Source organism: Rhodococcus sp. UYP9 (genome assembly GCF_040547235.1).
Taxonomy (GTDB): Bacteria; Actinomycetota; Actinomycetes; order Mycobacteriales; family Mycobacteriaceae; genus Rhodococcoides.
In genome coordinates this window covers 403,271-460,941 of the sequence record NZ_JBEPPH010000003.1, presented here as the reverse complement: position 1 = coordinate 460,941, position 57,671 = coordinate 403,271, and the positions used below count along the sequence as shown (strand labels likewise).

At 61.9% G+C, this 57,671-nt stretch carries 55 protein-coding genes (2 of these 55 running past the window's edge); 37 read left to right on the top strand and 18 right to left on the bottom strand.

Going from position 1 to position 57,671, the window contains the following annotated elements:
* Positions 1 to 51: the 5' portion of an LCP family protein gene (locus tag ABIB36_RS11855; protein ID WP_354559367.1), read on the bottom strand. The gene continues 1,401 nt to the left of window position 1, outside the view; 51 of the gene's 1,452 nt are visible here — the first part of the coding sequence; the start codon lies at positions 49 to 51; its stop codon lies beyond the left edge, outside the window.
* 297 nt (positions 52 to 348) lie between these two features.
* Here ABIB36_RS11855 and rfbD point away from each other — a divergent pair, with 297 nt between their 5' ends.
* From rfbD to manB, 3 genes are read left to right on the top strand one after another with little or no spacing between them, the layout of a single operon-like run.
* Positions 349 to 1,221 carry a dTDP-4-dehydrorhamnose reductase gene (gene rfbD, locus ABIB36_RS11850; RefSeq protein WP_354559368.1) on the top strand — a complete coding sequence of 291 codons (873 nt, stop codon included), beginning with the start codon at positions 349 to 351 and terminating at the stop codon, positions 1,219 to 1,221.
* Positions 1,222 to 1,255: 34 nt separating this feature from the next.
* Entirely contained in the window at positions 1,256 to 2,152 is an 897-nt protein-coding gene (locus tag ABIB36_RS11845; RefSeq protein ID WP_354559369.1) for a glycosyltransferase family 2 protein, read from the top strand.
* Positions 2,142 to 3,227, top strand: a complete 1,086-nt coding sequence (gene manB, locus ABIB36_RS11840) for a mannose-1-phosphate guanylyltransferase (protein ID WP_354559370.1) — start codon at positions 2,142 to 2,144, stop codon at positions 3,225 to 3,227. Before ABIB36_RS11845 ends, manB begins: the two co-directional genes overlap by 11 nt.
* Before the next feature lie 5 nt (positions 3,228 to 3,232).
* On the opposite strand, the gene ABIB36_RS11835 is transcribed toward manB, so the two are convergent.
* Genes ABIB36_RS11835 through cofD form a run of 3 tightly spaced genes read right to left on the bottom strand, consistent with a single transcriptional unit; the run spans position 3,233 to position 6,103 of the window.
* Positions 3,233 to 3,781 carry an NUDIX hydrolase gene (locus ABIB36_RS11835; protein ID WP_354559371.1) on the bottom strand — a complete coding sequence of 183 codons (549 nt, stop codon included), beginning with the start codon at positions 3,779 to 3,781 and terminating at the stop codon, positions 3,233 to 3,235.
* 1 nt (position 3,782) lies between these two features.
* Complete coding sequence (locus ABIB36_RS11830; RefSeq protein ID WP_354559372.1) at positions 3,783 to 5,138, bottom strand: coenzyme F420-0:L-glutamate ligase; 1,356 nt, start codon at positions 5,136 to 5,138, stop codon at positions 3,783 to 3,785.
* Positions 5,135 to 6,103 (bottom strand): 2-phospho-L-lactate transferase, encoded by a 969-nt coding sequence (gene cofD / locus ABIB36_RS11825; RefSeq protein WP_354559373.1) that lies wholly within the window; start codon positions 6,101 to 6,103, stop codon positions 5,135 to 5,137. Before cofD ends, ABIB36_RS11830 begins: the two co-directional genes overlap by 4 nt.
* Before the next feature lie 821 nt (positions 6,104 to 6,924).
* Here cofD and ABIB36_RS11820 point away from each other — a divergent pair.
* Entirely contained in the window at positions 6,925 to 7,179 is a 255-nt protein-coding gene (locus ABIB36_RS11820) for a WhiB family transcriptional regulator (RefSeq protein ID WP_136172414.1), read from the top strand.
* Positions 7,180 to 7,205: 26 nt separating this feature from the next.
* Here ABIB36_RS11820 and ABIB36_RS11815 read toward each other — a convergent pair whose 3' ends face one another.
* Positions 7,206 to 7,694, bottom strand: coding sequence for a metallopeptidase family protein (locus tag ABIB36_RS11815; RefSeq protein ID WP_084346850.1), 489 nt, complete (start codon positions 7,692 to 7,694; stop codon positions 7,206 to 7,208).
* A gap of 75 nt (positions 7,695 to 7,769) precedes the next feature.
* Between ABIB36_RS11815 and ABIB36_RS11810 the strand changes: the two genes are divergently transcribed.
* The 14 genes from ABIB36_RS11810 to secA all read left to right on the top strand — a co-directional run bounded on the left by ABIB36_RS11810 (position 7,770) and on the right by secA (position 26,634).
* The gene (locus tag ABIB36_RS11810) at positions 7,770 to 8,192 is read left to right on the top strand and encodes a DUF3499 domain-containing protein (RefSeq protein ID WP_179142287.1); all 423 of its coding nucleotides are present in this window, start codon (positions 7,770 to 7,772) and stop codon (positions 8,190 to 8,192) included.
* Positions 8,193 to 8,442: 250 nt separating this feature from the next.
* The gene (locus ABIB36_RS11805) at positions 8,443 to 9,819 is read left to right on the top strand and encodes a phosphomannomutase/phosphoglucomutase (RefSeq protein ID WP_354559374.1); all 1,377 of its coding nucleotides are present in this window, start codon (positions 8,443 to 8,445) and stop codon (positions 9,817 to 9,819) included.
* Between the two features lie 80 nt (positions 9,820 to 9,899).
* Positions 9,900 to 11,075: a tobH protein gene (locus tag ABIB36_RS11800; protein WP_354559375.1), complete on the top strand. Its 1,176-nt coding sequence runs from the start codon at positions 9,900 to 9,902 to the stop codon at positions 11,073 to 11,075.
* The gene (gene manA, locus ABIB36_RS11795; RefSeq protein WP_354559376.1) at positions 11,075 to 12,298 is read left to right on the top strand and encodes a mannose-6-phosphate isomerase, class I; all 1,224 of its coding nucleotides are present in this window, start codon (positions 11,075 to 11,077) and stop codon (positions 12,296 to 12,298) included. The genes ABIB36_RS11800 and manA overlap by 1 nt, the downstream gene beginning before the upstream one ends.
* Before the next feature lie 138 nt (positions 12,299 to 12,436).
* Positions 12,437 to 13,948: an amino acid permease gene (locus ABIB36_RS11790; protein WP_354559377.1), complete on the top strand. Its 1,512-nt coding sequence runs from the start codon at positions 12,437 to 12,439 to the stop codon at positions 13,946 to 13,948.
* Between the two features lie 123 nt (positions 13,949 to 14,071).
* Positions 14,072 to 15,274, top strand: a complete 1,203-nt coding sequence (locus ABIB36_RS11785; RefSeq protein WP_354559378.1) for an alkane 1-monooxygenase — start codon at positions 14,072 to 14,074, stop codon at positions 15,272 to 15,274.
* A gap of 65 nt (positions 15,275 to 15,339) precedes the next feature.
* Positions 15,340 to 16,860 carry an adenosylhomocysteinase gene (gene ahcY, locus ABIB36_RS11780; RefSeq protein ID WP_354559379.1) on the top strand — a complete coding sequence of 507 codons (1,521 nt, stop codon included), beginning with the start codon at positions 15,340 to 15,342 and terminating at the stop codon, positions 16,858 to 16,860.
* Positions 16,861 to 16,876: 16 nt separating this feature from the next.
* Entirely contained in the window at positions 16,877 to 17,542 is a 666-nt protein-coding gene (locus tag ABIB36_RS11775) for a dTMP kinase (protein WP_354559380.1), read from the top strand.
* Positions 17,543 to 17,546: 4 nt separating this feature from the next.
* On the top strand, positions 17,547 to 18,224 hold the full coding sequence (gene mtrA, locus ABIB36_RS11770) for an MtrAB system response regulator MtrA (protein ID WP_084346856.1): 678 nt from the start codon (positions 17,547 to 17,549) through the stop codon (positions 18,222 to 18,224).
* Positions 18,221 to 19,975, top strand: a complete 1,755-nt coding sequence (gene mtrB, locus ABIB36_RS11765; protein ID WP_354559381.1) for an MtrAB system histidine kinase MtrB — start codon at positions 18,221 to 18,223, stop codon at positions 19,973 to 19,975. The genes mtrA and mtrB overlap by 4 nt, the downstream gene beginning before the upstream one ends.
* A complete protein-coding gene (gene lpqB, locus ABIB36_RS11760) occupies positions 19,969 to 21,744 on the top strand; it encodes an MtrAB system accessory lipoprotein LpqB (RefSeq protein ID WP_502950153.1) in 1,776 nt (591 codons plus the stop codon). The genes mtrB and lpqB overlap by 7 nt, the downstream gene beginning before the upstream one ends.
* A 53-nt stretch (positions 21,745 to 21,797) precedes the next feature.
* Positions 21,798 to 22,538 (top strand): ComF family protein, encoded by a 741-nt coding sequence (locus tag ABIB36_RS11755; protein ID WP_354559382.1) that lies wholly within the window; start codon positions 21,798 to 21,800, stop codon positions 22,536 to 22,538.
* Between the two features lie 222 nt (positions 22,539 to 22,760).
* Entirely contained in the window at positions 22,761 to 23,429 is a 669-nt protein-coding gene (gene hpf, locus ABIB36_RS11750) for a ribosome hibernation-promoting factor, HPF/YfiA family (RefSeq protein WP_084346858.1), read from the top strand.
* A gap of 322 nt (positions 23,430 to 23,751) precedes the next feature.
* Positions 23,752 to 26,634, top strand: coding sequence for a preprotein translocase subunit SecA (secA, locus tag ABIB36_RS11745; RefSeq protein ID WP_502944876.1), 2,883 nt, complete (start codon positions 23,752 to 23,754; stop codon positions 26,632 to 26,634).
* Positions 26,635 to 26,659: 25 nt separating this feature from the next.
* On the opposite strand, the gene ABIB36_RS11740 is transcribed toward secA, so the two are convergent.
* Complete coding sequence (locus ABIB36_RS11740; protein WP_084346860.1) at positions 26,660 to 27,232, bottom strand: Rv3235 family protein; 573 nt, start codon at positions 27,230 to 27,232, stop codon at positions 26,660 to 26,662.
* A 207-nt stretch (positions 27,233 to 27,439) separates the two neighbouring features.
* Here ABIB36_RS11740 and ABIB36_RS11735 point away from each other — a divergent pair, with 207 nt between their 5' ends.
* The 5 genes from ABIB36_RS11735 (at position 27,440) to ABIB36_RS11715 (ending at position 33,421) form a co-directional block, all read left to right on the top strand.
* Entirely contained in the window at positions 27,440 to 28,891 is a 1,452-nt protein-coding gene (locus ABIB36_RS11735; protein WP_354559384.1) for a WS/DGAT/MGAT family O-acyltransferase, read from the top strand.
* Positions 28,892 to 28,902: 11 nt separating this feature from the next.
* Positions 28,903 to 29,427: a DUF6912 family protein gene (locus tag ABIB36_RS11730; protein WP_354559385.1), complete on the top strand. Its 525-nt coding sequence runs from the start codon at positions 28,903 to 28,905 to the stop codon at positions 29,425 to 29,427.
* Between the two features lie 98 nt (positions 29,428 to 29,525).
* The gene (locus ABIB36_RS11725) at positions 29,526 to 30,641 is read left to right on the top strand and encodes a ferredoxin reductase (protein WP_354559386.1); all 1,116 of its coding nucleotides are present in this window, start codon (positions 29,526 to 29,528) and stop codon (positions 30,639 to 30,641) included.
* A 132-nt stretch (positions 30,642 to 30,773) separates the two neighbouring features.
* Positions 30,774 to 32,063, top strand: coding sequence for a fatty acid desaturase family protein (locus tag ABIB36_RS11720; protein WP_354559387.1), 1,290 nt, complete (start codon positions 30,774 to 30,776; stop codon positions 32,061 to 32,063).
* Between the two features lie 113 nt (positions 32,064 to 32,176).
* Positions 32,177 to 33,421, top strand: a complete 1,245-nt coding sequence (locus tag ABIB36_RS11715; protein ID WP_354559388.1) for a fatty acid desaturase family protein — start codon at positions 32,177 to 32,179, stop codon at positions 33,419 to 33,421.
* 42 nt (positions 33,422 to 33,463) lie between these two features.
* Here ABIB36_RS11715 and rsgA read toward each other — a convergent pair whose 3' ends face one another.
* The 3 genes from rsgA to ybaK are packed head-to-tail and all read right to left on the bottom strand — an operon-like array spanning position 33,464 to position 36,282.
* Positions 33,464 to 34,456, bottom strand: coding sequence for a ribosome small subunit-dependent GTPase A (gene rsgA, locus ABIB36_RS11710; RefSeq protein ID WP_176224898.1), 993 nt, complete (start codon positions 34,454 to 34,456; stop codon positions 33,464 to 33,466).
* Entirely contained in the window at positions 34,453 to 35,781 is a 1,329-nt protein-coding gene (gene aroA / locus ABIB36_RS11705) for a 3-phosphoshikimate 1-carboxyvinyltransferase (protein WP_354559389.1), read from the bottom strand. The genes rsgA and aroA overlap by 4 nt, the downstream gene beginning before the upstream one ends.
* Before the next feature lie 6 nt (positions 35,782 to 35,787).
* The gene (gene ybaK / locus ABIB36_RS11700) at positions 35,788 to 36,282 is read right to left on the bottom strand and encodes a Cys-tRNA(Pro) deacylase (protein WP_354559390.1); all 495 of its coding nucleotides are present in this window, start codon (positions 36,280 to 36,282) and stop codon (positions 35,788 to 35,790) included.
* A gap of 207 nt (positions 36,283 to 36,489) precedes the next feature.
* On the opposite strand from ybaK, the gene ABIB36_RS11695 reads away from it, so the two are divergent.
* Positions 36,490 to 37,149 carry a sigma-70 family RNA polymerase sigma factor gene (locus ABIB36_RS11695; protein WP_354559391.1) on the top strand — a complete coding sequence of 220 codons (660 nt, stop codon included), beginning with the start codon at positions 36,490 to 36,492 and terminating at the stop codon, positions 37,147 to 37,149.
* On the top strand, positions 37,146 to 37,448 hold the full coding sequence (rsrA, locus tag ABIB36_RS11690; protein WP_084346869.1) for a mycothiol system anti-sigma-R factor: 303 nt from the start codon (positions 37,146 to 37,148) through the stop codon (positions 37,446 to 37,448). The genes ABIB36_RS11695 and rsrA overlap by 4 nt, the downstream gene beginning before the upstream one ends.
* Before the next feature lie 92 nt (positions 37,449 to 37,540).
* On the opposite strand, the gene ABIB36_RS21930 is transcribed toward rsrA, so the two are convergent.
* Positions 37,541 to 37,615 carry a 50S ribosomal protein bL37 gene (locus ABIB36_RS21930; RefSeq protein WP_099052202.1) on the bottom strand — a complete coding sequence of 25 codons (75 nt, stop codon included), beginning with the start codon at positions 37,613 to 37,615 and terminating at the stop codon, positions 37,541 to 37,543.
* A 117-nt stretch (positions 37,616 to 37,732) separates the two neighbouring features.
* Between ABIB36_RS21930 and ABIB36_RS11685 the strand changes: the two genes are divergently transcribed.
* Positions 37,733 to 37,948, top strand: coding sequence for a biotin/lipoyl-binding carrier protein (locus tag ABIB36_RS11685; RefSeq protein WP_084346870.1), 216 nt, complete (start codon positions 37,733 to 37,735; stop codon positions 37,946 to 37,948).
* A gap of 18 nt (positions 37,949 to 37,966) precedes the next feature.
* A complete protein-coding gene (locus tag ABIB36_RS11680; protein WP_084346871.1) occupies positions 37,967 to 39,445 on the top strand; it encodes a sensor histidine kinase in 1,479 nt (492 codons plus the stop codon).
* Between the two features lie 72 nt (positions 39,446 to 39,517).
* On the opposite strand, the gene ABIB36_RS11675 is transcribed toward ABIB36_RS11680, so the two are convergent.
* Both ABIB36_RS11675 and ABIB36_RS11670 read right to left on the bottom strand, forming a co-directional pair.
* The gene (locus tag ABIB36_RS11675) at positions 39,518 to 39,772 is read right to left on the bottom strand and encodes a WhiB family transcriptional regulator (RefSeq protein WP_084346872.1); all 255 of its coding nucleotides are present in this window, start codon (positions 39,770 to 39,772) and stop codon (positions 39,518 to 39,520) included.
* 310 nt (positions 39,773 to 40,082) lie between these two features.
* Positions 40,083 to 41,039 (bottom strand): diacylglycerol/lipid kinase family protein, encoded by a 957-nt coding sequence (locus ABIB36_RS11670; RefSeq protein ID WP_084346873.1) that lies wholly within the window; start codon positions 41,037 to 41,039, stop codon positions 40,083 to 40,085.
* Between the two features lie 46 nt (positions 41,040 to 41,085).
* On the opposite strand from ABIB36_RS11670, the gene ABIB36_RS11665 reads away from it, so the two are divergent.
* Positions 41,086 to 41,508, top strand: coding sequence for a hypothetical protein (locus tag ABIB36_RS11665; protein ID WP_354559392.1), 423 nt, complete (start codon positions 41,086 to 41,088; stop codon positions 41,506 to 41,508).
* A gap of 24 nt (positions 41,509 to 41,532) precedes the next feature.
* On the opposite strand, the gene ABIB36_RS11660 is transcribed toward ABIB36_RS11665, so the two are convergent.
* Together ABIB36_RS11660 and ABIB36_RS11655 are read right to left on the bottom strand one after the other, a co-directional pair.
* Positions 41,533 to 42,018 carry a GNAT family N-acetyltransferase gene (locus ABIB36_RS11660; RefSeq protein WP_084346948.1) on the bottom strand — a complete coding sequence of 162 codons (486 nt, stop codon included), beginning with the start codon at positions 42,016 to 42,018 and terminating at the stop codon, positions 41,533 to 41,535.
* Positions 42,019 to 42,023: 5 nt separating this feature from the next.
* A complete protein-coding gene (locus ABIB36_RS11655; protein ID WP_354559393.1) occupies positions 42,024 to 42,650 on the bottom strand; it encodes an acid phosphatase in 627 nt (208 codons plus the stop codon).
* Positions 42,651 to 42,906: 256 nt separating this feature from the next.
* Between ABIB36_RS11655 and ABIB36_RS11650 the strand changes: the two genes are divergently transcribed.
* Both ABIB36_RS11650 and ABIB36_RS11645 read left to right on the top strand, forming a co-directional pair.
* Complete coding sequence (locus ABIB36_RS11650) at positions 42,907 to 44,388, top strand: DHA2 family efflux MFS transporter permease subunit (RefSeq protein WP_354559394.1); 1,482 nt, start codon at positions 42,907 to 42,909, stop codon at positions 44,386 to 44,388.
* Between the two features lie 114 nt (positions 44,389 to 44,502).
* The gene (locus tag ABIB36_RS11645) at positions 44,503 to 45,303 is read left to right on the top strand and encodes a ParA family protein (RefSeq protein WP_354559395.1); all 801 of its coding nucleotides are present in this window, start codon (positions 44,503 to 44,505) and stop codon (positions 45,301 to 45,303) included.
* Between the two features lie 20 nt (positions 45,304 to 45,323).
* Here the strand turns inward: ABIB36_RS11645 and ABIB36_RS11640 are convergent, their stop codons facing one another.
* Both ABIB36_RS11640 and ABIB36_RS11635 read right to left on the bottom strand, forming a co-directional pair.
* On the bottom strand, positions 45,324 to 46,571 hold the full coding sequence (locus ABIB36_RS11640) for an Rv3212 family protein (protein ID WP_354559396.1): 1,248 nt from the start codon (positions 46,569 to 46,571) through the stop codon (positions 45,324 to 45,326).
* Positions 46,572 to 46,582: 11 nt separating this feature from the next.
* Positions 46,583 to 48,193: a DEAD/DEAH box helicase gene (locus tag ABIB36_RS11635; protein ID WP_354559694.1), complete on the bottom strand. Its 1,611-nt coding sequence runs from the start codon at positions 48,191 to 48,193 to the stop codon at positions 46,583 to 46,585.
* A gap of 464 nt (positions 48,194 to 48,657) precedes the next feature.
* Between ABIB36_RS11635 and ABIB36_RS11630 the strand changes: the two genes are divergently transcribed.
* Both ABIB36_RS11630 and ABIB36_RS11625 read left to right on the top strand, forming a co-directional pair.
* Positions 48,658 to 49,311: a ferritin-like fold-containing protein gene (locus ABIB36_RS11630; protein WP_256895611.1), complete on the top strand. Its 654-nt coding sequence runs from the start codon at positions 48,658 to 48,660 to the stop codon at positions 49,309 to 49,311.
* Between the two features lie 111 nt (positions 49,312 to 49,422).
* On the top strand, positions 49,423 to 49,647 hold the full coding sequence (locus tag ABIB36_RS11625; protein WP_179142288.1) for a DUF3107 domain-containing protein: 225 nt from the start codon (positions 49,423 to 49,425) through the stop codon (positions 49,645 to 49,647).
* 72 nt (positions 49,648 to 49,719) lie between these two features.
* On the opposite strand, the gene fasR is transcribed toward ABIB36_RS11625, so the two are convergent.
* Entirely contained in the window at positions 49,720 to 50,373 is a 654-nt protein-coding gene (fasR, locus tag ABIB36_RS11620) for an HTH-type transcriptional activator FasR (RefSeq protein ID WP_084346881.1), read from the bottom strand.
* A gap of 279 nt (positions 50,374 to 50,652) precedes the next feature.
* On the opposite strand from fasR, the gene ABIB36_RS11615 reads away from it, so the two are divergent.
* From ABIB36_RS11615 to ABIB36_RS11605, 3 genes are all read left to right on the top strand, one after another.
* On the top strand, positions 50,653 to 51,828 hold the full coding sequence (locus tag ABIB36_RS11615; protein WP_084346882.1) for a DUF3152 domain-containing protein: 1,176 nt from the start codon (positions 50,653 to 50,655) through the stop codon (positions 51,826 to 51,828).
* 135 nt (positions 51,829 to 51,963) lie between these two features.
* Positions 51,964 to 53,139, top strand: a complete 1,176-nt coding sequence (gene moeZ / locus ABIB36_RS11610; RefSeq protein WP_354559397.1) for an adenylyltransferase/sulfurtransferase MoeZ — start codon at positions 51,964 to 51,966, stop codon at positions 53,137 to 53,139.
* Positions 53,140 to 53,221: 82 nt separating this feature from the next.
* Positions 53,222 to 54,076 carry a TIGR02569 family protein gene (locus ABIB36_RS11605; protein ID WP_186626877.1) on the top strand — a complete coding sequence of 285 codons (855 nt, stop codon included), beginning with the start codon at positions 53,222 to 53,224 and terminating at the stop codon, positions 54,074 to 54,076.
* Between the two features lies 1 nt (position 54,077).
* On the opposite strand, the gene ABIB36_RS11600 is transcribed toward ABIB36_RS11605, so the two are convergent.
* On the bottom strand, positions 54,078 to 54,740 hold the full coding sequence (locus tag ABIB36_RS11600) for a FadR/GntR family transcriptional regulator (RefSeq protein WP_084346884.1): 663 nt from the start codon (positions 54,738 to 54,740) through the stop codon (positions 54,078 to 54,080).
* 82 nt (positions 54,741 to 54,822) lie between these two features.
* On the opposite strand from ABIB36_RS11600, the gene ABIB36_RS11595 reads away from it, so the two are divergent.
* The gene (locus ABIB36_RS11595; protein ID WP_354559398.1) at positions 54,823 to 56,061 is read left to right on the top strand and encodes an MFS transporter; all 1,239 of its coding nucleotides are present in this window, start codon (positions 54,823 to 54,825) and stop codon (positions 56,059 to 56,061) included.
* Between the two features lie 218 nt (positions 56,062 to 56,279).
* Positions 56,280 to 57,671, top strand: the 5' portion of a protein-coding gene (locus ABIB36_RS11590; protein WP_354559696.1) for a nitrate/nitrite transporter. Its footprint extends 21 nt past the window's final position; the window shows 1,392 of its 1,413 coding nt (coding positions 1-1,392); it begins with the start codon at positions 56,280 to 56,282; its stop codon lies off the right edge, out of view.

Here is a 57,671-nt window from a genome sequence, read left to right as displayed (position 1 = left end):
AGCGAAACCTGTCACGACCAGCACGAGAACGGACATTGCCGCGATGACCATCCGAGGAACGCCTGGCCTCTCGGTCGGCATTCCGTTTTCAGGTCTGCCGACCGCATTCTCGTCCTCGCTGGGGCGGTCGCTGGGGTACGGCGGCCGAGTGCGCCCCCGAGCAGGGCGCCGCCCAGGGTCGCGACGCCGCGCTGAGGACCGCCGCTCGCCTCGCGATCCGTCAGACTCTCGTTGCACCTGTTGACCTCTCCACTCTTGTTCTACGCATTTCTCGCCCCGACCAGTCAGGTTACTTGTGAAGTGTCACCGTCTCGCTCAAGCACGGGCGGCGTGCCACACTTTGCAACTGTGGCGAAAACTCTTGTGACCGGAGCGGGCGGACAGCTCGGCCGGCAGATACTGCACCTTTCGAACAACAGCAGCAGTGCGAGCAGCGACACGACGATCGGTGTGACCAGCGCAGAGCTGGACATCACCGACGCGAGGGCAGTTGCCGACGCCGTCGAACCGGGCATGGTGGTGATCAACTGCGCCGCCTACACCGCGGTCGATGCTGCCGAATCGGACGAAGCAACAGCGTCGAAGGTCAACGCAGACGGTCCGGAGAACCTGGCGATTGCATGTGCACGCGTCGGCGCGCGCCTGGTGCACGTCTCGACCGACTATGTGTTCGACGGCACCGCGACTTCTCCGTACCTCCCTCAATCCCCGACGGCCCCGCGCAGCGCCTACGGACGCACAAAGCTAGCCGGTGAGGAGGCTGTCCTACGCGTGTTGCCCTCGGCGACGGTGGTACGTACGGCCTGGGTCTACACCGGAACCGGGTCGGACTTCGTCTCGACGATGCTGCGCCTCGAACGTGAGCGAGACACCGTGTCGGTGGTGAACGATCAGATCGGATCACCGACCTATTCCCGTGATCTCGCGTCCGGATTGCTCGAACTCGCTGCTTCGCCGTCGAGCGGGCGACCGATTCTTCATCTGACGAATACCGGTACAGCAAGCTGGTACGAACTGGCACGTGCTGTTTTCGCCGGCGCGGGGGCAGACCCGGAACGCGTGTTGGCTTGCTCGAGTGCCGAGTTCGTGCGCCCCGCCCCCCGGCCGTCGTACTCGGTGTTGTCTGCTGATGCTTGGACAGCTGCCGGCCTGACCCCCCTGCGGCCGTGGCGCGCAGCACTCTCCGATGCGTTGGGTGAGGTACGTGCCGGCGCGAGGTGAGGCAATACCGGCTTCGCCGGTTAGTCTGGCCCGCGTGAGTTCCAAGCTGGCCGTCGTCACGGTGACCTATTCCCCCGGGAAGTATCTGGATCAATTCCTCTCCTCCCTCGCTTCGGCAACAGAGGAGGTGCCGCTCGTCATCATGGCCGACAATGGGTCGACCGATGGAAGCGTCGAGGCCGCGGACGCGCGCTACCCGCATGTGAGGTTGTTTCGAACCGGAGCCAATCTCGGCTACGGCGGGGCCGTCAACCGCGCGGTAGCCGAACTCGACGACGACATCGAGTTCGTTGTCGTCGCCAATCCCGATGTGCGGTGGCATCCTGGATCTCTCGACGGTTTGCTTGCCGCGGCGGAGCGATGGCCTCGCGCGGGTGCGCTCGGGCCTCTCATCCGCGAACCCGACGGCACCAGGTACCCGTCTGCTCGCGCAGTTCCGGACCTCACCTCAGGTGTCGGACATGCTGTCCTCGGCAAAATCTGGCCGGGCAATCCGTGGACGCAACGTTATCGGCAGGACAACGAGGCGGTGACCGAACGTGCTGTCGGCTGGTTGTCCGGATCTTGCCTTTTGCTTCGTCGTGCCGCTTTCGATTCCGTCAACGGGTTCGACTCCCGTTACTTCATGTATATGGAGGACGTCGACTTGGGAGATCGACTCGGAACCGCCGGATGGCTGAATGTCTACGTGCCCGACGTGGAAATCACCCACACCAAAGGCCATGCGGCAGGACGACATCCAGAGTTGATGCTGCCGGCGCATCACACGAGTGCATACAGGTTTCAGGCAGACCGGCACCCCCATCCGTGGCAGGCTCCCATACGATGGGTTCTGCGAGCGGGCCTGGCGGTGCGCTCGAAGGTGGTTGTGGCTGCGGCACTTCGACAGCGACAGATCGACGAGATTAGAGAGGCCGACCATGTCAGCTGAAACCCGCTCCAATACAGATGCCGTAATCCTTGTGGGCGGCAAAGGAACTCGCCTGCGGCCACTCACACTGTCGGCCCCGAAGCCCATGTTGCCGACTGCCGGGTTGCCTTTCCTGACGCATCTGCTCGCCCGTATCAAGGCCGCAGGAATCGATCACGTGGTTTTGGGTACATCGTTCAAAGCCGAGGTATTCGAGGACTACTTCGGTGATGGCTCGTCGCTCGGTATCGAACTCGAGTACGTCACCGAGACCGAGCCCATGGGCACCGGAGGCGGTATTCGCAACGTTCTACCGAGGTTGCGGGCAGACAACGTCGTCGTGTTCAACGGAGACGTCCTCGGCGGAACAGACTTGACCGCCGTCCTGGACACCCATGAGCGGACCGAGGCCGATGTGACGCTGCATCTCGTGCGCGTCGGTGATCCTCGTGCCTTCGGTTGTGTACCCACCGATGCCGACGGGCGAGTGACAGCGTTCCTCGAGAAGGCTCAGGATCCGCCGACGGACCAGATCAACGCTGGTTGCTACGTATTCAAGCGTGAGATCATCGAGACCATTCCGCATGATCGTCCGGTATCGGTCGAGCGGGAGGTGTTCCCAGCCCTTCTCGCCGACGGCCGACGCGTCTTCGGCCACGTGGACAGTGCCTACTGGCGTGACATGGGAACCCCGGAAGACTTCGTTCAGGGCTCGGCGGATCTCGTGCGAGGCATCGCTCCATCGCCGGCGTTGAAGGGCACGCGAGGCGAATCCCTCGTCCATCCCAGCGCGGGCGTTGCTCCGGGTGCGCTACTGATCGGTGGCACTGTCATCGGCCGTGGCGCCGAGATCGGTGCAGGCGCACGTCTCGACGGTGCGGTCGTGTTCGACGGTGCTGTCGTCGAAGCCGGTGCAGTCGTGGAGCGTTCGATCCTGGGATTCGGTGTACGTATCGGACCGCGCGCACTGATCCGTGACGCCATCATCGGGGACGGAGCCGACATCGGTGCCCGCTGTGAACTGCTTCGTGGCGCCAGAGTGTGGCCAGGGGTCAAGTTGCCCGACGGTGGAGTCAGGTTCTCCACTGACGTCTGATGCCGCTAGCGCAGTAGCGCGAGTTCGACGAGATGGGTGATCGTGTCCTTCTCGGCGGTGTCGGGAAGTGCGTCGACGGGCCACCAGCGCAGGTCCGTGGATTCCGCACTTCGGACGGCCTCGGCCCCGACGGGGGCGCGCACCAGGAACCGTAAATCGAGGTGCCGGGTGGGCTTGCCGAGCGAGCATGTGATCGGGTGCGTGTGCGCGGACAACAGTGCGGTGTCGATGTCGAGATCTTCGATCCCGGACTCTTCCCGAGCTTCACGCAACGCGGCATCGACCACCGTGTCGTCGGATTCCTCGCAATGGCCGCCCAGCTGGATCCAACGGCCTACCCGCGGGTGCAGGGTGAGAAGGACATTGCGGCCCTCCGCGTCGAGAACCAGCGAGGATGCGGTGAGGTGCCCTGCTTCGTTGGCTCGCAGGCACGCGTCGGCATTGCTGTCGATGAAGGCGAGCATCGTGTGGCGGAGCGAATCTTCGTGCCACTGGCTCGTCCGCCACTGCTCCAGCACCGTGGTGGCGGAATGTCGAAGCGTCCCCGAACTCATCTCACATCTCCAGCAGTTCGTTACCCAATGGGTGTGGCTTCCGTACCTCGGCAGGGCTGTCGGGGTGACCGATTGCGATGGCGCCCAGGGCTTTCCAGTCGGAAGGCATGTCCAACTCGGTGCGCACCAAGTCTGCAGCGAAAATTGTCGAGCCGATCCAACAGCTACCGAGTCCTCGCACTGCCAGCGCCACGAGTAGACCTTGCACCGCGGCGCCGACGGCAACGGTGAACATCGTCTCTTCGGCTCGGTTTCGGCGCTCGTCGGAGTACGTGTGTGCCCCATCGGGTACGCAGAAGGGGATCACGATTTCGGGCGCATCGAACAAGATGTCGCCGCGCGAAGTTCTGCGCTCTATCTGCTCGTCGGTGTACCCGTCCGAGCGGAGGTCCTCACGCCACTGGTCCTTCATCTTGTTCAACAGCTGGGTGCGTACAGCCGGGGTGCGAACCCACACGAATCGAACCGGATGGGTGTGATGCGGCGCGGGAGCAGTCAGTGCTTCGGCGACGGCGCCGCGTATCTCCTCGGGATCCACCGATTCGCCGGTGAAGGACCGAACCGAGCGGCGAACGAGAAGAGCCTCCCGGCGCCCCCTGTCGATCGACTCGGTGGTACCGAGCCAGAAAAGGTCTTCTTCACCGCTGCGCACTAAATCTCTTGCGCCGGTGCCGTTGTCGACCGGCTTCAGGCCACGCACGACGGCAACCGGAACGGCACCGAGCTTTCCCTTCACCAAATCGCCTGCAGCAGCGATCTCGTCGGCGACAGCGACTTCGGTCACGATCAACTCGTTACCTTGGGCGTCCTCGGCGCCGGCATAGCCATGGATCACGGCGAGACCGGCCGAGCCGATCGCGGCATCGATTTGGCCGATACGCCACGCACGACCCATGGTGTCGGTGATGACGACTCCTACGTCGACACCGAGCGAAGACGCCAGTGCTGCTCGTATGGCGGTAGCGCTTGCATCAGGATCTCGCGGGAGAAGAGCCAATTCGGCCCGATCGACGTTGGATCCATCGATTCCAGAGGCGGCCTGCACGATGCCGAGACGATTCTCGGTGATCAGTGTTCGGCCTTTGCGAGCAACGATCCGAACTGCTTCCTGCTCGACCAGCAGTCTTCGCGCGGCATCTCGTTCTTCTGGATCCAGTGGTGCGTCGACCAGTCGACCTTCGGCCTTGGACACGATCTTGCTGGTGACCACCAATATGTCGTCGTTGCGAATCCACGGTGCGCACGCGGCTATCGAGGACGCAACATCGTCGCCCGGCCGAAACTCCGGTAACCCGGTCACCGGGATGATCTCGATGCTGCCGCCAGGAGCATGGTCGGTCGGAATCGGCCCGGTCACAGCTCGAGTCCAGCCGAACGAAGTGCCGCTGCGGCCATCAGGGCGGTCGTTTCGGGGTCGGTCATCAGTAACGGCACGCTGTGTACGTCAACGCCGGGGATGGTGGCCTGATCGGTCGAGTGGATCAACCATGCGTCGAGGATTCCGGTGTCCGATCGTGCGCCGTAGTGACGTCCGACGGCCTCGGCGGACGTCTCGACACCGATGACGCTCAGACATTCGTCTGCCATCCCGCGCAACGGCTTTCCGTCCACCACCGGCGACAGGCCGACAACCTTGGCCGACGTCGTACGTAGCGCACTGCGGATTCCGGGGACAGCGAGAATCGCTCCGACGCTTACCACCGGATTGGATGGAGCCAGAATCACGGCGTCGGCGCCGGCGAGGGCATCGAGGACCCCGGGCGCCGGACTTGCTTGCTCGGCACCGATATTGGCGAAGCTGTGTGTCGGAATCTGCGCTCGGTAGCGAACCCACCACTCTTGAAAGTGGATTGCTCGCTGAGTGTCCCCGTCCTTTTCGTCCGGGTCGGTGACGACGACGTGGGTCTCGCTCCGGTCGTCGGTCACCGGTAGGAGTCGCACGCCTGGCTTCCATCGATTGCACAGTGCCTCGGTCACCGCCGAGAGCGGATATCCGGTCCTGAGCATCCGACTCCGGATGAGATGTGTGGCAATGTCTCTGTCTCCGAGTCCGAACCAATCCGGGTCGGCCCCGTACGCGGCGAGTTCGTCACGCGCGTGCCAAGTCTCCGCGATGCGTCCCCAGCCACGCTCGGTATCGATTCCGTCGCCGAGGGTGTACATGCAGGTGTCGAGGTCGGGGCAGATGCGCAAACCATGCATCCACACGTCGTCTCCGACATTGACGATCGCCGTAATCTCGTCGTCGTCCCCGAGCAGTGTTTTGAGGCCCTGGAGGAACCGGGCTCCGCCGACTCCACCGACCAAGACAGTCACTTTCACAGATTCAGAGCCTAGGCTCTCGGTCGAATCGATCGGTCGGCGCCCGCCTCCTCAGCGGCGCCGACGCGGTGAAATCCGGACACAGTCCCGGTTTCGGTGCGTTTTTCGGGGCGCGACACGCCGACGACAGGCCATTATTCGGGGAGAGGGCTGATTCCGGGCTGGAGATGGTATTGCAATATCCCGTATCGGCTTGACCGCAACCTACTCCGGCATGTCTAATCACATTTATGTCATTCCCCGAGCATCAGGTGAGTTCGCTTGGAGTGACCCTTGATTCGAACACTCGTTCCCATCTTACATCAAGTATGCAGAAGCGTGTGTTAGAAGTCGATGGTTGGGGTATGGGTACGAATATCGGCGCGGGGCAAGGTATTCGGAATCGACCGGAAATTTCTGTGCTATCGAATGGTGAGGAGGCTGAAGCGATGTACGACCAGTACGAGGCACGTGAACATCGGGGCGAACCCCAGGCTCACCTCAGCGTAGTCAGCTACGCGTCGCAGACCGATTCCCGAGCACGCGCGGCACGAGGCGACTGCGGGAATCGTATGAATGACAAGACTTTTGCGGCAAAGGTGGTGGGTGGCCGCTCGGATACGTTTGGTGCCGATGTGGCTACAGCGGACGTGGCAGTCGGCCGCGATTCGGTGGTTCCCGGGGCTGAAGATGCAGACGATCTAGACGATACCCATTCAGGTTCAATGGATTCCAGCGCCGTCGGTGTCGATCGCGATACCGAGGACTTCACAGACGAAGACGACGCGCTGGGGGAGGGAACCGCTCTGCCAGTTCGTGTTCCGGAGACGCCGTTCTCGAGTATGGTGGCAGGATTCGATCGGATGTTCGAGGAGATCGAAGATCAGTGGCAAGAGCGTGCGCTCTGTGCGCAGACCGATCCTGAAGCATTTTTTCCCGAGAAGGGTGGATCGACTCGTGAAGCAAAACGCATCTGCCTCGGTTGCGATGTGAAGGGCGAATGCCTGGAGTACGCGCTTGCCAAGGACGAGCGTTTCGGAATCTGGGGAGGACTGTCGGAGCGGGAGCGGCGTCGGCTCAAGCGGGGTATCGGCTAGATCTAGCTACTGGCCGAGTCCTTCGACTAACGTCCTTCTTCCATGCCCGGGTCGACGGTGTCGGGGTCGACCCCCAAGTAGGTCGCAACCTGTTCGACGAGCACTTCGTAGAGAAGATCTTCCAGATCCTCCGGGTGCTTGGCGCGTCGCTCCAATGGGCGCCTGAACAACACGATCCGTGCGCGTGTCGATTCGCCGCGCTTGTCGATGCCCGCCGGCACCAGTCTGGACAACGGAACGGGCCCCTCTGCTACCACCTCGGGTGGCCACGTGACCGATTCGGGATCTATTGCCCTGATTTTTGGTACTTCGTCGACTGCGATGTCCAGCCTCTCCAACCGCTCGTGCCACTTGTGGTCGATGCGAGCGAATGCCTCCAGCACCACGCGGTCGAATTTGTCGGCTCGCGATCGGTGCCCCGGAACATTCGAGGGGAGCACCGGGCCGCGAACTCCGCGGCCGCGACGGTCCGCAGATCGGGAGGTCGGTTGTCGTCCGGAGCCAGTTCGAGCCATGCCCAAGGTTATCGCCCGCCCCTTCGCGGTGTGTCGGGCGGCGTGCAGTCGGAGTCGAGGGATAGTCTCTTGCTCGTGAGATCACTGCGTGGATGCTGCAGGCCCGGGTGTAGCCGTTCGGCCGTCGCGACGCTCACGTATGTCTATTCGGACTCGACTGCCGTCGTGGGACCACTTGCTACTGTCGCCGAACCCCACTCATGGGACCTGTGTGAGGTACACGCTGTGACCACCACTGCGCCCAAGGGCTGGGAAATGGTTCGCTACGAGGGTGGCTTCACCACGACGACGCCCGACGAGGACGACCTGACGGCCCTGGCCGAAGCCGTTCGCGAAGCAGGCCGCGGCGATCGTGTCCGACGCGAGGACACCGAGTCGACGGACCGAGCTCGAGAACGGGACATTCGCGCTGACGTAGTTGGAGATCGTCGGACTTCGGCGCCGGCACGGACCGGCCGACGGGGTCACCTACGGGTGCTTCCCGATCCCACGTCCTGAATTCTGGTCAAACCCCGCGTCCGACCCGGAAGTTCAGCCTTTTGTTCCGTTGGATGTTCCGCCGTTGTACTCGGCGATTGTTTCGTTCGATCGGTCGCATGGGTTCGGTCACAACTGGTCGGTTTTCTCGCGCTCGACGCATCGAGTTGTGACAGATTCGACTCGAGAAGTCGATGTCCGAAGTGCAAGGGCTGGGCCGCAGTGGCTCGCCTCTACCGCTCACCCCACCGAAATTCACGAGGAGTCGTTCGTGGCACGAACTGCCGAGTCCGTCAATGCAGTCATCAAGGCCTATGACGTACGAGGGGTGGTGGGCGAGCAGATCGACGCAGGCTTCGTGCGAGACGTCGGCGCATCGTTCGCGCGACTGGTCCGAGAGAAATCCGTCACCCAGGTCGTGGTCGGCCACGATATGCGCGCATCGTCGCCGGAGTTGTCGAGGGCATTCGCAGACGGAGTCACCTCACAGGGCCTCGATGTCGTCCACATTGGACTTGCCTCGACCGATCAGCTCTACTTCGCATCGGGCGTTCTGGATTGCCCTGGTGCCATGTTCACCGCGAGCCACAATCCTGCCGAGTACAACGGCATCAAGCTGTGCCGCGCGGGAGCGAAGCCGGTAGGACAGGACACCGGTCTCGGCACTATCAAAGCAGAGCTGGTCGACGGTGTTCCGGAATACGATGGGACACCGGGAACCACCTCGGACCGTGATGTTCTGGTCGAGTACGCCACTTTTGTGCGTGACCTCGTCGATCTGTCACAGGTATCCGGTGTCAAGATCGCGGTCGACGCCGGAAACGGAATGGGTGGGCACACTGTGCCTGCTGTATTCGATTCACTGCCGGTCACCATCTACCCGCTCTACTTCGAGCTCGACGGAACCTTCCCCAACCACGAGGCGAACCCGCTCGACCCGAAGAATCTCGTCGACCTACAGAAGTTCGTACGCGAGACCGGTGCCGATATCGGATTGGCCTTCGACGGCGACGCGGATCGATGCTTCGTCGTCGACGAACTCGGAAATCCGGTCTCTCCTTCGGCAGTGACCGGGCTCGTAGCCGAGCGCGAGCTCGCCAAAGAACCCGGCGCGTCGGTGATCTACAACCTGATCACCTCCCATGCAGTTCCAGAGTTGGTGACCAGACTCGGTGGCAAACCCGTGCGAACAAGGGTCGGCCATTCGTTCATCAAGCAGCAGATGGCAGAGACCGGTGCTGTGTTCGGTGGTGAGCACTCCGCCCACTACTACTTCCGCGATTTCTGGGGTGCGGACTCCGGAATGCTCGCGGCGCTGCATGTCCTGGCAGCTCTCGGCGCTACAGATCGACCGCTCTCGGAGTTGATGAAGTCCTACGAGTCGTACTCTGCGTCAGGGGAGATCAACTCGACGGTCGAGGATGCCGTCGAGCGCACGAAGGCGGTGCTCGACGCCTTCGCGGACCGTACGGTATCGGTCGACCGGTTGGACGGTGTCACCATCGATCTCGCGGACGGTGCCTGGTTCAATCTCCGGGCGTCGAATACCGAACCGCTGTTGCGCCTCAACGTCGAAGCCCGCACCAGTGAAGATGTCGATGCTTTGACCTCCGAGATATTGGGCATAGTGCGAGGACAACTGGAATAGTGGGCTAGGAGACGCTCGCACTCACGAATTCACTCGGTCGGTGAGTGGACGTCGGTAAGGAAAGGACGGTGCAGATAGCCATGACAGCTCCGTCGTCTCTGCTGAATTTGGATGACACAGCCGCACTCGCCGCCGCCGATACCGACGGCGCCCTGCGCAGCGCCGCATTGGCAGGCGCGCAGGTCCGTGCGACGTATGCAGCCGTCGAGGAGTCCGTATCCGAACGGCTGAGCGATCTTCGCCCTCGCAGCGTTGTTTTCGTCGCGGGTGAAGGCCGCGCGGGTCGGGCCGCGTCCATGCTCATCGCCGCCTTCGGTGCACGCATCGGCTTTCCGCTTGTGCACGCCGCGACGACGCCACTGTGGGTCGGTCCGCTCGACGTAGTTGTGGTCTCCGGCGACGATGCCGGTGATCCACGGCTCGCAGAATCGATATCCGCAGCCGTTCGCCGTGGCGCCGAGACTGTTCTCGTCACCCCGGACGAGGGACCGCTGCGCTCTGCGGCGGCAGGCCGCGCAGTGTTCCTTCCACCGAGGGTCGCTGTGCGCGAGCACAACACGTTGATGCGTTACCTGGCTGCTGGGACGGCAATTCTCGCCGCTGTGTCCGACGGCGCCTATCGGTCCTTGCTGCCCGACTTGTCCGAAGTTGCAGATCTTCTCGATGCCGAGGCGGCTCGAAATCATCCCTCGCACGAGGTTTTTCACAACCCGGCGAAGTCGCTTGCTGCTCAGATCTCGGGCAGCAGGGTTGTGCTGTCCGGTGCGGGAGCCGTCGACGTCGAATTGGCCCGACACGGTAGTGAGGTTTTGCTGCGGGCTGCGGGCGTCGTGGCCGGGGCGAGTGAACTTTCCGATGTCATCGCCGCCGTCGTGTCCTCCGGTCGACCGAGCGGCGCAGCACCCGCCGAATACGATGCTTTCTTCCACGACGAAGAGTTCGACGGCCCCCGGCCCGAACAAGCGATTCGAGTAGTCGTCTTGGCATCGGATTCTTTCGCCGCGTCGGCCGAGCGTCGGACGGCTGCGCTACCGGACTCGGTCGTGATCACGGCGGGATTACCCGAGTTCGATCGGGGGAGCATCGATTTCGGATCGGCATCGGAATCTGTGGACGGCGCCGGAGGTTACCGGCGCGAAGGTCGGGACGGTGCAGGAAGCACCTCGCACGCGGCCGGTGAGCTAGGGGCAACGGCAGTATTGGCGACGCGGCTGGAAATGGCCGCCGCGTATCTACATTTGATGGGCGGGAAATAGTGCAACCACTGCTCGGTGCAGTCAGGTCGTATGCGTGGGGATCGAGGACTGCTCTTGCAGCTTTGCAAGGCAGGCCGGTTCCGTCCGAACATCCGGAAGCCGAAATCTGGTTGGGGGCGCACCCCGCAGATCCAGCAATGATCGACGACGGTACCTCGACGCGGTCGCTGCTCAGCGTCATCGATGAGAACCCGGCTCTCGAGCTTGGGGCCGATACGTCCGCGACCTACCTGGGGAGGCTCCCGTTTCTGCTCAAATTGCTTGCCGCCGACGAACCTTTGTCGCTGCAGGCCCATCCGAGCGCGACTCAAGCTGCCGAGGGATTTGCGCGCGAAGAGTCAGCACGGATACCGATCGATTCGTCCTTGCGGAACTACCGCGATGCGAGCCACAAACCTGAGCTGATCGTTGCGTTGACCGAGTTTCACGCACTTGCCGGATTCAGGTGTCCGCGCCGAACAGTCGAGTTCATCGACGCGCTGAACGTGGACGCTCTGTCCGGGTATCGATCACTTCTGGCCGACCAGCCGGACGATGCCGGCTTGCGGACAGTGTTCACTTCCTGGATCACCTTGCCCGGACCTGCCCTCGATGCATTGTTGCCGCTGGTCGCCGACGGGTGCATCGAGTATCTCTCGACTCGGGCGCAGTCCGACGGCGGCGAATTCGTCGCGGAGGCAAGAACACTTCTCGAACTCGGAGAGTCCTATCCGGGTGATGCGGGAGTGCTGGCGGCGTTGCTGCTCAACAGAATTACGTTGACCCCCGGCCAAGGCATTTTTCTCGATGCGGGAAACCTCCATGCCTACCTGGCCGGTGCGGGTGTGGAGATCATGGCGAACTCCGACAACGTATTGCGCGGTGGCCTGACAACCAAGCACGTGGATGTACCGGAACTTCTCCGGATTCTGGATTTCCAGCCATCGGAGGTGAAGATCCTCGAAGCGGAGCCTGACATGAGAGACACCGTCGCCTGTTACGAGACACCAGCGCCGGAATTCGCGTTGAGCCGCGCCGCGTTGTCGAACGGTTCTTCGGTGAAGTCGGACAGCGACGGGCCGTCGATACTGCTGTGTACCAAGGGGCGGGTCGTGGTGGACGACGGTGACCGCGAGTTGGTGCTCGAGCAAGGTTCGGCTGTGTGGATATCTGCGGCGGATCCAGCGTTCACCGCCGCGGCGCGATGGGGAGACGCCGAGATATTCTTCGCGACCGTCGGGTAGCGTTTCGCCCGATGCTGGAACCCTCCGTGCAAGAGCTCCATTCCCTAGGGTGTCAGAGCAGAGGCTCCAAGTGGCGTGTGAACAACTCGCAAGCCGAATACCGTCAGTGACCCGATCTCGACAGGTGGAACACACGCGATGACCGAAGATCGGCCGAAGAAGGCTCTGCGAACGACAGGCCTGTTCAGGACCAAGTCCGTAGAGCAGTCCATGAAGGACACCGACGAGCCGGACACCAAACTTCGGAAGGATCTCACTTCGTGGGACCTCACCGTGTTCGGCGTGGCTGTCGTCATCGGGGCCGGAATCTTCACGCTCACCGCGCGCACAGCAGGAAACGTTGCCGGTCCCTCGGTGTCGTTGGCATTTCTTCTAGCTGCAGTCGCGTGTGGGCTGGCCGCGCTCTGCTATGCAGAGTTCGCCTCGACCGTCCCGGTGGCGGGAAGTGCATACACCTTTTCGTACGCGACCTTCGGCGAGTTCGTCGCATGGATCATCGGGTGGGACCTGATCCTCGAGTTCGCGCTGGCGTCATCGGTGGTAGCGAAGGGGTGGTCGCTGTATCTCGGTGAGGTCATCGGGTCGGCATCGCCGATCGTGAAGATCGGTTCGCTCGATTTCGACTGGGGTGCGTTGGTGATCGTCCTCATCATCACGGTCCTACTTGTCAGCGGTACCAAGTTGTCGTCTCGGGTGTCGTTGGTGGTCACCGCGATCAAGGTCGCTGTCGTGTTGCTCGTGGTCGTTGTCGGCGCGTTCTACATCAAATCGGAGAACTACTCTCCCTACATTCCTCCATCCCAGGGTGGCTCCGCCGAAGAGGGCATTCACCAGTCGCTGTTGTCCTTCGTCACGGGCGCGGGGAGTAGCACCTTCGGGTGGTACGGGTTGCTGGCCGCTGCCAGCCTCGTCTTCTTCGCCTTCATCGGGTTCGACGTGGTCGCCACGACTGCGGAGGAAACCAAGAATCCACAGAAGGCTTTGCCTCGTGGAATTCTCGGGTCTCTTGCCATCGTGACGGTCCTCTACGTCGCCGTGACGCTCGTGCTGACCGGGATGGTGAACTACACCGAACTCGCTGGTGACGACTCCACGCTCGCGACGGCATTCGCACTCAACGGCCTCGATTGGGCAAAGAACGTCATTTCGTTCGGCGCACTGGCCGGACTGACGACGGTAGTCATGGTCTTGATGCTCGGGCAGACTCGAGTGCTGTTCGCCATGTCGCGTGACGGTCTCGTCCCACATTCATTGGCACATACGGGCTCGAGGGGCACCCCGGTACGAATCACGCTTCTCGTCGGCGGCGTGGTGTCGGTTCTCGCCGCATTCTTTCCGATCGGCACCCTCGAAGAGATGGTGAACATCGGCACACTGTTCGCTTTCGTCCTCGTGTCGATCGGCGTGGTTGTGCTCCGGCGGACGCGTCCGGACCTTCCTCGCGGATTCAAGGTTCCACTGATGCCGCTGATTCCGATTCTGGCGGTGGCCTCGTGCGTGTGGCTGATGGTCAATCTCTCGGTCGAGACGTGGATCAGGTTCGTCGTCTGGATGGCAATCGGCGTCGTAATCTACTTCGCCTACAGCCGGAAGAACGCAGACAAGACGATCCGTGCGCGCGCAGCGGCCAACGAACGCGACTCGAAATAGCGCGCCAGCGCGCTCGAATAGCCACTTTACGGGGCAGTAGGTATGTTATAGGCTCCTCGAACCAACTTCGGGTCGAGCTTCAGGGGGTGTGGGTTGAGCCAGGTCGGTCGTAACTGTGCGGTTGTGGACGAGGTCTCCGGTGCGCATCCTGCCATCGCAAAAAGCCGGCGAGGCTACAAGCGGTACCTCTGGTTGCTCGGTCTCCTCGCACCCGCTTCGGCTTTGCTGCCTTCGCAACTGGTCCTGTGGACCGGTATGCCGATATTTTGGTGGAGCGGTTTGATGGTCTTCTTCGTGATCATCCCGGTCCTCGACAAGGTGGCAGGTGAGGACGGCGACAATCCGTCCGATACAGACGTCTCGTCGATGCAGGAAGACAAGTTCTATCGATGGTGCACCTATGCGTTCCTGCCCATTCAGTTCTTCACCTTGCTGGTCGCGTGCTGGATGTGGGCTTTCGGAGATTTGACGATCATCGACAGGATCGGTCTGGCCGTCACGGTCGGCCTCGTCGCCGGAACTGGGATCAATGCGGCACACGAGTTGGGCCACCGGGTCGAACAACACGAACGTTGGCTTGCCAAAGTTGCCTTGACGCAGACCTTCTACGGGCATTTTTTCGTCGAGCACAACCGGGGACATCACGTCAGAGTGGCAACGCCCGATGATCCAGCCAGTTCACGGCTCGGGGAGAATCTGTGGACCTTCCTGCCTCGCAGTGTGGTCCTTGGGTTGATATCGGCGTGGCATCTGGAAACGCAGAGGTTGGCTCGCGAGAGCATCCGACCCTGGAGTATCCGAAACAATCTTCTGCATTCATGGTTGATGAGTGCGGTGCTGTTTTCGCTGCTGGCACTGATATTCGGGCCTGCAATTCTGCCGTACCTCGTGCTGCAGGCGGTCGTCGGTTTCTTGTTGTTGGAAACAGTCAATTATGTCGAGCACTACGGATTGCTTCGGGAAAAGAACGCTCGGGGGCGTTACGTCAGGTGCTCACCACGGCACAGCTGGAACAGTGACCGATTGTGCACGAATATCTTTCTCTATCACCTGCAGCGGCACAGTGATCATCACGCCAATCCGTCCAAGCGCTATCAGGTTCTTCGTACCTGCGACGAGGCACCACAGTTGCCGGCCGGATACGCAACGATGGTGATGATGGCGGCGTTCCCACCGCTGTGGCGTCGGGTCATGGACCCGCGAGTGATTGCGCACTACGACGGTGACGTGAGCAGAGCAAACATCCTTCCCCGTAAGCGCGAAACGATTCTTCGGACATACACAGTGCCCGGATGCGCAACGGCCCGGATGACCAAAAGCAGGTAGCGCGAACCCCCGGCGCGCAGACCCGATAGCCTGAATGAGAACTTCACGCAATCAGGAGAGGCAAGATGACCACCTCAGTAACGCCGGATGATCGTTCGGCCACAGGATCGGCACTCACCGCGGACAACCTCGGTGGAATCGACTTCAAGGTCGCAGACCTGTCGCTGGCGGAGTTCGGCCGTAAGGAGATCCGCCTCGCCGAGCACGAAATGCCCGGTCTGATCGCACTCCGTCGCGAATATTCCGACGTGTTGCCTCTCAAGGGCGCTCGAGTATCGGGATCGCTCCACATGACCGTGCAGACTGCCGTGCTGATCGAAACCCTGGTCGCCCTCGGCGCCGAGGTTCGCTGGGCGTCGTGCAACATCTTCTCCACCCAGGATCATGCGGCCGCGGCCGTCGTGGTCGGACCGTACGGGAGTGTCGAAGAGCCCAAGGGTGTTCCGGTCTTCGCATGGAAGGGCGAGACCCTCGAGGACTACTGGTGGGCCGCTGAGCAGATGCTGACGTGGCCGGCAGCCGCTGACGGGACCCCGCAGCCCCCCAACATGATTCTCGACGACGGCGGCGACGCGACGATGCTCGTGCTTCGTGGCGCTCAGTTCGAGAAGGCCGGCGTCGTTCCCCCCACCGACGAAGACCATGATTCGGACGAGTACCAGGTGTTCCTCGGCCTGTTGCGCCGTTCGCTCGAAGAGTCGAAGACCAAGTGGAGCGAGATCGCAGCGTCGGTCAAGGGCGTCACGGAAGAGACGACCACCGGAGTACTGCGGCTCTACCAGTTCGCTGCGGCCGGTGAATTGACCTTCCCGGCGATCAACGTCAACGACTCGGTCACCAAGAGCAAGTTCGACAACAAGTATGGCACTCGTCACTCGTTGATCGACGGAATCAACCGTGGTACCGACGTTCTCATCGGTGGTAAAGCGGTTCTGGTCTGTGGCTACGGCGACGTCGGTAAGGGCTGCGCCGAAGCATTGAAGGGCCAGGGTGCTCGCGTCACGGTCACCGAAGCCGATCCGATCAATGCGCTCCAGGCACTCATGGACGGGTTCGACGTGCGAACCGTCGAGGAGTTCATCGAGAAGGCGGACATCGTGATCACCTCGACGGGCAACCTCGGCATCATCACGTTCGCGCACATGCAGCGGATGAAGCACCAGACGATTCTGGGTAACATCGGCCACTTCGACAACGAGATCGACATGGCCGGTCTCGAGCGCGCGAAGGACGTCACGCGGATCAACATCAAGCCGCAGGTCGACGAGTTCCAGTTCGCCGATGGCCATTCGATCATCGTTCTGTCGGAAGGCAGACTGCTGAACCTGGGCAATGCCACGGGTCATCCGTCGTTCGTGATGAGCAACAGTTTCTCCAACCAGGTCATCGCGCAGATCGAACTGTGGACCAAGCCGAGCGAGTACGACAACGAGGTGTACCGCCTGCCGAAGCACCTCGACGAGAAGGTTGCTCGCATCCACGTAGAGGCACTCGGTGGCACGATCACCAAGCTCACCAAGGAGCAGGCCGAATACATCAATGTCGATGTCGAGGGCCCGTACAAGCCCGAGCATTACCGCTACTGATCCGGACGCGGTAGCAGTGGGAAAATTGCTGGTGATCGAGGGAGTCGACGGGGCGGGCAAGAACACCCTGGCCCGTCGGCTCGTCTCGGCGTGGGAGCGCGAGGGCCGCGAGGTCGCTCGCGTCGGGTTCCCACGGTACGGATTGTCGATTCATGCCGATCTCGCTGCCGAGGCGTTGCGCGGTGAGCACGGTGATACCGCTGAGAGTGTGCACGCGATGGCTTTGCTGTTCGCCCTGGATCGACGGGATGCGGCAGAGGTGATCCGAAAGCTGCTCTCGCACAACGATATCGTTCTGTTGGATCGATATGTTGCCTCGAATGCCGCATACACTGCCGCACGGCTCGAAGAGCAGGCCGACGGCGCTGGGGTCGAATGGATTCGAGCTCTCGAATTCGAGCGATTCGGGGTGCCGATTCCTGATGTGCAGATCCTGTTGGACGTCCCCGTCGAGCTCGCTGCCGAACGTGCTGCGGCACGTGAGGAAGAGGATTCGACTCGCGTCCGAGATTCCTACGAGCGTGACTCCTCGCTTCAAAGCAGGACTTCGGCGGCCTATGGCGGGTTGGCCGCCGCGAACTGGGTGTCACCGTGGGAGGTGATCGACGGCGACGTCGATCCGACCCAACTCGCCGCGCACCTGGTCAATGAGACATCTGACGGCATGAAAGTGACACCATAGGAACATGAAGCCCCGGATTCTTGTAGTCGACGACGATTCGGCTCTGGCCGAAATGCTCACCATCGTCCTTCGTGGCGAGGGTTTCGAGCCTTTCGTCGTCGGTGACGGCACTCAAGCTCTGGCCGCGGTTCGCGAGAACCGACCCGATCTGGTGTTGCTGGATTTGATGCTTCCAGGAATGAACGGCATCGACGTGTGCCGAGTTCTACGTGCGGATTCGGGAGTGCCGATCGTGATGTTGACGGCAAAAACCGACACTGTCGACGTCGTTCTCGGCCTCGAGTCCGGCGCGGACGACTACATCATGAAGCCGTTCAAGCCGAAGGAACTGGTCGCTCGTGTTCGGGCGCGATTGCGTCGCACCGAGGACGAGCCGGCCGAATTGTTGTCCATTGCCGACATCGTGATCGACGTCCCCGCCCACAAGGTGAGCAGGGGGGACGAGCTCGTGTCCTTGACCCCGCTCGAGTTCGATCTTCTGGTGGCGCTTGCTCGTAAACCGCGGCAGGTATTCACTCGTGAGGTGCTTCTGGAACAGGTGTGGGGCTACCGCCATGCCGCTGACACACGTCTGGTCAATGTTCACGTTCAGCGCCTGCGTGCGAAGGTCGAGAAGGACGCCGAGAACCCAGAAGTCGTTCTGACCGTGAGAGGGGTCGGCTACAAAGCCGGACCGCCGTGATCCGATTGTCCCACTCTCGGCGGCGAATCAACGGAACGTTCTCGCCGCTGTTGCGCTGGTTGCGTTCGCTCAGTACTGCGCTCGGTCATGCCTGGCGCCGTTCGCTTCAGCTGCGCGTGGTGGTCTCGACTCTGACGTTGTCGCTGGTCGTCATCACCATCCTCGGGGTCGTTCTGACCAGTCAGATCACCGATCGTCTGCTGGAGGCGAAGATCACCGCCGCCACCGAGGAACTCGATCGTTCACGTACCACTGTCGAAGGGTCGCTGGCCGGAGCCGACGACTCGAGCGGGCTGAGCACCCGTCTCGAGCGCGCGCGTGCACAATTGACCAGCCGCGACGTCGATGCCGGACAGGCTTCCGGGTCCGCGGGCACCTTCGACCCGGTGCTGATCGTCGAAGGCGACGGTGTCCGCAGCGACGCCTCCGTCGGTCCCGTCGATCACATTCCCGCGAGTTTGCGTGAGTTCGTGAAGCAGGGGTTGATCAGCTATCAGTACGCAACGGTCTCCGATAACGAGGGTGGATACTCCGGGCCTGCATTGATCATGGGTTCACCCACCGGATCCGATATCGCCGGGCTCGAGCTGTATCTGGTGTTTCCACTCGGGAGTGAGGACCGAACACTCTCACTCGTCCGCGGAACGCTCCTCATCGGTGCGGTCGTGCTCTTGGTCCTACTTGCAGCGATATCGATGCTCGTCGCCAGGCAAGTGGTGCTACCGATTCGCTCGGCCTCACGTATCGCTGTTCGATTCGCCGATGGACGACTCAAGGAGCGCATGCCGGTGCGCGGCGAGGACGACATGGCGCGGCTTGCCATGTCGTTCAACGAGATGGCGGAAAGCCTGTCCAAACAGATCACTCAGCTCGAAGAGTTCGGAAATCTGCAGCGGCGTTTCACTTCCGATGTGAGCCACGAGCTTCGAACCCCGCTGACGACGGTGCGCATGGCCGCTGATCTGATCCACGATGGCAGTGCAGATCTCGATCCGGCCTTGAGGAGATCCTCTGAGTTGTTGGTAAACGAGCTGGACAGGTTCGAGACGCTACTCGGTGATTTGCTCGAGATCAGCCGCCACGACGCGGGTGTCGCCGAACTGGCCGCGGAACAACTCGATCTACGGATGTGCGCGCGAGCGGCAGTGTCCACGGTGCGGCACTTGGCACGAGAGACTGGCACCGAGGTGATAGTGGATATGCCCGATACTGCCGTCATCGCAGAAGTCGACCCGCGTCGTGTCGAGCGAATACTGCGAAACCTGCTGGCCAATGCTCTCGATCACGGCGAAGGGAAGCCTGTTCTCCTGCGGCTCCGAGCCAATGCGGACGCTGCGGCATTTGTCGTCCGAGATCAGGGAGTGGGGCTACGTCCCGGTGAGGAGAAGCTCGTTTTCAATCGCTTCTGGCGTTCGGATCCCTCTCGCGTGCGCAGATCGGGCGGGACCGGTCTCGGACTTGCCATCAGCGTCGAGGATGCACGGTTGCACGACGGGAAGCTCGAGGCTTGGGGGGCTGTGGGTGAAGGCGCATGCTTCCGGTTGACGTTGCCACTCGTGCGAGGACACAAAGTGATCGGAAGTCCATTGCCCCTGAAGCCGAGTACTCGGCGTTACTCACAGGGCCAGCCGCTACCCTCGTCGACCTCGCGGACCGATACGCCGCCGACGCCGGATGCGGAGCACTCGGAGTTGACGCCTGCAGTGGCCAGCGAGTCGACGGCCCCTTCGAACCCTTCGGAGTCATCGTGATCCGGCGTTGTTCGGCGACCGTTGCTGCTGTGCTGGTCGTCCTCCTGTCGCTCGCAGGATGCGCGAGCCTGCCCGAATCGTCGACCCCACAGGCAATCGGTTCGATCACGGGAGGAGCGGCGTCGACTACACCGCCACCGCCGGCGGAAGGACGTGAGCCCGATCTGCTCGTCCGCGACTTCCTCGTGGCGAGCGCGAATTCGGCGAACCGCCATCAAGCTGCACGGCAATATCTGACACGCGATGCCTCCAGTACCTGGGACGACGGGGCCAAAACCGTCGTAGCGGACAGAATCGACCTGTTGTCCGGCCCTCGCACTTCGGACGAATCGGAGTACACGATTCGATCGAATACCGTGGGTGTCCTCGCGTCGGGTGGTGACTATCAGGCCGGTGCAGGCTCGGTGGACTCGACGATTCGGATGGTCAAGGTCGACGGGGAGTGGCGCATCGACGAGCTTCCTCCTGGCGTCTTGATCGATCGCTCGCAGTTCTTCAATGCCTACCAACGCCAGTCGTTGTTCTTCGTCGATCCGCTCGGTGCGGCGTTGGTTCCCGATGTGCGGTGGCTCACCGGTTCTCCTGATCAACTGGCCAACCAGCTCGTGCAATTGCTGATCGACGGGCCGAAACAGACGTTGGCGCCTGCGGTGTCGAACGAATTGTCGAACGATGTCGGCGTTCGTGGGCCGATTACCAAGGCCGATGGTCGAACAACACAGGTCGGCGTCGGTCCGGGCGGAGTGAAAATCGATTTCGGCGGACTGCAGTCGATGGATACGAAGAATCGTGAGCTACTTGCTGCCCAGGTGATCTGGACGTTGGCATCGGCGGATATATCCGGTCCGTACGTCCTGCTCGCCGACGGACAACCTCTCGACGACGACAAGCAGGACGGGTGGACGACCGCAGATGTCGGTTCTCTCGATCCGTTGGGGACATCCGAGACTGCAGTGGGCCTACACGCGTTGGTCGCCGGGCAACTGATGTCGGTCGAGGATTACGGTGCCGTTCCCGTTCCAGGATATTTCGGCACCGTCAACAACCTGCGTAGCGTCGCGCTGTCGAACGACGGAACGCTGGTGGCCGGTGTCGCAGACACCGGCCGCCCGGTGCCCGAGCCGTCCTCGACATTGATGATCGGCGGGTACGACAGTGGTGCCTTCCCGGTGGCGGAGGGACAGTCGATCACCAGACCTTCCTGGGGTGCCGACAACAACGCGGCCTGGGCTGTCATCGACGGTACGAATGTGATTCGCGCAGCACGGGATCCAGCGACGGGGCAGGTGTCGGTGGTTCCGGTGGATGCCACCGCCGTCACTGCGCTCGGTGTGAGGATCACCGACCTACGGCTATCACGCGACGGTGTCCGGGCGGCCATGATCGTCGACGGGTTGGTGTATGTCGCGTCGGTGGTGCGCAAGGCGAACGGCTCGTACTCCCTGATGTCTCCCAAGGCGGTGGCGAACGGTCTCGGCAGCGACGCTCTGGCGTTGGACTGGAGCACCGGTGATGCCATCGTCATCGTGCGTATCGCGACCGATGTGCCGGTAGTGCAGGTTACAACCGACGGTTCGCGCCTCGACGCGCTTCCGAGCCGGAACCTGACAACTCCGGTGCTCTCTGTCGACGCGTCGCCGACGAACGAGTACGTCGCGGATTCGCGAGCAGTATTTCAGCTGAACAATGGTGATCCTGCCGGTGACCGCTACTGGCGTGAAGTAGCCGGACTGGCAGGAGTGAAAGCGACACCGATCCTGCCAGGCTGAGCGCTGTATCCGGCAGGAAAAAAGTGTCGTACCCGGATGCTGTGATTCGCCGTATGAACGCAACTGTTCGGACGTTGCTCGACCTGGCACTTCCTCGAGAGTGTGGGGGCTGCGGTGCTGTGGGAACCCTGTGGTGTCCTCGGTGCGAGGACACGGTGTGTTCCGCCGTCGAGCGGGTATCGCCTCGTTCCGACCCAGGAGTGCCGTGCTGGGCGCTCGGGCCGTACTCCGGGGCCCGCCGAAGCGCGGTTCTCGAGCTGAAGGAACGGAACCGGCACGATGTGGCGGTCCCGCTCGGACGGGCCCTTGCCCACGCGGTCGGGCAACTTCGAATACTCGGTGAGATCGATCCGCCCGAGCTTTCTCGTCTGGTGCTCGTGCCTGCGCCCACTCGAGCGCGTGCGGCGCGAGTGCGAGGTGGCGATCATGTAGAGCGTTGTGTCAGAGCGACCGCGGCCGAGCTAGGGCAAGAAGTCGTGCGGATACCGTCGGTATTACGGATGCGCAGGGGCGTGCGAGATTCGGTCGGGCTCAGTGCGTCCGAGCGGCAGGCGAATGTGGCGGGTCGCATCGAGTTGGCACTCTCGCGCAGCGCAACATCTGCAGGTCGTCGACATCGCGGACGCACCGAAGTCGGCGATGTCGCTGCGCGCGTGGGAATTCCGCGTGAGAGAACTGTCCTTCTCGTCGACGACGTACTCACCACCGGTGCGACGGCGACCGAATCAGTAAGTGTCCTAAAGAATTCGGGAGTGCGTGTCGATGGGGTGTTGGTAGTTGCAGCAGTTCGGTAGGGGGCCTCGGCAGTGCGCTCCGGACACGCAGACGTACCAATTTCGAGTGAAGAGTGGCACACGAGCGGATGACAGACTAACGTCGCGGACATGACCTCGATATGTTTTTCGGGGTCTCGTAGTGGAGGTGATGCAGCCGCACGTGATGCCGGTTGGTTCCCCATTCGGCATGAACATTTGCCGCACTGCGAAAAGCGGTGCAGCCTATATCGGGAGGTACGAGTGACGACCCCTTCACAAGCTTCTGTTTTCTTCGACGAGAAGCCTTCGGACGAGTCCACCAAGACCAGTGCCGACGTTGTGGTCAAGGGCCGCAACGTCGAGATCCCAGACCACTTCCGGGTGTACGTCTCCGAAAAACTGGCCCGACTCGAGCGCTTCGACCCTTCCATCTACCTTTTCGACGTCGAACTGCAGCACGAGCGCAACCGTCGACAAGCCAAAGCATGTCAGCGCGTGGAAATCACCGCAAAGGGCAAAGGCCCGGTTGTTCGAGCAGAAGCTACTGCCGACAGCTTCTATGCGGCGCTCGAGTCCGTCACATCGAAACTGGAAGCGCGTCTTCGTCGGACCAAGGATCGCCGCAAGGTCCATTACGGTGACAAGACTCCGGTATCGGTCGCCGAGGCTACGGCGGAGTTGGCTGAGGACGACAGTCTGGCACTGAACCCGGATATCAAGCTGGATTCGTTCGAGGACGAGGCTACGGGGCCCGGACAGATCGTCCGAACCAAAGTTCACTCCGCTGCACCGATGAGCGTGGACGACGCTCTCTACGAGATGGAATTGGTCGGTCACGACTTCTACCTCTTCCATGACAGCGTCTCCGACCGCCCGTCCGTCGTGTATCGACGGCACGCATTCGACTACGGCCTGATCAGACTCACCTGATCTGGCCTACGCACTAGGTCCGACGTGCATTTCGAGTTACGTCAGTGGGCCCGACCTGGGGTTCGACCCCAGGTCGGGTCCACCGACGTGTGGTGGGCCTACAAAGCACTCAGCATCAGCGCCTACCATGGACGCGTCGGTCCGCTGCTGGCATGAGACTTTCTTGTGAGTGCAGCGCAACCGGCGCTGCCGTAACGCCCCGCTACGACGTATATGACCAGTCGATATCTTGTTAGCCGATATCCGTAACCGAGGATCGAGGACGAGAAAGCCCGTGCCTTCGCTGTCGTTTTCCAAGCTGCTCCGTGTTGGTGAAGGTCGCATGGTCAAGCGGCTCAAGAACATCGCAGACCATGTGTCCACCCTGTCTCCGGACGTCGAGCGGCTGTCCGACGCCGAACTGCATGGCAAGACCGCAGAGTTCAAGAATCGATTCGCGTCCGGTGAATCGCTGGACGAGCTGCTGCCCGAGGCTTTCGCCGTCGCCAGAGAAGCGTCGTCCAGAGTGCTGTCGCAGCGCCATTTCGACGTCCAGGTGATGGGCGGAGCAGCTCTGCATTTCGGGAACATCGCCGAGATGAAGACAGGCGAGGGCAAAACCCTCACCTGTGTTCTGCCTGCATATCTCAATGCGATCTCCGGTAACGGAGTGCACGTGGTGACGGTCAACGACTACCTGGCCAGGCGAGATTCGGAGTGGATGGGCCGAGTCCACCGCTTCCTCGGCCTCGAGGTCGACGTCATTCTCTCGGGAATGACTCCTACCGAGCGACGTGCGGCCTATTCGGCCGACATCACCTACGGAACGAACAACGAATTCGGCTTCGACTACCTCCGCGACAACATGACGCACTCCCTCGACGATCTGGTGCAGCGGGGTCATAACTTCGCGGTCGTCGACGAGGTCGATTCGATCCTCATCGACGAGGCGCGCACGCCGCTGATCATCTCGGGTCCGGCTGACGCTTCGTCCAAGTGGTACGGGGAGTTCGCCCGAATCGTGCCGATGATGAAGATCGACGTGCACTACGAGGTCGACATCCGTAAGCGGACCATCGGTGTCCACGAGGCGGGCGTCGAATTCGTCGAGGACCAGCTCGGCATCGACAATCTGTACGAAGCCGCGAATTCGCCGCTGGTGAACTACCTCAACAACGCGATCAAGGCGAAAGAGCTCTACACCAAGGACAAGGACTACATCGTCCGCGACGGCGAGGTCATCATCGTCGATGAGTTCACCGGTCGCATCCTGGTGGGGCGTCGATACAACGAGGGCATGCACCAGGCCATCGAGGCGAAGGAAAAGGTCGAGATCAAGGCCGAGAATCAGACTCTCGCCACGATCACGCTGCAGAACTATTTCCGGCTGTACGACACTCTGTCCGGCATGACCGGTACTGCCCAGACCGAAGCGGCTGAGCTTCATCAGATCTACGGGTTGGGAGTAATTCCGATCCCGACCAACCGGCCGATGGTTCGCGTCGACAACGGCGACCTCATCTACAAGACCGAAGAGGCGAAGTTCGATGCGGTGGTGGCCGACGTCGTCGCACGACATTCCAAAGGACAGCCGGTTCTGATCGGAACGACGAGTGTCGAACGCTCGGAATACTTGTCCAAGCAGTTCACCAAGCAAGGCGTAGTGCACAGCGTCCTCAACGCTAAGTTCCACGAGCAGGAAGCCACCATCGTGGCCGAGGCCGGCATGCTCGGTGCGGTCACCGTGGCGACCAACATGGCAGGACGTGGCACCGACGTCGTTCTGGGTGGTAACCCGGACATCATCACCGATCTGCAGCTGCGTAAGCAGGGTCTGGACCCAGTGGAGACGCCCGACGCATATCAAGATGCGTGGGAGCTTGCCCTGGAGACCGTGAAGGCCCAGGTGAAAGCCGACGCGGCGACGGTACGCGATGCCGGCGGACTGTACGTCCTCGGTACCGAGCGGCACGACTCGCGCCGGATCGACAACCAGCTTCGTGGTCGTTCCGGTCGTCAGGGTGACCCAGGGGAGTCCCGCTTCTATCTGTCACTCGGTGACGAGTTGATGCGTCGATTCAACGGTGGCGCACTCGAATCGATCATGACTCGTCTGAACCTGCCCGATGACGTGCCGATCGAGGCCAAAATGGTCTCCAAGGCCATCAAGAGTGCGCAGACGCAGGTCGAGCAGCAGAACTTCGAGATCCGCAAGAACGTTCTCAAGTACGACGAGGTCATGAACCAGCAGCGCACCGTCATCTACGAGGAGCGGCGCCGCATCCTCGAGGGCGCTGACATGGAAGGCCAGGTCGAGGGGATGATCACCGATGTGATCACCGCCTACGTCACCGGGGCTACTGCTGACGGGTACGTCGAGGATTGGGATCTCGAGCAGTTGTGGACGGCATTGAAGACCTTGTATCCGGTTGGTCTGGACTACAAGGAGCTCTCGCAGGAGAACGAGTTCGGCGAAAAGGGCGATCTGAGCCGCGAGGAACTTCTCGAGGCATTGCTCGCCGACGCTCGGGCCGCGTACGCGACGCGTGAGAAGAACATCGAGGAGATCGCGGGCGAGAACGGAATGCGTGAGCTGGAGCGTCGGGTGCTGCTCTCGGTGCTCGATCGAAAGTGGCGTGAGCACCTCTACGAGATGGACTACCTCAAGGAAGGCATCGGCCTGCGCGCGATGGCGCAGCGCGATCCTCTGGTGGAGTACCAGCGCGAGGGGTACGACATGTTCCAGGGAATGCTGGAGGGGTTGAAAGAGGAATCCGTCGGGTTCTTGTTCAACCTGCAGGTCGAGGCGACCCCCGCCCCCGCAGGTCCTGCGGTAGGGGCAGGCTTGGCCGTCGCGCCGGGTCTGGCGTCTCCGATCGGTACTGCCGGTGCGTCGATGCAGAAGTCGACGGCTGCCCAGAAGACACCGATTCAGAATCCGCTGCCGACACAGGACCACCTCGCACAGCCGGCGCAAGGTGCGGCACCGAGCGCCCTACGCGCGAAGGGCCTCGACGAGCGCCCCAGCGGGAGGTTGACGTTCTCCGGTCCGGACGAAGACGGCGGTACCGAGGTACGGCGTTCGGGTGGCGGATCCGGTCAACGCGGGTCAGCGACCGAAGGAACCCCGATCACCCCTGAGGGGACGCGCCGAGAGCGACGCGAGGCAGCCCGCGAGCAGTCGAAGACCTCCAGCAAGTCCGGTAGGTCCAAGAAGAAGCGTTGAGGGCCTGCCATCGTTCCGGTAGACCTCAACGGATCCTGACCGAGGTGACCGTCCAGCCCGAGTGTCGCGCAGTCTTTCGATACTCGAGGCGGGCGGCCACCGCAAAGATGCGCGGTCCGCGGGCATAGGTGCCGAACACCTCCGCGGAGTTCTTCGCGCATCGACTCACGTGCACCCGTCGTAGTGACGCGGCGCCGAGACTCTGGCCGGGTGGCTGCGAATTCACAAGGGTTTTCAGCGACTCGACAACAGTGGGGGTGAACAAGGCGCCCAGCCTGGCCGTTGTTCGGCGTCTGTCGAGAATCTCCAGGATCAGTCGCAACGCGTGTTCTGCACCGCGCTGTGCGTCTTCGGAAGCCTGACGCTCGGCTGGGGTTACGACATTCGATCCAGGTGTGCCCCCGTGAGCGTGGTTGCCGAGACTTCGCTGGAAGGGGCGACGTCGCCGGCCCGACTGGCTGCCGGCGTGTACTTGCGCGAGATGGTGGTCGAGACGATTTCTGGCGTGTACGGCGGCACTTCCCGAGGCCGTCGGCGGCTCGAAAGGGCGGGCGTGCGAAAGGAATGTATGACGGTTCGGCACAGGTAGGTTGTCCATTTTCTTGCATCCCTTACGTCGCGGTATATGCATCCTCTAGTGAAAGAGACGGAACCGGAGGCCGTACGGTTCCACTGGTGTCTTTCGCGCAGCAGGTAGAAAAGGCTGTAGCGTTTTGCTTCATCCAAGTTCGATCGACATGGCCGATTCGAGTGTCGGGCAGAACCAGCAGGTACCGGCGAACGGAAACGGGGAGCAGGATTCGCGATGGCGACAAGGCTGACTACGCAGGATGCGTCTTTCTACTTTCTCGAGGCCAGCAGCACGCCCATGCATTTGGGATCGTTGGCTACCTTCCGCACACCGCGCAGCGGTTTCAGTTATGAGAATTTGCTGGAGCTTGTCGAGGAGCGTCTGGTTCTCGTGCCCCGCTATCGGCAGAAGGTTCGCGAGGTCGCATTCGGGCTGGCGCGCCCGGTATGGGTCGACGATCCGGACTTCGACATCACCTACCACATTCGTCGGTCTGCGTTACCGAAACCGGGTTCCGATGATCAGCTTCACGATTTGATTGCCCGGCTCACCTCCCGACCCCTGGACCGAACACGTCCACTATGGGAGATGTACCTCGTGGAGGGGTTGTCCAAAAACAGATTCGCCATCTTCACCAAATCGCATTCTGCTCTCGTGGACGGAGAGATGGCACTCGAGCTCGGTCAAGTCATCCTCGACGCGAGCAAGAGCCCCCCTGCCATGGCCGAGGAACTGTGGATGCCGGCACGCGAGCCCAAGGACACGACACTCGTCCTCGATGCCATCACCGAGATGATCGTTCGCCCAAGTGAAGGCATCGAAGCCGTCCGAGATGCGTTCCGCGGGATCACCGACGTGGCGAGTGAGGTCGTTGCCGCGACGGGCAAAGTGTTTTCCGCCGTGCGCACGGCGGCGCAGGTTGCTCCCGCCAGCCCGCTCAATACTCCGATATCTCGGAATCGTCGGTTTGCGGTGGCGAAGACAGAACTGTCCGACTATCGAAAGATCCACACCCGATTCGGTTGCTCGATCAACGATGTCGTACTCGCTGTGGTGACGGGTGCATTGCGCAACTGGCTTCTCTCGCGCGGCGAACCGGTGACCGAGTCGTCGACGGTTCGGGCGTTGGTGCCGATGTCGGTGTACGTCTCGAACGAAGGGGCAGGACCCGTCGAGCACGCTGCCAGGCTGACCGGTGAGCCCGAAGCCGAGGTGCCGCGCAGCGAAGTGGCGTCGTTTCTCGTGGACCTGCCGGTCGGGGAGCCCAATGCGGTCGTCCGGCTGTCCCATATTTCTCATGCGACCGAAGCTCATGCGCGACAGTCACCCGGAGTGACGGCTCAAACTCTGATGCGGATTTCGGGATTTGCTCCGGCCAGCTTGCATGCCATGGGCGCGCGAGCGGGTAGTCGACTTTCGAAGCGACTGTTCAACCTGATCATCACCAACGCTCCGGGACCGCAGTTTCCACTCTATGTGGGTGGAGCGCGCATGCTGGAGATGTACCCGGTGTCCCCGCTCTTCGAGAATCAGGCCCTCAGTATCGGTCTGACGTCGTACGACGGCTCCGTGTACTTCGGGCTGAACGCCGACCGGGGTGCGATGCCCGACGTCGACGTGGTGACAGCACTGCTACTCGAGTCTCTCGAAGAGCTGATCGATGCCAGCAACGAGTCGAGAGTGTGAGGAGTTCTACTGTGAGGGTGTACATACCGGCGACGGTTGCGATGTTGAGGACGCTGGTGGCAGACGGTGAATTCCATCCGGTGAGCAGGACCGCATTCGCGGTGACGCCGTCCCTACGAGAGGCGTATTCCTCGGGTGACGACGAGGAGTTGGCCGAGGTCGCAATGAACGAGGCCGCCAGGGCGTCGTTGCGGCTCATCGCCGCAGGCATCGAGGACGAGACCGATGCCGGGGTAGTGGACGGGGGAGTGGTGCATCGACGAGCGGTCATTGCCGCGGACGTCGAGGACCCGACGCTTCGTCCCGATCTCGACGACGCGGTCGTTCGGTTGAAGAACCCGCTGCGCATGGACGAGGTGGCGTCGGTTCACCTCGATCTGGAGAGCGCGGAGGAAGCGGTCGGAAAAGCTGTCGCGGTAGTCGACGCGGCCGACGTCGGTGATCCCGACGCAGAGTTCGTCCTCGGCGATGCCGAAGACCACATTCTGGCGTGGTACGCGACGCAGGAATTGCCGTTCTTGCTCGCGTTGCTGTGACGGCGGTGTAACCCACGTCGCTTTTGCGTTTCGTCAACCTACGGTAGCGTAACTTACAGCAACGTACCGTTGCCTCGAGCGAGGGGATGACCAACCGGATGGACCTCAAGAAGTGGCTGGAAGCCCCTGCTGCGGACGTATCTGCGCCCAAGCGGCCCAAGCTGAACATGCTGCGCGGAGCGTTCACCAGGATCACGACCCCTTTGCTTCCCGACGATTACCTGCACCTCGCCAATCCGTTGTGGTCGGCCAGAGAGCTGCGCGGACGCGTCGTGGAAGTGAAGCAGGAAACCGCCACCGCCGTGACGCTCGTCATTCAACCGGGGTGGGGCTTCAATTTCGATTACAAGCCTGGCCAGTACATCGGCATCGGTCTCCACCTCGGCGGTAGGTGGCATTGGCGGTCGTATTCGCTGACGTCACCGCCGAACTGGGACGAAAAGCGTATTTCGATCACCGTGAAGGCGATGCCCGAGGGTTTCCTCTCCAGTCACCTGGTCGGTGGAGTCCCACAGGGCACCATTGTTCGACTGGCCGCGCCGAAAGGAAATTTTGCGCTTCCGACGCCACCTCCGGACAAGATTCTGTTTCTTACGGCCGGTAGTGGCATCACGCCGGTGATCTCGATGCTGCGTGCGCTGGATCGCCATGGAGAATTGTCGGACACCGTGCACATTCACTCGGCACCTACCGAGGACGAGGTCATGTTCGCGGACGAACTCTCTGCCCTTGCCGAGGCGCATCCACAATTTCATTCGCATATTCAGCTGACACGGTCCGATGGCAAGTTCGCACTCGCCTCGCTCGACGAGCTGTACCCGGACTGGCGTGCCCGGGAGACATGGGCGTGTGGTCCCGCTTCTCTCCTCGAAGAGATCGAGCGAGTGTGGAAACACGAAGGGTTGGAAGACAAGCTTCACCTCGAGAGATTCGAGATTTCGCGCGCTGACACTTCTGGTAAGGGCGGAACGGTGACGTTCGCCAAGTCGGATCGTTCCACTGAGGTCGACGGCGCGACGAGTCTGCTCGAGGCAGGCGAAAATGTCGGTGTGCAGATGCCTTTTGGATGCCGGATGGGGATTTGTCAGACCTGCGTGGTTCCGCTGACTGCAGGCCATGTCATCGATCTCCGCTCAGGCAAACAGCACGGTGAAGGTGATCGAATTCAGACGTGCATCTCGGCCGCAGCCGGCGACTGCACTCTCGACCTGTAAACACCTGTGCGCTGCGGGGCAGCACATCTACCTCTCAGTATCTTCGGTTATTATTCGACTGGGCGCTCCGTCGCCTGACAGACATTCGGGCTAAGCCATCAGTGCTAGGCCCAGGACCCCTGGAGGACCACGATGGCCATTTCGGACATCAAGGAGTTTGCTCACCTGACCGAAGCCGATATGGAAGCCTTCGGACACGAACTCGACGCGGTACGACGTGATATCGAGGACAGTCGTGGCGCCAAGGATGCCGCCTATATCCGCCGGACCATCAGGGTGCAACGCAGTTTGGAGCTCGGAGCTCGAATTGTTCTGTTGGGCAGCAAGTATCGACCCGCTTGGTTAGCCGGAACAGCGATGCTCAGCGTTGCAAAGATCATCGAGAACATGGAGCTCGGGCACAATGTGATGCACGGGCAATGGGATTGGATGAACGATCCGGAGATTCATTCTGTCTCGTGGGAATGGGATCAGACGGGGCCGTCGGAGCAGTGGAAGCGAGCGCACAACTACTCGCATCACACGTACACGAATATCGTCGGAATGGACGACGACATCGGTTTCGGCATTCTCCGTATGACTCGTGACGAGCCATGGAAGCCGATCAACCTGATTCAGCCCTTGGCCAACGTTCTCCTTGCCATGACTTTCGAGTGGGGCATCGCCCTGCACGATCTCGATGCGAAGAAGGACCTCGACGGCGAGACGAGTCTGCCGTTCTGGAAGTCGGCGTCCAACCGACAGTTCGGCCGCAAGATCGCGCGTCAGGTAGGCAAGGATTTCGTTCTCTTTCCCGCGCTGACCGGCCCCGCGTGGAAGTCGACTTTGACTGCCAATGCGACGGCGAATCTCGTGCGCAACCTGTGGACGTACGTAGTGATCTTCTGCGGACATTTCCCCGATGGTGCGGAGAAGTTCACCATCGGCCAGTTCGAGAACGAGACTCGCGCCGAGTGGTACATGCGGCAGATGCTGGGAAGTGCAAACTTCGAGGCGGGCAAAGTCATGGCATTCATGTCGGGCAACCTGTGCTATCAGATCGAGCACCACATGTTTCCCGATCTTCCGAGCAACCGGTACGCGGAAATCTCCGAACGCGTTCATGCGCTCTGTGAGAAGTACGACCTTCCGTACACTACGGGCTCGCTGGGTAAGCAATACCTGTTGGCGCTTCGTACCATTCACAAGCTTTCGCTTCCGGACTCCTGGTTGCGGGCTACCTCCGACAATGCGCCCGAGACGAGCTCTGAGCGACGTTTCCGCACGGGCGAGCATCCTGCCGTCCATGCGCTCCGAATCGATCCGATGACCGGTGAGCGGCGAGGACTTCGTTCGGCTATCGCCGAAGCACGGGTCACCCTTCGGAACGCAAAAAAGGAAGCCAAGCGCCAGGCGAAGGCACTGCGTCGCGCAAAGGGGTAGTGAGTTCACTCACACCTACGCGCGCGTAACCTACGCAACCGTAAGTTGCGGTACGGTCGTTGCAAGAACGTGTACGAAGTGCACCTCGACGACTGCCAGGAGGGCCGTATCCTATGGCGATTTCGGAAATCAAAGAATACGCACATCTGACCGACGCCGACGTGGAAGCGCTCGGAGTCGAACTCGACGCGATACGTCGAGATATCGAGTCTTCGCGGGGCGAGCGTGACGCGAAATATATTCGCAATACGATTCGCTTTCAGCGCGCCCTCGAGATCGGTGGTCGTGCAACCCTTTTCGCGAGCCGCAAGCGTCCCGCCTGGTTGCTCGGCGCGGGACTGCTCGGCGCGGCAAAGATCATCGAGAACATGGAGCTCGGGCACAATGTGATGCACGGGCAATGGGATTGGATGAACGACCCGGAGATTCACTCCACCTCGTGGGAGTGGGACAACACCGGACCGTCCGCGCATTGGAAGCAGACCCACAACTACATTCATCACAAGTACACCAACATCCTCGGTATGGACGACGACGTCGGTTACGGGCTGCTGCGGGTGACTCGCGATCAGCGCTGGAAGCCGTTCAATCTCGGTAACCCGGTGTTCAACCTGCTGCTGCAGCTGTTCTTCGAGTACGGCGTCGCAGCCCAGCACCTCGAACTGGGCAAGGTTGCCAAGGGGCGTATTCCGCGCGAGGAGTTCGTTCAGAAGCGCCGCGAGGTTCTCGAGAAGGTCGGCAGGCAGGTCGTCAAGGACTACGTGGTGTACCCGGCTCTGACCGGTCCCGCGTGGAAGTCGACGATGACGGCGAATCTCCTTGCGAACATGATTCGCAACGTGTGGACGAACACCGTCATCTTCTGTGGTCACTTTCCCGACGGCGCCGAGAAGTTCACCAAGTCCGACATGGAGGGTGAGACTCAGGGGCAGTGGTACCTGCGTCAGATGCTCGGCAGTGCGAATTTCGACGCGGGCCCCGTCATGGAGTTCATGAGCGGAAACCTCTGCTATCAGATCGAACACCATCTGTTCCCGGATCTTCCCAGTAATCGTTTGCGGGAGATCAAGGTTCGCGTTGTGCAGCTCGCCGAGAAATACGACTTGCCGTACACCACCGGATCGATCGGCAAGCAGTATCTGTTGTCGTGGCGAACAATCGCCAAGCTCTCGCTGCCGAACAAGTATCTTCGGGCTACCGCGGACGATGCACCGGAGACAGCATCCGAACGCAAGTTCGCCAATGAGCCTGCGGGTCTGCTGACCATCGATCCCGAGACCGGGAAGCGTCGTGGCCTTGCAACGGCGATTCGTGAAGCCAGGAAGTCCCGCGGTCCGTTCGGGCGAAAAGGTAAGTGAAGTAATACTTTCGGTTCGATACCACGAACGACGTCTGGTGATCTACTGCCAGGCGTCGTTCGTGCGTACGGCCTCGAGAAGACCGCGAACGGCGCGGACGCGACGGGCGGCGTCACCGGTCAAATCATCGAGCGCACACTCGGGATCGGCGGGAGGTCCGAGATGAGTGCACCCTCGCGAGCACTCCTCGATGGCGTCGGCCAGGTCGGAGAAGGCAGCCACGACGTCGTGCGGTGAGATGTGCGCGAGGCCGAAAGATCTGATTCCCGGGGTGTCGACGACCCATCCGCCGCTGGGCAAGGGCAAGGCAACCGACTGCGTCGACGTGTGCCGTCCCTTGCCTACGCCCGATACGACGCCGACGGCGCGATGCGCGTCGGGGACGAGTCGATTGACGAGGGTGGACTTTCCGACCCCCGAGTGTCCGATCAGTGCGGTCAGTTTGCCCCGCAACGTTGCCGTCAGCTCGGTGAGATCCTCGCTTTGGCCGGCGAGAACCACAGGCACGTCCAAATCGGCGAAAGATGCGGTGAAGTCGGTCGGATCCGCCAGGTCGCTCTTGGTCAGGCACAGAATCGGTGACAGACCGCCGACGTAGGCCGCGACCAGTGCGCGCTCGACGAAGCCGGTGCGCGGCGGCGGATCGGCCAGCGCAGCGACGATGAGTAGTTGCTCGGCGTTGGCGACGACGACACGTTCGAAGGGATCGGTGTCATCGGCTGTACGGCGGAGCACCGTGCGACGCTCGGCGACGCGGACGATACGAGCGAGGGTATCGACCTTGCCGGTCAGATCTCCAACGATGTCGACGTCGTCTCCGACGACGATCGGAGTTCGCCCCAGTTCACGTGCACGCATGGTGACGACGGGCCGGTTCGGGTCACCTCCCAGAACGCATCCCCACCTGCCTCTATCGACCGCCACGACCATGGCCGATTCGGCATCGGCATGTTCGGGCCGGGTCTTGGTCCGAGGTCGTGAGCTTTTTCCCGGACGTATGCGTACGTCCGATTCGTCGTACCGGCGCGGCGTCAGGACATGGTCCCGTCGGTCTCGAGGTGCGACTGCGAACCGGCGAGCATGTCGGACCACAGGGTCTCGAACCCGGGCAACGTCTTCGCCGTGGTGCCGATGTCGTCTACCTGCACTCCGGGTACACGCAGTCCGAGTATTGCGCCCGCCGTTGCCATTCGGTGATCGGCGTATGCCTGCCAGAGTCCGGCGGTGAGGGGGACCGGCGTGATCTCGAGACCGTCGGCGGTTTCGACGGCTCTTCCGCCGAGCCTGCCGATTTCGGTTGCGAGTGCTTTCAGCCGATCGGTTTCATGGCCGCGTAGATGGGCGATCCCGCGAAGCCAGGACGGTCCATCGGCGAGCGCTGCCAGTGCTGCCACTGTCGGGGTGAGCTCGCCTACCTCGTGTAGGTCGATATCGATGCCGTGCAGCACGTCCGGTCCCGACACGACGAGGGTGCCGTCGTCGAGTTCGACCTCGGCGCCCATGGACCGAAGTATCTCGCGGATCGCATCGCCCGGTTGCGTCGTTGCGACCGGCCACTGGGGCACGCGCACTTCACCGCCGGTGACCGCAGCTGCGGCAAGAAACGGTGTGGCGTTCGACAGATCCGGTTCGATGACCCAGTGCACCGGGGCAACAGGCCCCGGGTGGACACGCCAGGTATCGGCGTCGCCGCTGTCCTGGGGGGTGTCCACTCGCACGCCGGCCTGCCTGAGCATGTGCACCGTCATATCGATGTGTGGCATCGACGGCACCGGCTTGCCTATGTGATGGATGGTGATGCCGTCGTCGAATGCTGCAGCGGACAGCATGAGACCGGACACGAACTGCGAGGACCCGGATGCGTCGATGCTGACGACGCCGCCACTCAGGCGCCCAGTGCCCGTCACGCTGAACGGGAGTGAGTCACCGTCCACCTGCGCGCCGACCGACCGTAAGGCTCCCAGGATGGTATCCAGAGGCCGCGAACGGGCCTGCTCGTCACCGTCGAAGAAGACTGCACCGTAGGCGAGCGTTGCGAGCGGTGGAACGAACCGCATGACGGTTCCGGCGAGACCACACTCGATCGAACAACCGTGCAGTGTACCGGGAACGATGTGTAGCTCGGTCGGATCGTCTTCGTCGATGTCGATCCGTACCCCGAGATCACGCAGAGCGGCGATCATCAGATCGGTGTCTCGGCTCCGCAACGTTCCCGACACCGTGGACGGCCCGGTGGCAAGAGCGGAAATGATCAGTGCCCGGTTCGTCATGGACTTGGATCCGGGCAGGATCACCGTTGCATGTACGGGCTCTGTGGTCGACGGCGCTGTCCAGGTGCTCACGCCTTCATCTTTGCGCATCGACGTTCACTCCGTCGCGATGGGAGCAGTGACCGCCTTGCAGAGCCGAACCAGTTCGCTGGGATCGAGCTCGATTTCCAGTCCGCGCCTACCTCCACTGCACAGCACCCGGTCCCACGATAGTGCCGAGTCGTCGACGACGGTGGCCAACGCCCGCCGTTGCCCCAGCGGTGAAATCCCACCGAGCACGTACCCGGTCGATCGCTCTGCCTGAGCCCGATCGGCCATGGTCACCTTGCGAGTGCCGAGGGCAGCCGCTGCACTTTTGAGGGACAGCGTCGTGGTGACGGGTAGTACTGCAATCGCAAGGGTGCGGTCGGTGCACTCGACCACCAGGGTTTTGAAAATCTGCCCACGCGCCAGTCCGAGTCGCGCGGTCAGAATGTCTGCGGCTTCGGTCCCGTACGAGGAGGAGTTCGGGTCGTGCTCGTAACTGTGCAATCGGTGATGCACTTTCGCCTGGGTCAGCAGCGTGACGGCAGGAGTGGGGGCGGCGCGCATGCGCGCAACCCTATCGACGTCGTCGTCGAACTGGGCTCGAGGGAACACGTGGCGCCGCGTCGGTGTTGAACACGCAAGAATCTCTAGCTGGGAAGGAAGGGATCTGCTGTGACGGTTTCGACAACAGAGCGCCCCTCGCGTACACCTGTCGGTAACGAAGCGATCTACGTTTTGGGGCTGCCCTCGCCCGCGGTAACCTGGTCGAACATGGCTACCGAAGGGATCAGCGTGGAGGAAGTCGAGCCGAAAGCTCAGGCGACAGCTGAATCGGCGACCGAGCTGACCGAGCGTTTCGAACGTGACGCGCTCCCGATGCTGGATCAGCTGTACGGTGCAGCACTGCGAATGACCCGCAACCCTGCCGATGCAGAGGATCTGGTTCAAGAAACGTACGTCAAGGCGTACACGGCGTTCAGGTCGTTCCGTGAGGGCACGAACCTCAAGGCGTGGCTGTATCGCATCTTGACCAATACCTACATCAACTCTTATCGCAAGAAGCAACGCCAGCCGGCTCAATATCCGACCGACGAGATCACGGATTGGCAGTTGGCCGCCACCGCCGAGCACTCGTCCATCGGTTTGCGTTCTGCCGAGGTGGAAGCGTTGGACGCCCTTCCCGACGACGACATCAAGGCCGCGTTGCAATCTCTGCCCGAGGACTTCCGAATGGCTGTGTACTACGCAGACGTGGAAGGTTTTCCCTACAAGGAGATCGCCGAGATCATGGGAACGCCGATCGGAACGGTGATGTCGCGTTTGCATCGTGGACGTAAGCAACTGAGGGGCTTGCTCGCTGGTGTGGCCCGAGAGCGTGGATTCAACCGCAACGGCGCGGTCGATGCGTACGAGCAGGAGGTGTCGAAGTGACGTCCGAGGCAACTCCCGACGATGCGGGGCAAAGCGAGTTCGACAATCTCGACTGCTCGGCGGTGATCGCCGATGTATGGCTGATGCTCGACGACGAGTGCGACGACGCCAGTCGGCAGCGTCTACAGAAGCACATAGACGAGTGCGGGTCGTGCTTCGCGGCCTACGGTATCGAGGAGAAGGTCAAGAACCTGATCAGCCGTAAATGTGGTGGAGATCAAGCTCCGAGTGGTCTGCGCGAGCGCCTCAGCATCGAGATCCGCAGAACGGTCCTTATTCGGCAATCCGAATCCGACTGAGGCTTCAAGGACTACGTCGATTCGATAGAAAACGGAAAAAGGCCAGGGAGCGTTTCAAGCTCCCTGGCCTTTCTCGGTTCTCGGTCCGAGCGTCAGCTGTTCGGACGCTTGCCGTGATTTGCCTTGTTGTTCTTGCGACTGCGCTTCTTACGCCCACGCTTACCCATGTGTAGCTCCTCTCGTATGTTCACTACAGTCTTTCACGTGTGATTGGCTGTCCTTCTACGGGTGCCTGATGAGTTGACGGTGCTTGTGGTGTGGATCACTGAGCGAGAGGAAAATTCATGGCCGAAGACGTGCGGGCAGAGATGGTGTCGACTGTCTTCGAGATCGTTGTAGCTGAGGGGGACACAGTCGCTCACGGAGACACTCTCGTGGTTCTCGAATCGATGAAGATGGAGATTCCGGTGCTGGCCGAAATTGCGGGCACCGTAACCAAAATCGACGTGAAAGTCGGTGATGTCATCAAACAAGGTGATCTCATCGCAGTGGTGTCCTGAGCCCAGTCGCCGTTCACCGTGTCGACTCTCAGTGACCTTCTTGCCGAGCACACCGATCTTCCCGGGGATGCCGTCGATCATTTGCAGCGAGTGGTCGGGGAGTGGCAGCTTCTGGCCGACCTGTCCTTTGCCGATCTGTTGCTGTGGGTCGGCACCGGCAACGCGGCCGATCGCCCCGATGCCGAAGTGCTCTGCGTTGCCCAGTGCAGGCCGACAACGGCTTCCACTGCCTTCACCGAGGACATGGTGGGGTCGATCGTGTCGGAGTCGCAACACCCGACCGTGATCGACTCGTTGATCACCCGCGACATCGTCCGCGGCGGTGCTTCCGGTACCGAAAGCGTGCCGGTGAGGTGTGGTGACCACGTCATCGCCGTCCTCACTCGCGATATCAACCCTGCCCAGCAGCGGCCACCCAGCGCGCTGGAGAGCGCATACCGAGAATGTGCCGACGACCTCTGCCGGATGATCAGTGAAGGAACGTTTCCGACGCCGGCCGAACGCACCGACGTGAACTCGTCTCCGCGTGCAGGTGACGGCTTCATTCGGCTCGACACCGATGGGCGGGTTGTCTATGCCAGCCCCAACGCACTGTCGGCGTATCACCGGATGGGTTTGGCGACCGAGCTTTCGGGCCGAGATCTTGCCTCGGTGACGCGTTCCTTGATCACCGACCCGTTCGATTCCCAGGAGGTGGCCGACCACATTGCGGCCTCCACTTCGGGGGATGCGGGTCATCGCATGGAAGTCGATGCGCGCGGCGCGACCGTACTGATTCGAACCCTTCCGCTCCGACCTCGCGGTGAGTTCGTCGGTGCAATAGTGCTGGTGCGCGACGTCACCGAAGTCAAACGCCGCGATCGTGCTCTGCTGAGTAAAGATGCGACCATCCGCGAGATTCATCATCGGGTGAAGAACAACTTGCAGACTGTCGCTGCACTGTTACGGCTGCAGTCCAGACGGTTGGAGAACGAAGAGGCGCGCACCGCGCTGTCGGAATCGGTGCGCAGGGTGACCTCGATCGCACTGGTTCACGAAATGCTCTCGATGTCGGTGGACGAGGAAGTCGACCTCGACGAAATAGTCGACCGGTTGGTGCCCATCATGTTGGACATTGCGACAGTCAATCCGCGCGTTCGCGTCGTGCGGGAGGGTGCGCTGGGGGTCTTTTCCGCCGAACGCGCAACGCCATTGGTCATGGTGCTGGCAGAGCTCGTCCAGAACGCCATGGAGCACGGTTTCGTGGAAAGTGCCGATGGAGTGGTCCGCATCACGGCCGACCGATCGGCGCGGTGGCTCGACGTCGTGGTCCACGACGACGGTCCAGGCCTGCCTCCTGGCTTCTCCTTGGAGACCTCCGAGGGACTTGGGCTGCAAATCGTGCGGACGCTCGTCTCGGCAGAGTTGGGTGGGTCGTTGGGGCTGCACCGCGCCACAGGCGGCGGAACCGATGCCTCGCTTCGCGTGCCTTTGGGCAGACGCGGTCCGCGGATCTGATTGGAGCGAGTGCGCAGAAAAAACTCGGTCCGATACGGACCGAGTTTTTGCCTGCTCTTGTTCCTGGGAACGTTAGACGGAGCTACGTGCTCGCGTGCGAGCATTACGACGCTTGAGTGCGCGACGCTCGTCTTCGCTCATACCGCCCCACACGCCCGCATCCTGGCCGGACTCGAGTGCCCATGACAGGCACTCAGCCGTGACAGGGCATCGCGTGCAGACGACTTTGGCATCGGCGATTTGTGCGAGTGCCGGGCCACTGTTTCCCACGGGGAAAAATAGTTCCGGGTCTTCGTCGCGACAAATAGCGTTGTGGCGCCAGTCCATCCTCTGCTCCTTACCGGGCGCCGAAGCACCGTTTTCCGTTTCATTGATGTTCGCGAGTGCGTAACCAATGTTTCCGCTCTGTTGCTTGTGAATGCTTTCACGAACTCAGGGGAAGTCAATAGATTGCCGCGTGACCGTGGTCAAGCTCACTCTGTTAGGCTGCTTCAAGCCTCCTGTGCTCCTTTGTACCCTTCACAGTGAGATCTGGCTATCCTCCGTTGTCGCTGCTGTGGTAAACGTGTCAGAAAACAGGCGGACGAGTCTTGCCTGACGAGGGTGAAGCTGCCTTCTCCGCCCGTCGGCGCAGAGGTCATTCGGACGGCGGGGCTATGACTTCCAGTGCGGACGGAGTTGCGAAGAATTCGGCTTCGGTGCGCTCCCCGAGGTAATCGCCGTCCATCTGCAGGCCGATCGGTTCGGTCGAAGTAATCTTGATTCGAGGCACGTCGTCAATGCGAAAGAGATTGCGAGACTTGGGTTCTGCGCCTGCAGATAGAAGTTGTCGCGACACCAGCAGGCTGGGTACCACCTTGGTCGTCCGCATGGCGAACAAGCCGAGTCCGGTATCGAACGTCGTTCCGGGATTGGTGTGAACCGGCCTGGCATTGAGATAGGTCCACGGACTCGAATTGGAAACGAAGGCGTAATGCACGCCGGTGATCGGGTCGCGGCCCGGCACCTCGACGGTCAACATCGGCTCGTGACGCTTGTGCCGAAAGAACTCACGGACGGCCGCCCGAACGTAGTGAGTGGCAGAAACGGGGCGTCCGTCCTTGCGGCTCGCGTCGATCGCGCGACATACGTCGGCATCGAGTCCGAGGCCTGCGTTGAATGTGAACCACCGGTTGTCGCAGTGGGCGAGGCCGATCGTCCGTCTCGACCGCGACGCAAGAAGCTCGATGAGCTGATTCGTGGCAGCCACCGGGTCGGGTTCGATTCCCAGGGAGCGGGCGAAGACATTGGCACTGCCTCCAGGCACCACGGCCAAAGCCGGGATGGCCCCGATCGTTACCGACCGCATCGACGTCGGTAACGGAACACCGAGAAGCCCGTTGATGACCTCGTTCACCGTGCCGTCACCACCGTGGACGATAACCAGGCCCATACCGTCCTCCCGAGCTTCGCGTGCCAGTTCGGCCGCGTGATCTCGGTGCGTGGTGTGGGCGACCGTGACTCGGACCCGGCTCGACAGCGCATGCGCCAACAGGTCACGGGCAGCAGGAGTGGTCGATGTCGCATTGGGGTTGACGATCAGAAGCGCGCGCACGGGGCATCAGCCTAGCGGTCCGACGGCGGTGTTCTAGGCTGGCCGGGTGTCAACGCCTTCGCAGCCACTGGTGCCGCCTTCGACCTTCCGGTCCGCCGGGGTGCTCGTCGCCCTCCAAGGGCTTGTCGCGTTGGTCGTTGCCGTAGTTCTACTTGTGCGCGCTGTCGGTGGCGTCGAGGATTCCGCCGCGAACGGCTACGGAACCGCTGGATGGTTCGCAGTGGTCGGGGTGGCCGTCGGAGCTGCGGGTGGGGCGCTGGTGGCGGGTAAGCGTTGGGCGCGGGCCATCGCTCTTGTCGTGCAGTTTCTCCTCTTGCCTGTTGTCTGGTCACTGCTCACCGACTCCCACCAGCCGCTGTACGGCGCGTTACTCGGTCTTGTCGTGGTGGCAATCTTGGTGCTGCTCTTCAGTCCACCGTCGTCGAGATGGATGGCCGCCGAGTACGGGGACGTCGACGAAGAAATGTAGACGGCACTCGGTAAGCCGGCCCGACTACGCGCTGGAGCTGGACGTGTTCGCGAGTGCAGCCAGTGCATCGCCGGTCATCCGGAACGTCGTCCACTCGTCCTGAGCAACTGCGCCGAGTGAGCGGTAGAAGCCGATCGACGGGGTGTTCCAATCGAGCACCCACCAGCTCAACCGGGTGTACCCCTTCTCGATGCACTCCGTAGCCAGTGCGGCGAGTAGTGCTCTGCCATGACCCGCTCCGCGAAATGCGGGTTTGACGTAGAGGTCTTCGAGATAGATTCCATTGACGCCATCCCAGGTGGAGAAGTTCAGGAACCACAGAGCTACTCCCACGATCTCGCCGTCACTCTCGGCGACGTGGGCGAACACCGAAGGTGCTGGGCCGAACAGAGCGGCAGCGATCTGCTCGGGTTTCACCGTGCAGTGTTCGAGCGATTCCTCGTAGTCGGCCAGTTCGTACACGAGCCCGGTGATGGCTTCGACATCGTCCTCTTTCGCCCGTCGGATCATGCTGCTCACGGCTTCTTTCTCCCGGTTCGCACCGACGGATTGATGTTGTGGACGACGAGCTGTCGATACGAATGATCGAAGCCCAGCACCGAGTACGCCGCAGGAGCCATTGCGAACCGTTTCCCCTCGGCGACAGGCAGTTCCAACCATCGAGTGAGCAACGCCCGCGAGAAATGACCATGTCCGACGAGGACGACGTCTCGCTCGTCCAAGACCGGCAGCACGACCGAGAGGACGAGATCGGCTCGCGAGCCGAAGTCGTCGATCGACTCGCCGTGTGGGCACGGGTGCGTCCATACGGTCCAGTGCGGCACGGTTGACCGAATTTCGGGCGAGGTCAATCCCTCGTAGTCTCCGTAGTCGACTTCGGAGAGCGCGTCCCACTCGCGGTCGACCGTTAGTCCGGCGAGCTGTGAGGTTCGCTGCGCCCGCCCGCGAGGGCTCGACAGGACCAGCGGGTCGCGCAGTTCGAGTTCCTCGACGAGTTCGCCTGCAGCAACGGCCTGCTGCTCGCCGACTGCTGTCAAGGGAACGTCCGTGGTTCCCGTATGCCGGCCACTGGTGGCCCATTCGGTTTCGCCGTGCCGGAGGAGCACGACCCGGCCGGTGGTGCCGGAATTGGAGATGGTCATACCCGCAATGATGCCGTGTCGGGTTTCACAGTCCACACGGTGGATCCGCCGGTAAAACCGATTGAGCGTAGTGCGGCGACAGGGAATACTGATCAGGCTTTGTTCGTCAGCACACACTCCACTCCAGTCTCGAGCCGTGCCTGACGTATATGCCAGAACTCGCACCAAGATTCGACGATGCTTTCGCGTGACGCTGCGCGATTCGGCCCGGTGCGAATACACCACAGCGCTCGCCTACGCGAAGGACTCTCGATCTATGACGAAGCCAGGAATATCGCCGCCGACTCCCGCTTCCTCGGGAAAACTCGATTCGGCTGTGCTGAAAGTCGCTGGAGTCGTGGTTTTGGGCGCGATCATGTCGATACTCGACGTCACCGTGGTCAGTGTTGCGCTACCGACGTTCATGGAAGTCTTCGACGCTACGTATGCCACCGTGGCATGGACGATGACGGGCTATACACTCGCGCTCGCCACCGTGATTCCTCTGACGGGCTGGGCAGCAGACCGATTCGGAACCAAGCGCCTCTACATCACCGCATTGATTCTGTTCGTTCTCGGCTCGGTGCTGTGCAGCTTTGCGTGGGACATCACCACGCTGATCGCGTTCCGAGTGCTCCAAGGACTCGGCGGTGGCATGCTGATGCCGCTCGGCATGACGATCATGACTCGGGCAGCTGGGCCGGAGCGTATCGGCCGTGTCATGGCAGTCCTCGGAGTCCCGATGTTGCTCGGTCCTATCAGTGGTCCGATTCTCGGTGGTTGGTTGATCGAAACAGCAAGCTGGCACTGGATCTTTCTGATCAACGTTCCGATCGGTGCGATCGCACTCGTCGCTGCGATCACGATCTTTCCGAAGGACAAGCCGACGCCGTCTGAGTCCTTCGATTTCCTCGGCATGTTGATGCTGTCGCCGGGTCTTGCCCTCTTCTTGTTCGGGGTGTCGTCCATCCCCGAGACCGGCACGATTCTGTCGGCACGGGTGTTGGTGTCGGCGATCGCGGGGCTGGCTCTGATCGGCCTGTTCGTGCTCCACGCGCTGCGCACCGAGCATCCCTTGATCGACCTGCGCCTGTTTGCCAACAAATCGCTGACCGTCGCGGTCGTCACGATGACGCTGTTCACCGTTGCCTTCATGGGCGCGGGATTGCTCTTCCCCAGCTACTTCCTACAGATTCGGGGTGAGACCACACTCGCTGCCGGCCTTCTTCTTGCACCCCAAGGCATCGGTGCAATGCTCACCATGCCGCTCGCGGGGACGCTTGCAGACCGGATAGGACCCGGGAAGGTCGTGCTCGTCGGAATGGTGTTCATCTCTGCCGGGATGGCCGTCTTCACGCAGGTCGGCCCGGACACCTCGTATGTCCTTCTGTTGGGCGCACTGTTCGTGATGGGCATGGGACTCGGATCCACGATGATGCCGATCATGACTGCCGCGCTGCAGACGCTCACCCATCACGAGGTTGCGCGTGGATCGACATTGATGAACATCGTGCAGCAGACAGCAGGGTCCATCGGCACGGCCGTCATGTCCGTGGTGCTGACCAATCAGATCAAGAACGTTGCACAAGCGACGTCTCCGGCCGATGCACTCGACATCTCCGCGAGCGCCTTCGGCACGACGTTCACGGTGGCGCTCGTCCTCATCTTGCTGACTTTCGTACCGGCATACTTCCTTCCGCGCAAGAAGATCGAGGCGCGCGTGGACGTGGATACCGAGACCCCGGTGATGCTGCACTGAGTTCGTTCCAAGGACGGTTCATTCCCGCGATGTGGGCGCATCGAATTCGGTTTCGACGCGCCCACATTCGCGTTTGCCTGGCTCTGGCGTGTTTTGTGCGCAAGGATCGCAGGTGTGACGACAGTACTGGCAGTGGCCAACCAGAAGGGTGGCGTCGCAAAGACGACGACGGTTGCGTCGCTGGCGGCTGCACTTCACGCGCTCGACCAGCGTGTTCTCGTGGTCGATCTCGATCCGCAGGGGTGCCTGACGTTTTCGTTGGGTCACAACCCCGACAAACTCGATTCGTCCGTGCACGAAGTCCTCACCGGAGACAAAGATGTTTCCGACGTGCTTATCGAGACTGACGAGGGCATCATGCTGCTGCCCGCGACGATCGATCTTGCCGGTGCCGAAGCGTTGCTTCTCATGCGTCCGGGACGAGAATATGCCCTCAAGCGGGCGCTGGCGCCGGTGATCGACAATTTCGACGTCGTCATCATCGACTGCCCTCCGTCGCTGGGGGTGTTGACCCTCAACGGCCTTACCGCAGCCCAATCGGTGCTCGTTCCACTGCAATGTGAAACTCTCGCGCATCGTGGTGTCGGACAGTTACTTCGGACCGTCTCGGAGATCCAACAGATCACCAATCCTGATCTGACTCTGCTGGGTGCTTTGCCGACTCTGTTCGATGCGCGGACCACCCACAGCAGGGATGTGCTCGGCGACGTGTCCGATCGATACGATCTGCCGGTTCTGTCACCACCGATCCCGCGGACTGTCCGGTTCGCGGAGGCTACGGCTTCAGGGTCGACGGTGCTGTCGGGACGAAAGAGCAAGGGCGCGCAGGCATATCGCGAACTTGCAGCGAATCTCCTGGCACATTGGCAGCACGGGGCGGCATTGGCCACTTATTCTCCGAACACACCGGACTGATCGGTTTCGGTAGCACCGCTTCAGCGTGCCGATAGTGCAACGAGGTCGTCCCCGCGCTGCTCGATGACGACATCGCCGATCACCGACATGCCCACAGGGCCGGTGTAGCCGGCCCTGTCGACGTCCAAGGTCCGTTCCACGGTCCCCTTGGCGGGGTCGATCACTGCTGTTCCGCCGGGTACCGGAACCAGTAGCCGGCCGCCCATGACCGTGCCGGGTCCGAGTGCGCCGGCGATCGACCACATCGGGGCCAGATCAGTCAATCCGAGCGCCACAGTTCCACTCCCAGTCCACCAACTGAAGACCGATGCGGCCTTGACTACTGCTTCGGCTGTGGGGGAGCGGTAGTTGTCGACGACTGCGGCAGGAAGGTCGAACTCGGCCAAGGGCTGTGCGTTTCCGTCGAAGACTGCAACTCTCGGTGTTTGTGCGGAATGTGCTGGAATTGCCACTGCCACACGGTCACCCGAGGCGACGAGAATCGATGCGCCGGCGATGGGGCCGTCGGATCCTATCAACGCCGCCACGACGGAAGAACCGTATTCCTCCGGCTGCTGGGCATCCTTCGGGGCTGGATTCATCGTTGTCAGTCGCGCCCCGGACTCGCCTGGGCACTGCTCGAGAACTGCGACGCGAGAACTGTTGGAAGCGGAGGACAGAAGGGTGCAACCAGATCTGGGTTGACCATTTGGGTTGACCGGTGCGTCGACGCGACCGTATTCGAGTGTTCGGACCAGGTCCGAGCGCCATAGCTCCATTCGAGTGTCACCGCGGGAGGTGACGTAAGTTCCGTCCTCGCTCAGCACGATATTCGCATCAGCGTCACTGCTACGTTGAGCTTTCCGCATACCACTGGAGCTGTCGAGTTCGGTGACCTGCGAGCAACCCCTGGCGTCCCGATAGACCGCGACGATCGTATTCCACGCATCCGTAACGGCACACAGCTCTCGATCTCGGATATAGCTCCATGCAATCGAGCCATCGAGCGGGTCCCGACCGGAGACAGTGCCACCGTCGCCCGTGACGACGGCACCGCCTGTGGTGACCGGTGCCGACGTGACCGGACTCGACGCACGCCAAGTCTCGGTCAGCGCGTCTGGAATCGACGTTGCCACATTCGCTTGGGGCAAAGGAGATTCCGCAGGGGCGGATGTCGTGCCGTGCGCGTCGCTTCGGAGCCACACAACTCCGAGAACGAGCACGGTCACGACTGCGATCGCTAAGGCGACGGCGATATCCGACCGGCGCCGACGTTCGGGTGCAAGCACAGCTTGAGAGACTACTCCGACGCGGCCGCACCGGACGATGCCGACGCGGAGGAGCGGCGACGCCGTCGTCTACGTGGGGCAACCGTCGTTTCTGTCCCTGTGTCACCGGTCGATTCGGTGGCTACCGAGCCGGAGGTGTCAGCGACGGAATCCGCCTCTCCGGCCGCGGGCTTACCCGCTCTGGTTCGCGAACGAGAGCGGGAGCGGCGAGGCTTGGAAGCATGCGGCTCCGCATCGGCGTCGGTACTTTCCGGTCCCTTGTCCTTCGAGGTCTCATCGGTCGACGCGCTACCGTTCGAGTCCTTGGGGGCCTTGGCCTCGGAGGTCTTGTGGACTGTGCTGCCGACACCGGTAGGGATGTCGAGTTCTTCGAACAGGTGCGGGCTGCTCGAGTAGGTCTCGACGGGGTCGGGTGTCCCCAGATCGAGGGCTTTGTCGATGAGCTGCCACCGGGGGATGTCGTCCCAATCGACCAACGTCACAGCGATGCCGGTACGGCCTGCGCGGCCCGTACGGCCGATGCGGTGAACGTACGTCTTCTCGTCCTCTGGGCACTGGTAGTTGATGACGTGCGTGACGTCGTCGATATCGATGCCTCGGGCGGCCACATCGGTGGCTACGAGAACGTCGATTCCACCGGTGCGGAACTTCTTCAACGCTTTTTCGCGCTGGACCTGCCCGAGGTCACCGTGCACCGAACCGACGGCGAACCCGCGTTCTGCGAGCTCGTCTGCGACTTTCTGGGCGGTGCGCTTGGTGCGGGTGAAGATCATGGTTGCGCCGCGGCCGTTTGCTTGGAGCACCTTGGTCACCATCTCGACCTTGTCGAGTGCGTGAGCTCGGTAGACGTGCTGAGCGGTGCGATCGTGCACTGCCGACGACTCGGCTTCTTCGGCGCGGATATGAGTTGGCTGGGTGAGGAACGTACGGGCGAGGGTGATGATCGGTCCCGGCATCGTCGCCGAGAACAGCATCGTCTGCCTTTTGTCCGGGACCATTCCGAGAATGCGTTCGATGTCCGGCAGGAACCCGAGATCGAGCATCTCGTCGGCCTCGTCGAGTACCAGGACGCCGATCTTGCCCAGAATCAGGTGACCCTGCTTGGCGAGGTCCAACAGACGTCCCGGGGTGCCGACGACGACGTCGACGCCGTTCTGCAGGGCACTGATCTGTGCCTCGTAGGGGCGACCGCCGTAGATCGAGAGCACCTTGACAGGTCCAGTCGTCGAGCGGAGATGTTTGGCAGCATTCTGGAGGTCGGAGGTGACCTGCACGCACAGTTCGCGGGTAGGCACGATGATGAGCGCCCGCGGGGTGCCGTCGAGAGCCGTTGTGCCGGAGTCCGATGTGGAGATGCGCTGCAGCAGAGGAACGCCGAACCCGAAGGTCTTGCCCATTCCGGTGCGGGCCTGACCGATGAGGTCGTCGCCGGCGAGAGCCAGTGGGAGGGTCAGCTCCTGGATTGCGAAGGTCCGCTCGATCCCGATGTCCTTCAGGGATCGGACGATCTCCTCGCGCACGCCCAGTTCGGCGAAGGTCGGGGGTACGTGCGTGTCGTCGAGCTGGGCGGACAACGTCGTGTCGCCGGTCTCGTCTTCTTGGTCGATGATGATCTTGCTCAGGGGTCTGGCCTTCCTCGTATCGAGAACGTACGCACAAGGAAGGGCACAGGCCTATTGCCGGCCGAAGTCGATGCCCTCAATCCGATGTGATGTCGCGTCGAGCCTCAGCCGCGATCGTGTTCGGGCCCGAACACGATGGGCGAAGCAGTCGTAGCGACCCGGATCAGGTGCGCACACATTGTCACTGATCTCCGCGTGAGTCGGTCCGTATCGATCGGTCCGTGCAGTGATCTGATCACCATGGTAGCTTGCCGAACTCCCATCCTGTGTATCGAGTGATTTTCAATGCCTTCGCGACTGCGCGCGCAACCCGACACCCATCGTCGGTCTGCGCTGAAGCATCGATCCTGACGCGACTACGATCGTGTTCCATGGGAGCTCATTCGTCTGATCTATCGACCGCTGCTCTGTCTGCCTCGGCGTCACCCACGGAGGACCCGTCCGATTCCGGAGGTTCATCCGAGATGACGTTGGTCGCATACGACCACCCCGGAATATCGGATCTCTTCGCGGTGCTGGCGTACGGCGAAATTTCCGCGTTCTATCGGCTGGCCGAGGACGCCCGGATGGCTCCGTCGATGCAGGGTCGTGTCGCGCTGGCAAGTATGGCGGCGGCGGAAATGAACCACTTCGAAACTGTGGTCGGGGCACTGTCGGACCGAGGAGTGGACGTCTATACCGCGATGGACCCTTTCGTCCGCGCACTCGACGAATACCACGCTTCGACGAACCCCTCGACGTGGATGGAAGCTCTGGTCAAAGCCTACGTCGGCGACGGAATTGCGGCCGACTTCTACCGCGAGATCGCCCACACACTCGATCCTAGCGTCGCGCGGATCGTCCGCGAGGTTCTCGCCGAGACCGGTCATTCGGAATTCGTGGTTCACGAGGTCGCGGTCCGGGTACAGGAAAGCTCTCAGGACAAGGCGCGCTTGATGTTGTGGGGCCGGCGACTACTCGGTGAAGCGATCACCCAGGCGCAGTACGTGTTGGCGCAGCGCGAGAGCCTCACCGACTTGGTGATCGCGGTATCGGGCGATCTCAACGGTGTCGCAGCGTTGTTCGATCGGATGCAGGAGCAGCACTCGAAACGGATGCGCGTGCTCGGGCTCGTCTAGCAGAGAACCTGGTGTTCGCTGACAGCACAGGCGCGAGTTGGGCTCCGGAGGTGTCGGCTGCACTAGCCTGGATGAAGCAGCCTTAGTTGTCTATGAGTTCGGAGGTTGGCCGTGGAGGTCAAGATCGGTGTGTCGGAAAGCTCTCGTGAGCTCGTGGTGAACAGTGCACAGTCGCCGGACGAGGTCGAGAAGCTCGTTGCTCAGGCTTTGAGTGGCAAGGACGGCGTGCTGGCCCTCGTCGACGAGAAGGGCCGCAAGTACCTCGTGCAGGCCGCGAAGGTGGCGTACGTGGAGATCGGCCCAGCCGATCCTCGCAAGGTCGGATTCGCGACCTAGATTTTTGGATCGACAACGCGATAGGCCCCGTATCGGAAGATCGATACGGGGCCTATCGCGTTGTCGTGAACTCTAGGGAGACTGAAGCGGAACATGGGACAGTCCGCCCCAAGCGAGTGACACCGTGGTGTCGACGGCGTCCTCTTTGGAAATCGGACGGTCGGCCTCGAGCCAGTACCTCGCAGTGAACTGGCTGGCACCGACGAGACCGACGGCAAGTACGCGCGCTCGGTACGGGTCCAAGCCCGAGTCGTGGGCGACGAGGTCGAACACTGCGTCGACGCATGCTTCCGTTGCCTGCTCGACGCGGGCGGCCACCTGGGGGTCGCCCATGAGATCCGATTCGAACACCAGACGAAACCCCTGCGTGTCGGTGTCGACGAAGTCGTAGAACGCCAGCACCGCAGCGCGGACGCGCTGCCGGTTGTCGGTCGTCGAACGTAACGCCTGCCTGACCCCTGAGATCAGGGTGTCCACATAACTTTGCAGTACGGCGAGATACAGCTCGAGTTTGCCGGGGAAATGTTGGTAGAGCACGGGCTTGCTCACTCCGGCGCATTCGGCGATCTCATCCATTCCGGACGCGTGGTATCCACGGGTCACGAAAATCTCGCTCGCTGCAGCCAAGAGTTGCGCGCGTCGCGCCTCGCGCGGCAAGCGCGCGCTGCGGCGGCCGGCTGGAGGAGTCGGACGGTCCGAGGACATCCGATCCGCGAGTTCTGTCATAGTGCTTGATCCCATCCGCATAGGTCACTGCGCCGGTGTCGGTTGCCCGTGGGTGCCCGTGTCCGGAGGCGTTTTGTACTAGTAGCGCAGATCGTGGGCAACAATACCTGCCGAAGTTGTGACCGAAGGGACTGCGGGTCGTCCTCGTTTTTCGAGTCACATCCTTGAACAAGTCGGACATCCTGATAAATAGGCCCGAATCGGGCATTGGGTTTGTTCGAAGGCATGATTTTCGGCGCGGCGAGCGGCGTATGCGCCAGACTGTGAGATTCTGGCGGAGTGACTGACCGAGGAGGGCCGAGGCGCGGGGGTGCATACCTCCCACCCGATCAGCGGTCACGTCGGTTCGAGGCCGCAGAAGGCCGCCGTACCGACGGCGATCGCCGTACGGAGGACGCTCGAGCGCGAGGGTATGACGGCCCTGCTCGACGGTATGAAAGCGGTCCGGATGATCTCCCGCGTGAAGTTGGCGGCGCAGGCTCACACCAGCCGCTGCGGGCCCAGTGGGACCCTACGAGCCGAGAAGAATTACGACGTCCGCGGACACCGCGTCCGGAACGCCAAGTCAGAAAACAGAGCAAGCTCGGAAAATTTGCATCCGTCTATGGTTGGCGCGCCTATGCAATTCCGCTGCTTCTGGTGGTGACCACCCTGGTCGTGGTCGATGCGGTGCGCACCGGCGATCCCACTACCACCGCGACCGGAAACCTCTCACTGCCGGCGGATCCGGGATTCGGAGCGCTCAGCTCGGACACTAGTGGTTCCGGAGTGATCGGGGTTCCGCCGCAAGCCGACGGCAACTTCGCTGCCTCCATTCCCTCCGGTGAGCTACCGGACGGCGGGTCGTTTGCTGTCGATGGTGCGGGTACCTGGCACCTGGTCCCTGGTTCGTCGAACCAAGTCGGTCAAGGGACCGAGCGCACCTTCACCTACACCGTCGAAGTCGAGGACGGTATCGATACGGCAGGATTCGGTGGCGACGAGTCGTTCGGAAGACTGGTCGATCAGACACTGGGCAACCCGAAGAGTTGGACGAACGACCCCCGGTTCGCATTCCGCCGAGTCGAATCCGGTGATCCTGATTTTCGAATTTCGCTGACCTCGCAGATGTCCATCCGTAAGGCCTGTGGTTATGACATTCAGCTCGAGGTCTCGTGCTACAACCCTGGAATCGGTCGTGTCGTGCTCAACGAGCCCCGATGGGTGCGTGGCGCCATCGCATTTCAAGGTGATATCGGCTCGTATCGTCAATATCAGATCAATCACGAGGTCGGACACGCGATCGGCTATCAGCAACATCAGCCGTGCGAAACCGAGGGAGGCCTGGCCCCGGTCATGATGCAGCAAACCTTCGGCACCTCGAACGACGACATCGCCCGCCTCGATCCAGAAGGCGTCGTGCCTATGGACGGCAAGACCTGTCGGTTCAATCCGTGGCCTTACCCTCGTAGCTGAACGCGCGTCGTGCGATCGCGGACCGGTGCGGGTGGTGGATCGCCGAAGCGGCGGCGAGTGGGCAGTTCGGTAACGTGAAGTGACCGAACGTGGCATACGGCCACTGACGGCGTGCCGTCGAGGAGTGCATTTTTCATGACGCAGTTGCCCCCGCTGGTCGAACCGGCAGGAGAGCTCACGCTCGACGAGGTGGCTCGATACAGTCGCCATCTGATCATCCCCGACGTAGGAATGACGGGGCAGCGACGGTTGCGGAACGCCCGAGTGTTGGTGATCGGCGCAGGAGGGCTCGGCTCGCCTGCATTGCTCTATCTCGCGGCGGCAGGTGTGGGGACGCTGGGGATCGTCGAGTTCGATGACGTCGAATTGTCCAACCTGCAGCGACAGGTCATCCACGGTAGTTCCGACGTCGGACGCCCGAAAGGGGAAAGCGCCCGCGATTCGATTCGCGAAATCAACTCCGGCGTCGAGGTCCGGCTGCACAATGTGAGACTGGATCGCTCGAATGCCGTGCCTCTCTTCGAGCAGTACGATCTCGTTCTCGACGGAACCGACAACTTCGCCACGCGCTACCTCGTCAACGACGCCGCAGCTCTTGCCGGTAAGCCCTACGTGTGGGGGTCGATCTACCGTTTCGAAGGTCAGGTCTCGGTGTTCTGGGAGGATGCGCCGGACGGGGTCGGTCTGAACCTTCGAGATCTGTATCCGGAGGCTCCGCCGCCCGGGATGGTTCCCTCCTGTGCGGAGGGCGGTGTGCTCGGGGTCCTGTGTGCTTCGATCGGGTCGGTCATGGTGACCGAGGCGATCAAGCTGATCACCGGCATCGGTGACACTTTGCTGGGGCGATTGTTGGTGTACGACGCGTTGGCCATGAGCTACCGCACTATCCGTCTGCAGCAAGATCCGGATCGGATTCCGATCACCGAACTCATCGACTACGACGCGTTCTGCGGGGTCGTGTCCGACGAGGATGCGGCTGCGGCGGAAGGTTCGACCATCACGCCGAACGAGCTGGCGGTGTTGCTCGAGACTGGTGCCGATGTCGCGTTGATCGATGTTCGCGAGCCGGTGGAGTGGGACATCGTGCATATCGCGGGGGCAACCCTGGTGCCGAAGGGCGGGATCATCTCCGGGGATGCGCTCGCGTCGCTTCCCCACGATCGACGCATCGTGTTGCATTGCAAAACGGGAATTCGGTCGGCAGAGGCACTTGCCGTCCTGAAGCAGGCGGGTTTCGCCGATGCAGTTCATCTGCAAGGCGGCATTATTGCCTGGGCCGGTCAGGTCGATCCCAGCTTGCCGATCTACTAGTCGCACGTCGGCACTGTTCGGCCGGTCGTACTCCACGCGCGCCTGCGGAGCGGTGCGGCTCGTCGGCGGTAGCGTGAGAGTTGTGAGCTCAGTGGAACCCCCTCAGCACGTGATCTCCACATTCGGGTTGCGCGATGTACCGCCCACGCCGCTCGGTGCCGACTGGGACGGTGGGTGGCGACTCGGTGATGTCGTGCTTTCGCCTGTCGCAGATCACGCGCGTGCTGCGTGGTCGGCGAAGGTTCGCGAGACCCTGGCCGTCGACGGTGTCCGTCTTGCGCGTCCCGTCCGGTCGACCGACGGGCGTTACGTGGTCAGTAGTTGGCGCGCTGACACCTTCATCGAGGGTTCGCCGGAACCGCGGCACGACGAGGTCGTGTCATTGTCGATGCGGCTTCATGCGGCAACGGCCCAGTTGGAGCGCCCTCGCTTTCTGGTGCAGCCGCCCGTTGCCCCGTGGGCGGATGTGGATGTGTTCGTTGCGGCAGATCGGGCGGCTTGGGAGGCTGTTCCCCTGCGGGCGGCGCGGGGTGCGGGCGCTCCGGAAGTGACCTCCGAAGACGGGCGTCAGAGCCTCGAATTGATCAAGCAGTTCGCGAGTCTGCGCCGACCTGTCGAATCGGCAGACCAGTTGGTGCACGGCGATCTGTTCGGCACGGTGCTGTTCGACGGCAGCGAAGCTCCTGGTCTCACCGACATCACCCCGTATTGGCGTCCGACGTCATGGGCCGCAGCGGTGGCCGTGGTCGATGCCATTTCGTGGGGTGGAGCGGACGATGCTTTGATCGGGCGCTGGGACGATCTTCCCGAATGGCCACAAATGTTGTTGCGTGCCTTGATCTTTCGGTTCGCGGTGCACGCGCTGCATCCGCGCTCGACGCCCGAAGCTTTCCCCGGGCTCGCGCGAACGGCCGATTTGGTACGGCTGATCCTCTAGTTCAGTGATCCGCCCCGAGTTCACGGAAGAACACACGTGCTGCCTCGCCTGCACGTAGAGGGTCGCCTGCGGCTACGGCCTCGACCAGCGCGGCATGTTCGTCCACATAGTCGTTGTCGTGCTCGGCAGCGTGATGATCCATAGCCCGGCGGATCACCGGCAGTAGCGAATCGTAGAACTCCAGATAGATGGCGTTGTGGGAGGCGGCGACGATCGCGCGATGAAACTGCGCATCGATCGCGATCGCGTCCTCGCGAGACCGAGTTGTCCAGGCGAGGTTTCGTGCGGTGAGTGCCTCTCGTAGTGCGCGAATGTCGTCTCCGTCGGCTCGCTCGGCGGCAAGCGTAGCCGCGGTGACCTCGAGGGTGCGTCGTAGCTCGGTGACATCACGGTCCTGCGCGTCGGCAAAGTATTTTCCCAGCGCGCCACCCAGATCCGACACAGTCATCACATACGTTCCCGATCCCTGCCGTCTCTCGAGCATTCCAGCGTGGACCAGTGCCTGCACGGCTTCGCGGACAGTGTTTCGACCGGTACCGGTGAGCTCGCACAGCTCGGGTTCTGCCGGAATGCGCGTACCGACCGGCCAACGCTTGGCCACGATCTCCTCGCGAAGCTGCGCAGTGACCTGTGATATCAGGCTGGAACGCTGAACTTGCTGCACGCGTGACTCCCCGTTTTCTTCTCGATGTGTAGGCCAGTTTAAGGCTTTGCGTCAGATGATCCGGTCATCCTATGATTCGGTGGTGAGTCCCGCTGCAGTAACAGAGTCGAACGACCGGACCCACGCTAGGCATCTGGTCCGAGGACGGCTACTCGTCTTCGCGGCCATCATTCTGTCTGCGCTGACATTGCGCGCCGCCGTGACCTCGATCAGCCCACTGTTCGGGCGTATCGGCGATGAACTCCACTTCGGATCCACGGTCGTCGGACTGGTCGGAATGCTTCCACCGGCGATGTTCGCCGTTTTCGGCCTTCTGACACCCCTCATCGTCAAGAGAATCGGTCTCGAGCGCGCCGCCCTCGTGGCGATGCTGGCGACGACCGTCGGTATGGCCACACGAGCATTCGCGCCGGGGACCGGCTCGCTCCTCGCCTTGTCGGCACTCGCGCTGGCAGGTATGGGAATCGGAAACGTCGTTCTTCCACCGCTGGTGAAGCGCTACTTCTCCGATCGTCTGGCTGTCGTGAGCACCCTTTACATCTGTGCCATGCAGATCAGCACGATGGTTCCGCCGCTGGTGGCAGTTCCCGTCGCGGAGGCATATGGATGGCGCTTCTCGATCGGGATGTGGGCCGTCGTGGGCGTGGCGGCAGCAGTGCCGTGGCTCGGTGTCGTTCTCTCACGCCGTGAGCGTGATGGCAGGGAAGCGGCTAGCGCAGTGGCCGTGCAGGAGCATTCGGAAGGCAAAATCTGGCGCTCGTCGCTGGCATGGGGAATGGTCGGCATGTTCGCGATGACCTCGTTCATCACCTACTCGATGCTGACCTGGCTACCGACGATCCTCACCGATTCGGGCATCAGTGAGGCCTTCGCCGGTGCCTCGGTCGCAGCGTTCGGCGGGATGGGTCTGATTTCCTCGCTGGCCGCCCCGTCGCTGTGCGCGCGCCTGCGCAACCCGTACGGGTTGGTCATCGCGGCTGCCGTTTTCTACCTCATCGGGTTCGCCGGACTGTATTTCTCGCCGACCGTCGGAACCGTTATCTGGGTATGCCTCATCGGACTCGGCACGATGACATTCCCGATGTCGTTGACACTCATCAATCTCCGCACCCGCACCCATGCCGGATCCTCGGCTCTCTCGGGATTCACCCAGGGCCTCGGATACGTCGTATCGGCCACCGGGCCGCTGTCGTTCGGACTGTTGCACACGCTCTCCGGTGGCTGGGGTGTTCCGATGCTGCTCCTGACAGGATGTGTTGCGGTGCTGCTCGTCGGCGGGTACCTGTGCTGCCGCCCGCGCATGCTCGAAGACACCTGGTGACCGCGGCGTCGTAACCCCGACGACCTCACGGGTACAGGTTTCGCCCCGTGAGAGCAAGTTAATCGACAGGTCACCGCAGGCAGCGCCCCCGCAACACTGTTTTTCTACCTTTGGGTCTCCCACGCGATCAGGAGGCCCACGTGACCAGCATTCCCGAGGCACCACCAGCCCAAGATGCTTCGACAACGACGCCCGAGCGAGGAAGCGTTCCGGTGTCGATCAAGCACCGCATCAGCCACTGGAACTCCGAGGACGTCGAGGCATGGGAGGCCGGTGGCAAGACGATCGCGAAGCGGAATTTGATCTGGTCCGTCGTCGCCGAGCATGTCGGATTCTCCATCTGGTCGATCTGGTCCGTGATGGTTCTGTTCATGCCGGTGTCGGTCTACGGCATCGACGCGGCAGGCAAGTTCTTTCTCGTCGCGGTGCCAACGCTGGTCGGAGCGATCCTTCGGATTCCGTACACGTTTGCGACAGCCAAATTCGGCGGCCGTAACTGGACGATCTTCAGCGCCCTCGTCCTGCTGATCCCGACGATGCTGACCATGTACTTCATGCTCAACCCGGCGTCGTACACCACCTACATCGTCGTCGCAGCCTTTGCCGGCCTCGGTGGTGGCAACTTCGCGTCCTCGATGACCAACATCAACGCCTTCTATCCGCAGCGCGAAAAGGGGTGGGCACTCGGGCTGAACGCCGGCGGTGGAAACATCGGTGTGCCTGTCATCCAACTCATCGGCCTGTTGGTCATCGCCACGATCGGCAACACGGCTCCCGAAATCGTGTGTGCCGTTTACCTCGTCTTCATCGCGATCGCCGCCGTCGGTGCCGCACTCTTCATGGACAACCTCGAGAATCAGAAGACCAACGGCAGCTCGATGATCGACGTTCTCAGGTTCTCCGATTCCTGGTGGATCGCGTTCCTCTACGTCGGAACGTTCGGCTCGTTCATCGGATTCAGTTTCGCGTTCGGTCAGGTTCTGCAGATCAATTTCCTTGCCGGCATCACCGACGGCGCACCCGCTACCGCAGCCCAGCAGGCACAAGCGTCGTTGCACGCAGCTCAGATTGCGTTTCTCGGACCTTTGCTCGGATCGATTTCACGACCTTTCGGTGGCAAGCTCGCCGACAAGATCGGCGGTGGCAAGATCACGCTGTACACGTTCGTGGCGATGGTCTTCTCCACCGGGATCCTGGTTGCCGCAGGCACGTGGGACGACAACACCGCAGGTGCTGCCACCGGAACCATGATGACCCTCTTCGTGATCGGGTTCATTCTCCTGTTCCTTCTGTCCGGCATCGGCAACGGTTCGGTTTACAAGATGATTCCTGCGATTTTCGCCGCCAAGTCTGTAGAACTGCAGGGCATGAGTATCGCGGAACAGCAGCATTGGTCGCGCAGGATGTCCGGTGCGCTCATCGGAATTGCCGGTGCCATAGGGGCTTTGGGTGGTGTGGGAATCAACCTCGTGCTGCGAGCTTCGTACTCGGGCGCGGCGAAGTCCGCAACCACGGCCTTCTGGGTGTTTCTCGTCTTCTATGTCGTGTGCTGTGCAGTGACGTGGGCCGTTTATCTGCGTAAGCCGCGGGTTCTCGAAGGCGAGAAGACG

Excerpts from the sequence above, each read along its gene's own strand:
- ABIB36_RS11655 (WP_354559393.1), bottom strand. The coding sequence starts at position 42,650 with ATGACCATCTCCAATTCCGGCACCACCGGCCGGGTCGTGCTCCTCCGG.
- ABIB36_RS11800 (WP_354559375.1), top strand. The coding sequence starts at position 9,900 with ATGACAGCTCCGTCGTCTCTGCTGAATTTGGATGACACAGCCGCACTC.
- ABIB36_RS11715 (WP_354559388.1), top strand. The coding sequence starts at position 32,177 with ATGGCGATTTCGGAAATCAAAGAATACGCACATCTGACCGACGCCGAC.
- ABIB36_RS11725 (WP_354559386.1), top strand. The coding sequence starts at position 29,526 with ATGGACCTCAAGAAGTGGCTGGAAGCCCCTGCTGCGGACGTATCTGCG.
- ABIB36_RS11740 (WP_084346860.1), bottom strand. The coding sequence starts at position 27,232 with ATGGACAACCTACCTGTGCCGAACCGTCATACATTCCTTTCGCACGCC.
- ABIB36_RS11675 (WP_084346872.1), bottom strand. The coding sequence starts at position 39,772 with ATGGACTGGCGCCACAACGCTATTTGTCGCGACGAAGACCCGGAACTA.
- ABIB36_RS11660 (WP_084346948.1), bottom strand. The coding sequence starts at position 42,018 with ATGATCCGACGGGCGAAAGAGGACGATGTCGAAGCCATCACCGGGCTC.
- fasR (WP_084346881.1), bottom strand. The coding sequence starts at position 50,373 with ATGACAGAACTCGCGGATCGGATGTCCTCGGACCGTCCGACTCCTCCA.
- ahcY (WP_354559379.1), top strand. The coding sequence starts at position 15,340 with ATGACCACCTCAGTAACGCCGGATGATCGTTCGGCCACAGGATCGGCA.
- ABIB36_RS11790 (WP_354559377.1), top strand. The coding sequence starts at position 12,437 with ATGACCGAAGATCGGCCGAAGAAGGCTCTGCGAACGACAGGCCTGTTC.
- moeZ (WP_354559397.1), top strand. The coding sequence starts at position 51,964 with ATGACGCAGTTGCCCCCGCTGGTCGAACCGGCAGGAGAGCTCACGCTC.
- mtrA (WP_084346856.1), top strand. The coding sequence starts at position 17,547 with ATGAAGCCCCGGATTCTTGTAGTCGACGACGATTCGGCTCTGGCCGAA.
- ABIB36_RS11835 (WP_354559371.1), bottom strand. The coding sequence starts at position 3,781 with ATGAGTTCGGGGACGCTTCGACATTCCGCCACCACGGTGCTGGAGCAG.
- ABIB36_RS11720 (WP_354559387.1), top strand. The coding sequence starts at position 30,774 with ATGGCCATTTCGGACATCAAGGAGTTTGCTCACCTGACCGAAGCCGAT.
- ABIB36_RS11650 (WP_354559394.1), top strand. The coding sequence starts at position 42,907 with ATGACGAAGCCAGGAATATCGCCGCCGACTCCCGCTTCCTCGGGAAAA.
- aroA (WP_354559389.1), bottom strand. The coding sequence starts at position 35,781 with ATGCGCAAAGATGAAGGCGTGAGCACCTGGACAGCGCCGTCGACCACA.
- secA (WP_502944876.1), top strand. The coding sequence starts at position 23,752 with ATGGTCAAGCGGCTCAAGAACATCGCAGACCATGTGTCCACCCTGTCT.
- ABIB36_RS11755 (WP_354559382.1), top strand. The coding sequence starts at position 21,798 with ATGAACGCAACTGTTCGGACGTTGCTCGACCTGGCACTTCCTCGAGAG.
- ABIB36_RS11695 (WP_354559391.1), top strand. The coding sequence starts at position 36,490 with ATGGCTACCGAAGGGATCAGCGTGGAGGAAGTCGAGCCGAAAGCTCAG.
- ABIB36_RS11735 (WP_354559384.1), top strand. The coding sequence starts at position 27,440 with ATGGCGACAAGGCTGACTACGCAGGATGCGTCTTTCTACTTTCTCGAG.
- manB (WP_354559370.1), top strand. The coding sequence starts at position 2,142 with ATGTCAGCTGAAACCCGCTCCAATACAGATGCCGTAATCCTTGTGGGC.
- ABIB36_RS11630 (WP_256895611.1), top strand. The coding sequence starts at position 48,658 with ATGACGTTGGTCGCATACGACCACCCCGGAATATCGGATCTCTTCGCG.
- ABIB36_RS11685 (WP_084346870.1), top strand. The coding sequence starts at position 37,733 with ATGGCCGAAGACGTGCGGGCAGAGATGGTGTCGACTGTCTTCGAGATC.
- ABIB36_RS11815 (WP_084346850.1), bottom strand. The coding sequence starts at position 7,694 with ATGGCTCGAACTGGCTCCGGACGACAACCGACCTCCCGATCTGCGGAC.
- ABIB36_RS11820 (WP_136172414.1), top strand. The coding sequence starts at position 6,925 with ATGGTGGCAGGATTCGATCGGATGTTCGAGGAGATCGAAGATCAGTGG.
- ybaK (WP_354559390.1), bottom strand. The coding sequence starts at position 36,282 with ATGCGCGCCGCCCCCACTCCTGCCGTCACGCTGCTGACCCAGGCGAAA.